Origin of the sequence: Streptomyces sp. DSM 40868, from assembly GCF_011820545.1 — a bacterium.
Taxonomy (GTDB): Bacteria; Actinomycetota; Actinomycetes; order Streptomycetales; family Streptomycetaceae; genus Streptomyces; species Streptomyces eurythermus.
The window spans coordinates 230,389-286,989 of sequence record NZ_CP050504.1; the positions used below are offsets into that span (position 1 = coordinate 230,389).

Sequence of the window (56,601 nt, forward strand, 5' to 3'; positions counted from 1 at the left end):
TCAGCACGCCCCCACTGTGCACCCTCCCGCAGGGGGAGAGTGCAGCGCTTGACCCGCCTGCCACGGGAGGCGGCACGCTCCGGCACATGAACAGCACCCTTTCCGTCTCCCCCGACCTCGCGGGGCGTCTCGCCGTCGTCACCGGCGCCGGGCGGGGCACCGGCGCCGCGATCACGGCCCGCCTGCGCGCGGCCGGCGCCACCGTGCTCCCGACGGCCCGCACGGCGCCCGCGACCGCAGCGGCCGACCCGCTCTTCGTCACGGCCGACCTGACCACGCCGGACGGCGTCGACACCGTGGTCTCGGCGGTGCGCGACCGGCTCGGCACCCCGGATATCGTCGTGCACACGCTCGGCGGCTCGCACGCGCCGGCCGGTGGGTTCGCCGCCCTCACCGACGCCCACTGGCAGGACGAGCTCGCCCTCAACCTGCTGGCCGCCGTACGCCTCGATCGCGCACTGCTCCCGGCGATGCGGGACGCGGGCCGGGGCGCCGTCGTCCACGTCTCCTCCATCCAGCGCCGGCTGCCCCTGCCCGACGCCACACTCGGCTACGCCGCCGCCAAGGCCGCGCTGACCACGTACAGCAAGGGCCTCGCCCGGGAACTGGCCCCGCACGGAGTACGGGTCAACGTCGTCTCCCCGGGCGCGATCGCGACGGAGGGCACCACGGCACTCGTCGCCCGTATCGCCGACGCGCAGGGCATCGACCGGGCCGCGGCCTGGGACCAGGTGCTGGCCTCGCTCGGTGGCATCCCCCTCGGCCGCCCGGCACGCCCCGAGGAGGTGGCCGAGCTGGTCGCCTTCCTCGTCTGCGACCGCGCCGCCGCCATCACGGGCGCCGAGCACACCATCGACGGCGGCACCGTCCCCACCCTGTAACCCCACCCCGGGGCGGGTCAGCTTGCCGTCCGCTATGAGGCCGTCGAGCTGGTCGCGGCCATCGGAGAGTGGGCTGCGACCAGCCCCCGGTCCCTTGGCCACCCAGGCGTGCCGACTCAGGCGAGGTGCTTGCTGAAGAACTCGACCAGCTTGGCGACGGCAGGGGTCACGTACTGGTCGCGGTCGTACAGGTCGACGTGGGTGGCGCCCTCGACGAGGAACAGCTCGGCGTTGCCGGGACTGTCGGCGACGGCCTTCTCGGAGAACCCGCGGGTCATTGCCTCGGTTCCGGCGATCATGAGCAGCGGGCGAGGCGCGATCTTGGCGACGTCGGCGAAGGAGTCGAACTGGTCGAGGAGGTCCGCGCTGCGCACGACCATGTCACCTGTGGAGCGCGGGTGCCTGCCGCGGGGCGTCTTGTAGTAGTCGACGAACTCGGCCGTCGGTGCGGGGGTGTCGGCATCGGCCGTCTCCGGCAGCACGGCGAAGGTCGCCGCGGGCTCGCCGGCGGCTTCGGCGGTGCGGAGGTTTCCGGAGTTTGCCACCATCTGCTGCCAGCCCTCGGGGTCGGCACCGCGGAAGAAGCTGGGGACGTCGGTCCCGGACACGCCGGCCACGGCCTTCATCCGGTGGTCGGTCTGGGCGGCGTAGGGGGCGTAGGCACCGGAGCCGCACACGCCCATCACGCCGATGCGGTCGGAATCGATCTCGGGGCGGGTGGTGAGGTAGGAGACCGCCGCGCGGAAGTCCTCGGCGCGCTGGAAGGGGTCCTCCAGGCCGCGGGGCATGCCCTCGGATTCGCCCTGGAAGGCGGCGTCGAAGGTCAGGACGGCGAATCCTTCCTTGACCAGGCGTGTCGCGTACGCCGCCGGTGCCTGCTCCTTGACTCCGGTCGTGGGGTGGCCGACGACGATGGCGGCGAGCGGGCCGTCGACGCCGTCGGGGAGGTAGAGGTGGCCGGCGAGCTGCAGGCCGTTGGTCGGGAAGCGGACGTCAGTCCTCATTTTCTGCTCCTGCGGGATCGTGGGTGGGCCGGCGATCTGCGGGCCTGTATCCACAGTCCGGCCGACGGCCGGGCGCAGGAAGGTCGTGTTGCTTCCTAGGAAAGATCTTTCCCAGGCAGAGCCTTTTCCCCGGTGCCATGCTGGAAGGGTGACTGGTTCCGCGCATCTTCGTGAGCTCGGTGAGTTCCTCAGGCACCGCCGTGGCGAGCTCACACCCGCGCAGGTGGGGCTCCCCGAGCGCGCGCACACCCAGCGCCGTGTGCGGGGGCTGCGCCGCGAGGAGGTCGCCGAGCTCGCCGCGATCAGCACCGACTACTACGTACGCATCGAGCAGGGCCGACTGGCACCGTCACCGCCGGTGCTCGAAGCCCTCGCACGCGAACTACGGCTGGACCGCGACCAGAGAGCGTACGTGGAAGGTCTGGTCACCCAGGCCGCACGGGCCGGACACCGCAAAACGCCGCGTCGGCCCCCTCGCCCCCACGTGCACCCGCACCTGACCCGGCTGCTCGGCCAGCTCACCAGCACACCCGCCATCGTCTTCGGCCCACGGCTCGACATCCTCGCGTGGAACCCACTGGCAGCGGAGCTGCTGTGCGACTTCGCGGCCGTGCCCGAGTCCGAGCGCAACTACATCCGCATGGTCTTCACCGACCCGGTGATGCGCGACGTCTACCCGGATTGGGAGGACGTGGCCCGTACCTGCGTCGAGGTCCTGCGGATGGAAGCCGGAACGAATCCGACGGATCCGGCCCTCACAGCTCTCGTGGGCGAACTGGCCGTTGCCGATCAGCAATTCCGGGCCTGGTGGGCCGAGCACCGCGTCGCGCACCAGGACTTCGGCAGCAAACGCATCACTCACTCCACCGTCGGTGAACTCACCCTCGACTGGGACACCTTTCGTTACGCCGGTGCCCCAGAACAGCAACTCGTGCTCTGGTCGGCCGAACCCGGCACCTCAGACGCGGAACGACTGGCCGCTCTGGCCCGCGGTACGGCCCAGAGCATGTGACCTTCCTGAGCACCACTGCGACGGAATGCTCCAGGAGCAGCCACACCACCCGTCCATCCCACGATCGGTGAGGACGACGTCCAGGCGCGCGCCGAGTACGCCGCGTACCCGTCCGGCCTCCTCGCGGATTACACCACCGATCTGCCGGTGCAGGACTGACCACCCGGTGTTCGGGCCGCAGCGTCCCGGTGCTACCGGGCGAGGGTGACGGTGACCGGCGTGTTGGGGCAGTGGCTGAGGACCTGGGACAGGGCGGCTTCCTCGCCGGCGTCGATGCTCAGGCGCCAGCCCGTCTTGTCGGCAACCCAGTCGATGACGTACTGGCAGCGGTAGCCGGTGGCGGGCGGCAGCCACGTCGTCGGGTCCTGGTCGGCCTTCGACCGGCGCAACGGCGAGGGCCGGCCGATCGAGCGGGTGGGCAGCGCACCCGACGCCTGGTGAGCGGCGGTGAGACCGGCGACAGGACCCCGGGACGCATGGGCGGCGCGAGGGGAGCGGCTCTCCCGGTTGAGACTCCGCGCAGGAAGGGGACCATGGGCGGCGGTTGGTGTCTCGCGGTCCCGCTCGACGAGCTTCGGCTTCGCGCCAGCGGCGGGCCGCCCCCGCCAACAAGATGAATCACGACTCCGACCCCTGCGGCCAGATCGGCGACGTCACCGCGTTCGACCGCGCCGTGGAGGTGGCCCGCCAGTACGTTTCCGAGCACCCCCGACACACTGGTCGTCATCACCGCCGACCACGGGTCACTCGGCAGCCGACCGGGGTGACCGCGCCTATTCGAGGATGCCGAGGGCGGTGTCGGGTCGGCAGTGGACGCAGGTCGGGACACTTTGGAGCAGGAGGTCGAGTGCCTGCTGCCGGGTGGTGGGGTGACACCGACCGTTCCGGGCGGCGGCTCAGCAGTCAGCCCCCGTGTACAGAGGCGACCCGGGCCGCGTTTTCGTCCGCCCGGTATTCCGCCTGTCCGTCAAAACGGTCCCGCAGCCGGCTCAACATCCGGTGGCACCCAAGCGCAGCGCGAGACAGAAAGTCCTGGAGCGGCTGGGCAAGCGCGACTCCCATGCCGCGGCGCCGGTACGGCGACCGTGAGGTGCTGGCGGCGATCATCTTCGTGGCCACCACGGGCTGTACCTGGCAGCAGCTGCCGCCGGTCTCCGGGCCGTCGGGGCCTACCGCGCACCGGCGCTTCACCGAGTGGAGTGCCGCCCGGGTCTGGGCGAAGCCGCACCGCCTGGTCCTGGACGAACCGGGCTCGCGCGGGGAGCTGGACTGGTCGCGGTGCGCCATCGACTCGGTGAACATGCGGGCTCTGAAGGGGGGAGCTGACGGGTCCGAATCCTGTCGACCGGGGCAAGAAAGGCTCGAAGATCCACTTGATCACCGAGCGGACCGGTCTGCCCCTGCCCATCGGCATCTCAGGTGCGAACCTCCACGACAGCCAGGCGCTCAAGCCCCTTGTCCATGGCATCCCTCCGATCCGCTCCCGGCGCGGCCCGCGCAGGCGGCGGCCCGCCACACTCGACGGCGACAAGGGCTACGACTACGACGACCTGCGCCGATGGCTGCGCGAGCGCCGCATCCGGCACCGCATCCCGCAAGGGCACCGAATCACCCACCCGGCTGGGCCGGCACCGCTGGACCATCGAACGGACAATGCCCTGGCTGACCGGATGCCGTCGCCTGCGCCGCCGTTACGAACGCAAGGCCGACCACTTCCTCGCCTTCACCTCCATCGCCTGCACCCTCATCTGCTACCGCAGACTCACCAAATGAGACGATGCCTAAGCAGGCCGCAGGGTACGCCCCCGACGCGGACGCCGCCGCCGACCGCGCCGCCCAGGACACCGCAGCGGCCGAGGAGTCCGCCGCCCAGGCAGAGTTCTCCGCCGACTACGCCCGCAACTCGGCCTACCAGGCAGCAGAGGCACGCGACCGGGCCCAGGCCGACGCACTCGCCGCTCAACGGCACCCGGAAGTACGGGGCGTACACCGAGGACGCCGACACCGGCGCGATCCGCGGCCTGATCTACGCCCCCTTCGCCCAGTACGTACGCGACGTCCACCCCTTGGACGCCGAGGTGGACGGGACCTGACCGTGCCCAACCTCCTCACCCTGCTCGACCGCGGGCGCGTCGTGATGGCCTCCGTGCACAAAGAGATTCGCCGCCCCGAGAACCCCGCCCCGGGCATGTGCGGCCACCTCGTGCTGGTCACCGGCCGCCAGGGCGACACGGTCCACTTTCGCAACCCCTCCGGCCACACCGCCCCGGCCCGCAACGCGAGCCTGCCCGTGGCTCAGTTCGCCGAAATCTTCGGCGGCCGCGGAGTGTCCCTGACCTGACAGTTGGCGCCGGTCCGCGGCCGCCCCCCGTCAGCGCCATGGGAGGCCGGCCGCCGCCGAGGTGCAGCAGTGCACACGGCTCCGGGAAGCAGCCCTCAACCTCTCTCCACGATCCAGTTGTCCTGGCCGGTGACTGCTGCTCTGCTGCCCAGGCAGAGAAGCAGGCCTGGACACTGGCCAAACTGTGCGGCGAACCCGCGAGCAACGACAGCAACGGGGGCGCCGAGCGGCTCGCCGCCGTGGAGTTCGACGGCGAGAGGACGCCCGGCGAAGAGCTCGGTGAGCCGCCGCACATGACCGGCGCCGATCCGGTCTCCCCGACGCCAGCGCGGCGCCTGTGATCACGGTGAGCTTGTCGCAAAGACGCACGTGGCTCCCTGCCATGTCCTTGGGTGCTGGGTTCTCATGCGGCGGGCCGCTGCCGGCCGCGGGTGCGGAAGCCGAAGGTGACGGCGCCGCCGGCGAGGAGGATCAGCACCAGTGTCGTGCCGTTCCCCCCGGTCAGTCCGGTGACCTTGTCCGAGAGGCCTTCCCAGAAGCCCTTGTCCGGCAGGTCTGCCGAGCCGCCCAGCCACAGCGAACCGTCGGCCGCGGTGACCGGGCTGTCGGCCGAGGTCCGCGCCGACCGGGCCAGCTGCGGAAAGCGTCGCTCCGCCTCCGCCTTCCCCACGGTCGTCAGGTCCAGTTTCGTGAAGTCGGCGCCGCCGTAGACGTAGCGGTTGACGCGGGTAGTGTCGCCGTCGCGGGTCTCGCGGGTGAGGTCGAACTCCTTGTTCCGGTAGGAGTCGACGTAGTCGTCGAAGACCTGTCGGGGCCGCCAGTCGCCGCTCATCGCGGCCGGACCGAGGTCTTTCGAGTCGATGAGGTCGTCGAACGAGGTGCGGTGCCCCTGCTGGTGCCTCTCGCGCACCCACTGCGCGACGACGCGCGCCATGAAGGCCCGGCGCAGAGGCGCGTATTCAGGTGCGGTGTTGACCGCCTTGACGATTTCGGGCAGGACGAGTGTCCGGTCCAGGTCCTCGTTGTGGGCGGCCGTCGCAGCGTCGGCTGTGCAGGGCGGTGTGTAGGGGTCGTCGATGTTCTCGGACTCGCTCTTCACGTCGAGTTGTGCGTCGAGGACGTACAACTCGTCTCCGTCCTCTCGGACCTCGACCTTTCCGGGGACGATCCACATACGGCCGGAAAAGCAGGACGAGCCGTCCGCCGCGGACCGGAACTCCCGCCAGAAACGTGCCCCCGTTTTCGAGTCGGGGTGCAGGATCTTCGCCTCCGTGCGCTTCATCTGCAGATCGGCCTCCAGCATGGCGCGGCCCGCGTTGGTGCGCCCCAGGGTCGGATCGATGATGCGGTCCGGTTCCGTGGGATTGAGGTTGACCCAGAAATCCTGCGGATCGAGGACCAGCCAGGTCCGTAGATCCTCCGCCGTGGTGGTCAGCGCGCTGTAACCGGATTCGGGGTCCCGGTAGCTTTCCTCTCCTGCGGAATTCGACTGTGCCGAGAACGCGTACCGCACTCCTTCGGTGTCGGGGCGGTCGGAGAGGTAGCGCAGTTCCATCGTGGAGAAGTCGACACCGCCGTAGTCGGCGGACGTGAGCGCCTTGCCGAGACCACTGGACGACGCCTCCGGATCACAGGGCGCGGCCAGTTGTGCCGCTGCCAGGACGAGGCCGTCCCGGTGCCCCTCGCCGTCGGCCCGGCCGGGTGCGAGGGGGGCGCTGACGGTGGAGCAGTCACCCTGCGAGAGGTTCATCGTCTGCTGCATCTGCGACTCCGCCTGCTTCTCGCGGGCCTCGTCCCTCTTCTGGATCGCGGGCGTGGTCTTGCTCATGACCTCCCGCGCGGTGGCCACGGACAGATCCGACGTGGGTTTCCCGTAGCCGTAGTAGGAGATCGCCTTCCTGACCGGGAAGAAATTGGTCTTCTTGTCGCAGCTCTTCATGCAGGGACTGTTCTCGCTGATGAGTCCCGCCCCGGAACCGTGCACCATCTCGAGGGCCAGATCCCTCACCTGCTGGGCGCTGAGTTTCTTGCGCTCCAGACGGATCGCCGCCTCGGCAATGGACTGGAAGCGCAGGATGGGGATCTCTTCGGAGTGGATCCCTTGGTACACGTTGTAGGACCTGGCTCTGATCAAGCGACTCTGGCTGCCGAGCCCGAGTTCCTCGTAAAGGTCCTCGTTCTCCTCCCGGTACGGGACCGCGAACGCGTCGATCTCGTACTTTCCCTCGATGCGGAAGTGGGACCAGTGGGAATTGAGTCCTCTCGTCAGACGGTCGTAGAACTGCTCGACGTTGAGCCAGGAGAACTGGGGGTCATCCTTCAGCCAGCCCAGGTCGAAGTACTCCACCGACACGTTCCCGGGCATGGATCTCTTTCCGAACTTCTTCCGCGCCCGCGCCAAGTCGCGTCCCATCGGGGTCGCGAGCAGCCTCTCGGAGGCTTCCTGCTTCTCCTGGTGGGAGTTCAGGCTCTTGCCCTGAGGGACGATCAGACTTACGTCGTCGGAATCGGAGCCGGGCGCCGAGGGCTTCGCCAGGGCCCCCGGTGCCACCAGCGACACAGTCGCGACCGATGCGACGACCAGGGTGACGAGGCGCGACCAAAGGCGTCGGTGCGCCGCCCGCCTAGGCGAGGGGATCCGCATCACGGCCTCCCTCGCCCCGCGGGTCGTGGCCTTCCTGGGGGTGTGGAACGCGACCATCTGGGGCCTGAGGAGCGTGGCCTCTCCCGGCCGCGGGCGCGTCCCCGGTGGCGTGGGGGGCCCGCAGGTAGTCCTCCAGGACCCGCGCCGGTCCGGTCTCGTCGCCGAGGGTCCTCGCGGTGGCCTCGCCCTTGCGGAAGAGGGCGGCACCGACGGCGGTCAGGGCCGCTGCCGCGACGAGGGCGAGGAGTGAAGTGCCCGCCAGAGAGGTGGCGTTGGAGCACTGTTTGACGCCGAAACCGGACCCGTCGAACTTGATCGAGGGCACATACCGGTAGCTGACGTCACAGGCGGACGCGGTGGGAGCGGTCGACAGAAGCGCAAGCAGCGCCGCGAGCAGCACGCACAGCGCACCGGCCGTGCGGAGACACAGCGCACCGGCCGTGCGTCGGGTCGCCGTGACAGCGGTGCGTGACGTCATGACCCCACCAGCCGACCGACGTCCGTACGCAACCGCATCGCTCTCGCCCGCAAAGCCTCTCCCTCTTCCCGCGCTTCCTGAGCTTGCTGGACTTCCTGAGTTTCCTGTGTTTCTTGAGCGTCCTGTATTTCTCGCTCTTCCTGTGCCTGCGGCTGTTCCCGTGCGCCGAGGGCCTTCGCCTCCGCGGCGGCGCGCTCCTGCTGCCAGCGCCAGCCGGCCACCTCCAACTGCGCCCGCTGGAAGCGTCGCAACGCCCGTGCCGCGGCCGGTCCGTGCCGTCGCCATGTGCTCACCAGGGCCCAGAACCGCAGGGCCGGGTCCATGAGGAACGGCACCTCGCGTTCGGTGATGGCGCCACCGACGCCCGCCTCGGCGGCCTCGGCGGCCTCGGCCGTCACCGCCGTACGCGCGGCGGCGACGCGGGCCCGGATCCCGGAGCGCAGCAGCAGGAGGCACACCGTGAGGAACGGCACCTGCGGCGCCAGCCAGATGGCCGGGGAGATCACCAGGGTGTCGAGCGTCCCGCCGATGCCGACATGGTCGCGGACCAGCCCGGACAGCCACGCCGACAGGACCTCGTTGGCCACGGCCCCGCCGATCGCCGCCACCAGCCCCGCGGTGACCAGGCCGACACGCTGTGCGCGTCGCCGCGTCTGGGCCGCGAGTCCGATCCCGGCGCCGACGAGCGCGCCGAAGACGACCTGGCTGCCGAACAGGGACGCCGACTGGCGGATCCAGTACTCGAAGCCGCCGGTCGCGCCGTTGAGGCTGCTCAGGATCGACCACAGCTCGATGGCGATGACGCTTTCCGTGAAGTTGTATCCGAGCCCGGCGGCTGCGCCGAGCACGAGGCCCGTCACGACATCGGTGACACGGTGCCGGAACATCAGGATCAGCAGGACGACGCCGACGGCTGCGGCCAGTTGGTTGACCGTGCTCAGGTGAAGCAGCGTGACGTCGATCGTCCGGTAGCCGAGGTCGAAGGTGAAGGTGAAGTCGACCTGGTTGCCGGATCCGTCGGTCGTGGACCCGGTAAGGTCCGTGCCCTCGTACATGTAGCCGTTGATGGTGCCGTACGCCAGGTTGGTGAAGGCGCGGCCCACACCCCACTGGATCAGCGCGCCCCAGCCGAACGCCGTGAGCAGCATCGGCAGTGGCAGCCAGCCGAACCGCTGCGCCCGGTGGATGAGCCACAGGGCGAACGCGCTGGTGGGGACGCAGGCGAGGACGAGCAGGGGGGACTTCGCGAGGATGAACAGGGAGAACAGCGCGAACGAGCCCAGGAGAGCCGCCAGCGCAGCCCAGGTCAGGACGGTGGCCCGGCGGTCCTTCGACGGCATCCGGACGATGACCGCCTGGAGCGCGATACCCACCACGATGCCCGCGAGCACACCCCAGAAGGCGGTCCGGGGGATCGCGAAGAGGGAGCCGAACGAGTCCAGCACACCCTCCTCCGGCATCCCCGGAAACCGCCAGAAGATGGTGAGGGAGGGCTCGTCGGGCAGCACATGCGGCCGGGTCATATTGAGCAACAGCTCCAGCAGGTACACCCCGATGACCAGCCGGGCCACGAGCAGGGCGCGTCCCCGGGTGACCTCGTCGTGCCGCAGGAGCCGTCCGCCGGCCGCGACGGTGAACGCGGGCGTGGACGTGGGGGCAGGGGTGGAGGGAGAGGCGGGGTCGGAGGGGGGTGTGGGGGTGCCGATGGTGGGTCGCTCCGTCATGAGACATCACCCGGCAGGCCGGGGAGGTCCGTGGGCAGCTCAAGGTCCGTGGGCAACTCGAAATCCGTGGGCACTCCGCCCGTGGGCGGATCGGCGGGCCAGGAGAAGGAGGGCAACTCGGTGGGCAGCGAGGTCGGACCGCCCGGCGTGGTGGGAAGCCCCGTCGGAATGCCCTCGGGCCCCGGGGAGAGGGAGGGAAGCCCCGGGATCTTCGGCATCTCGGGGTCGATGGACCCCGAGAACTGCACGGCCAGGGACGTCCCCAGGGCGATCACACCGATCATCGCGCCAACCACCAGGAACCATGTCTGCGGACGTGGCTCACCGACACGCGACTCCACCGCGTCCCCGTCCTTGTGCTTGTTCTCGTCCTCCAACAGGTTCACGTGAATGTTCTCGTAACTGACGCATCGGCAGATGACAGCCTCTTCATGCCGCGTATCAGACAGTCACGAGCCGTCAGGCGTGATGAATGTCACAGAATCAACGCCAGGACGAGACCATTTCTTCACAATGAGGCGTTTGAGCGCCCTGACCCACATCGGGGGCGTCGGCCGACGCGGCGAGTACATGGTGACAGGGTTGCCCAGCAGTTCGTCCGCGCGGAGGACGGTGAAGCCGAGTCCGTCCGCCACACGCACCGAGGCGGTGGTGCCCGGACGGATCATGGCGGTGAAGTGGTCCGCGTCCAGGGTCGCGAAGCCCCATTCCGCGCTGGCTGGAACTCACCGACGAGATCACCGCCGAGCTGACCGTGCTGACCGGCTTTTCGCCGCAGACCTCACCAAGACGCACCCGGCGTTCTCCGACATGACCGCCAAGCTCCGCCGTACGATCATCACGGCCCGATTGATGCCCATCGACGCCGGCCAGCCCACCGATACCGAAAACCGCGCCGTGCAGGGAGCATGGGCCTCAGCCAGCACACACATGGCATGACGATCAATCAGGTCAATGAAAGTCGCGGGAGAACAGCCGATCGTCAATCCGCCAGGGGCCACCCGACCGCGCACGAGATGAGGCACCTGGATGAGCACCACCGAAGTCACGACCAAGGCATGGTCTGCCGGTATGTCCCAGGACAAATTTGCCTGGTACGCCCTCCGGAACCCGCATGGGGAAGTGAGCCTCGGCACGAACGGCCCGCTGATGCCCAAGCTACTGGCCGTACTCCTCGCAGCCGGCCCATGCTGCCGGGCGACGTGCCACCGCGCTGGGACTACCTCGCGAAGAAGGTGGGATATGTCGCCTTGTACGTGTCCGATGACCTCGGGCTGCCGCTGAGCGGCGACGAACGGGAACCCCAGCGTCAGCTGATGGCAGCGGCCGAACCCGGCCGGTTCGTGGCGGCCTCTATCGCCTACAGCACACTCTGACTACGGCGGTCACGACCGCAACTACGCCGGCGACGGCAGCAGAAATCGGGCACGTACGTCGCCGACCGACCGTGCGCGTCATTCCGTTCGAAGATGACCTCGCCGTGCTCGCGCGGCACCAGACACTGCCTCCCGACGACCCGTACCTGCACCAGGCCACCGTTGCCGGTCACCAGCCTTAGAGGTCCTAACAAAGGCGTTGGACGTGGCGGTGTGTGATGAGGCAGGTGGCGAGGCCGAGGAAGGCTTCGTGGATGTCGTCGCGTCGTTCCCAGCGGGTGCGCAGGCGGCGGAAGCCGTGGAGCCAGGAGATGGTGCGTTCGACGACCCAGCGGGAGATGCCCAGGCCGGTGCCGTGTGGCCGGCCGCGTTCGGCGATTGCGGGCCGGATGCCTCGTTTCCACAGCAGACGCCGGTACTTGTCGTGGTCGTATCCGCGATCCGCGAAGAGCATGTCCGGCCGTCGCCGCGGCCTGCCGACGACGCCGGCGACCGGTGGGACCTTGTCGAGCAGGGGCAGGAGCTGGGTGACGTCGTTGCGGTTGCCTCCGGTCAGCGACACCGCGAGCGGGATGCCCTGGCCGTGCTCGGTCGACCGGGCTGGGACCGCTTTTGGGCCCGGCGGGCGGCCCTGACGTGGGAGGAGTCGATCACCGCCCTCGACCAGTCCAGCTTCTTCGCCGACCGCAGCTTCCTCAGCAGCACCAGGTGCAGCTTCTCCCACACGCCGGCCTCGTTCCAGGCGGCCAGGCGCCTCCAGCAGGTCATCCCGGAGCCGAAGCCCAGCTCCTGCGGCAGGTACTCCCACTGGATCCCGGTGTGCAGCACGAACAGGATCCCGCACAACGCCTGCCGGCCCGCTACCAGCTTCGGCCCCGGCTCGGACAGCAACGGCTCGATGAGCGACCACAGTTCGTCCGACACGATCCACGGCCGCGACTGACGCTTCCCCACGACCCGACCAACGACCAGACAAGCCGTTAGTCACTTGATCAACAACTTCTGTTAGGGCCTCTTAGTCGCGGTGATCTCCCGGAGGAGAGCTATCGCGCGGGGTACGACGTCGGATTCGGCTCTGTCCGGTGCTGAACCGATGGGTGAGGGCTGAGTGCCGGACCGGGGGCGTCGGCGTAAGGGATCGCGGGGCCATCGATCAGGTCTTCAAGCCAGGCTTCGACCGTCGGAGCGTTCGCCGGCTGCCGGTCGGCCAGACGCGCCATCGTACGACCCGCTCGCACCGTACGCGCGAAGGCGCAGAGCGCCCATGGACCTCTATCGCCCGCACGGCCACTGCAGGGCGGCGGCCACCTCCGGCCCAACGAGCCGAGGACGCTGGAGGAGTGGAACGGTTCTCCAGACACTTGAAGGCCGGGCAGAACACCGGCCTCGGCTATGCCAGGCTGACCAGCCTCTGCAACTCCGGTGACATTCGTGCGCGTGACCGGTAGTGTCGCGATCTTCGGGCGGCGAAGCCTCCGGAGTCCCCCTGAGGCTGGCCAACGACCATGAACAGCGACACGACTCCTGCACGACTCCGACTTGACAGCGCACTGGACTGCTTGGCCTCCACGTTCCGCGGAATGACCGCCCGCGAGGACGAAACGCAGTGTGACTGCCACTGGGGCAGCGAGGAAGAGCTCAAGCTGCTGAAGGTTCCGGACGCGGAGCTCGGTCCAGACCTTCTGTACCGCACTTGGAGCGCCCCCGACTGGAGCGACCACGGCGCGGTGCTGCGCCGCGTCCTTCCCGAACTCTCCAGAGCTTTGGTCAGCGGCACCGTGGAGCCGCTCTTCGGAATGGAGGAGGTCGGACACTCATTCGCTCGAGGCAGCTGGCAACAATGGCCCGCGCTCCAGAGTGCGGCGGTACAGGAGTTTCTGCATGCCTGGTGGGCTCACACTCTGAGCGATCCATCCCCCGCTGTCCCCGTGCACGAAGTTCTCGCTCTGTGTGCCGAGGCATCCACCACGCTCAGCCCGTGGCTGAGCACCTGGGAGACAGCCGACCATCGCGTTGCCGACCAGCACCTGGCCACAGCGGCAGCCCACTGGGAATACGACCTACTCGGTGACGAACTCCCCTGGAGAGCAATGGGAAACGCAGACGCCCTGGTCAGCGAGCTTGCGTCCTGGCTCGTCCGCCACGCCCCGCCTCGGCTGCTCGCTCAGGACGCCCCCGACAACCTGCTGCACCGCATCCGGCTGATAGGACTCACCGGCCCCGCTCGCTGGACGGACCCGCACTGGCCCAACCACCGTTACTAGTGCTCTGACCACATAGGTCGGCCGGGTTGATGGTCGTGGCGGTTGGATGTGCGGTGACGTCCGATCCGACCGCTGGCGGTGTGGTGACTGAGCCTGTCCGGGTGCGCAGGATGACCGGCCAAGAAGGGCAGAAGCTCCAGCAGATCGTGCGCCGGGGCAGTACCAGTTCGGTGCGGTTCGGGCGCGCGATGGTGCTGCTGGCCTCGGCTGGCGGGAACCGGGTGCCGATGATCGCGAAGCTGGTGCAGGCCGACGAAGACACAGTCCGGGACGTCATCCATCGGTTCAACGAGATCGGCCTGGCCTGTTTGGACCCTCGGTGGGCGGGAGGCCGTCCCCGCCTTCTCCGTACTGACGACGAGGACTTCGTCGTCCAGACGGCCACCACCCGCCCGACCAAGCTGGGCCAGCCCTTCACCCGCTGGTCCATCCGCAAACTCGCCGCCTACCTGCGCCGCGTGCACGGTCGCGTGATCCGGATCAGCCGCGAGGCGTTTACGGTGCCTGCTTACCCGCCGCGGAATCACCTTTCAGCGCACCAAGACATGGAAGGAGTCACCTGACCCGGAGCGTGACGCCAAGCTCGACCACATCGAACACGTGCTGGAGCGATTCCCGGATCGCGTGTTCGCGTTCGGCGAGTTCGGGCCGCTTGGCATCCGGCCCACCGCCGGCTCGTGCTGGGCTCCTGCCGGTCACCCCGAGCGGCATCCCGCGACCTACCACCGCACCCACGGGGTGCGGTACTTCCACGGCTGCTACTCGCTCGGCGACGACAGGCTGTGGGGCGTCAACCGCAGCAAGAAGGGCGCCACGAACACACTCGTCGCGCTGAAGTCGACCCGCGCGGCCCGCCCGGACGGCGCCCCGATCTACGTCATCCTGGACAACCCCTCCGCCCACAAAGGCGAGACCGTCCGGCTCTGGGCGAGGAAGAACCGCGTCGAGTTGTGCTTCACCCCGACCTACGCCTCCTGGGCCATCCCGATCGAGGCGCACTTCGGAGCTTTGCGGCAGTTCACTCTGCCCAATTCAAATGATTGCAGCCACCCCGCGCAGACCCGGGCCCTGCACGCATATCTGCGCTGGCGCAACGCCAACGCCCGCCACCCCGACGTGCTCGCCGCACAGCGCAAGGAGCGCGCCCGCATCCGCAGCGAGAAGGGCATCCGTCGGGGTGGACGCCCTCTCACTGCGACAGCCTGACGGGCTACCGCGACTCAGCCGAAAATTCATTCGGGGACGCTGTGCGGGCTCGGTCCGTAATAGGCGCTTGCCGCTCCAGTGGCCAACGCCCAGTAGCGGTCACCGAACGACCAGTGCCACCACTCCGTCGGGTAGTTCACCAGGCCCACGGCCGTCAACACGCGTCCAAGGATTTTCCGGTGGGCGCGGGCCTGCGCGCTGATCCCATCAGCGTCGGTGTAACAGGCGCCGGCACTCTCTTCTGGAGTCGCGTTCATAGATGTACCCAGATCCAGCTCACGGCCGTCCGCATCCACGAGCGTAAGATCCACTGCCGCTCCCGCGCTGTGCGGCGCGATCTCCGGTGGCGACACGAAACGGCTCGCCGCCGACCGGATCTGCTCGTCGGTCCAGCCAGGCTGCTCGGCTCGCAATCTGGCCGCGTATTCCTCAAAATAGCGCCGCTGCAACGTCGGAGGGCGATAGCCCTCCACCACCAGCAGCCCCAGATCGGCCGGCAAGTGCGCCTGTGCCTGGAGCAGACGCTCCAGCACGCCTTCTCGCAGGTAGAAGAACGCGTCCGAGTCGTCCTGTTTCCGCAAGTCCACGAGGAGCGGCCCCCTCCGGACATCGACCAGCCGCTCACCGCACTCATGTACGGGGACAGCTGCTACCCGTGGATCCGACATCAAGATGATCTCGCTCATCCCGCGATGATCCGCGAGCACGGTCAACGAACACAACGTTGCTCAACCACCCGGCGTACGTTCCTGGCCAAAGCACTAGAGGGGCGGTCATTGTGTCTCATGAGACACAACGAAGTCTGATGAAGGACGGCTACCGAGCCCAGCTCGCCGTGCACAAGCGGCCGGGTACTGCTGCGCTCGAGGCAAGGAACCGACGTGACCGGCTCCTTCCCCGAAATTCGGGAGGCGGCCCTCGCACAGCCGCCCGCCGACACCGGCCTGAACGGCGAGCTCGTGATGTGGGAGTCCGGCCAGCTCGCGTTCGAGCGGCTTCAGCAGCGCCTCGCCCGGCGCAGGGCGGGGGCGGTAGAGGCGGCGCGCCAGTGGCCGGCGCAGTACGTGGTCTGCGATTTGGTGCACGCTGGCGGAGACGTGGTCGGCTGGCCGTGCCAGCGGAGGCGCGCGGCGCTGGAGTCGTTGTTCGCCGACCACGGATCGCGGGGCATCGCTGACGCTGTGCCCGTGCCGACCAATCCGGTGACGGCACGCGGATGGCTGGACTGGACGGCGGCCGGGCTGGCAGGGCTGTGCTTCAAACGGCTGGACGAGCCACGTCCGGGGCGCTCGATCGTGGCGGAAGTACAAGGTGCGGGCCACCACCGAAGCGGTGGTCGGTGCCGTCACCGGTTCCCTCACGGCGCCCCGGACGGTGCTGCTGGGCCGCTACGACGCAGCGGGCCGCCCGCAGTACACCGGGCACCACCACACTGTCCCAGGCCCCTGGCCGCGCCCTGGCCGATCTACTGGTCTCGCCGACAGGTGCGCATCCGCGGCAGGGGAACGTTCTCGGCGGGCTGGCCAACACAGCGCGCTCTCGTGGCGCAGATGCCGCTGTTCGGTGATAACGGCACCGCGGTATGAGCTGGGCGGCAGGGCGTTCCGCGTCTGACTGTGCGGAACGCCCTGCGTGTTGAGTTGGGCCAGTCTCCTCAGGCCCTCAAAGGGATCTTCGTTTTCACTGGAACGGAGCGCATCACCGGCGGCGAGCCCGGGTCACACCGATACCGGCTCCGACCACGAGGAGCACAGGCAGCGGTGCCAGCCATGCCTGTCTGACCGATGAGCCAGTCACGGTCATCACGATGCCGATCAGCGGGTAGACAGCGAGGAACGCTGCGATCAAGTTGCCCCACGGGTGACCGCGAGTCCCGTCCTCGCCGTTCTCGATCCTGCGGCCGATCCCCATACTGACCTCCTACTGGTTCGTGAGCCTGGACGAGAGTGCGCCGGAGACCTCAGGAAAGCCAGGATTCGACGCTTTTACTCGTCAGTTAGCCTGCAGCGAAGCATCCTGCTGTCGACATGAACCCGCTCTCTGGTCCGGTGGCCGCTTCACAGACAGCACCTACCACGTACCCTGCAGCGAGGCTGGCAGACGAGCGGGCAGCTGCTGTGACGTTCGTAGGTGTGGCTGGTGGTCGCGCCGGACTGGGTGTAGGCGGCGAGTTGGGTGTACGGGGTCCAGTTCTCGTTGGTTCGGGTGCCGGTGGGGCTGGCGGCACTGGTTTCGTTGCCGGCGCCGTCGTAGGTGAAGCCGGTCGCCGTGTGTCGTAGGCGGTGAGTTCGCCGGCGTCGTTGTAGGTGAAGGTGTGCTGGGGCTTGTCACACGTGGGGAGGCTGGTGCCCGAGGAGCGGCCGGTGCGGTTGCCGGCCTTGTCGTAGCAGTAGGCCCAGCCGGCCGTGGTGGAGTTGGACTTAGTTTCTACAGCCTTGGTGAGGCGACCGAGGGTTTCGTAGGTGTAGGTGGTGGTGGCGCCGTCGGTGGTGCGCTGGCGGAACTTGCAGGGACCATCCCCGCGGGCACGGGGTTGGTCCGCTGCTCCCCCAGGGAGTGGATGCCACCGGGTGGCGGTAAGGGCCACTCGGTGGAGGCCATCGGACGAGGTGGGACAGAGAAGCCCACCGAGTGGAGTGGATGCGGCATCGCCGGTGCGAAACGCAGCACCGTATGCGCTCAGCGGCCGGCCTCCCGGCCGCGGTGCGGTCCGGGCTCCTGCGGGCGGTTCGCCTGCTGGGCGTCCTCGCGCACCGGGTGCGGCCTCTCGGCAGCGTAGCGGTATCGTGGCGCGGCCTGGTCGGCCGCTGCGGTGAAGGCGTCCTGGAGGTGGCGCAGCCGCTCGGCTGTGAGGTCGAGGGCTTGCACGTCGGTGCGCGACACCCGCAGGGCTCACAGCGCCGTCAGGTCCAGCGCCTCGCGGCGGCCGGGCTGCTGCTCCTGGTCATCGTGCTCGGGCGCGAGCAGTTGCTCGCGCATCGCCGCCTGCTGGTGCCGGGCGACGTCGTACGCCCGGCCCCGCACGGTGGTGGTGCGCAGCTTCTCGCACACCACCGCGCCGGTGAGGACGGCGCGTTCGCACTGGAGCAGGCTGCGGGGGATCTCCCACTCCCCCGCGTCCTGGCCCGGGGGCCGGTTCTCGGCCGGCTCGCCGGGATCGGCTGGGGGTTGCCGGTCCGGATCGGGCGCCAGGGCGGGGAGGTCGGACAGGAACCACCGGGCGGTGTAGAGGCGTTAGCCGGTCTCCCGGCCGCGTACGGTCTTCGGCTCGCTGATGTCCAGGCAGTGCGTGGGGATGGCGGCGGCCACGATCCGTCGTCCAGGCCGGGAGCGCGGCGGCGGCTGCGCAGGACAAGAGCAAGGTGGCGGCGGGCTTCGGCAAGCAGTTGCCGACGGTGGAAACGGCCGCCGTCGTTCATGACGAACTCCGTCGCGGTGACGTCGACGTCCGCCAGCGCTATGTCGACCACGGCGGCGACCCGGGCCCGGAACGCCGTGGCTGCGGCGCGGACTTGATCGAGGAGGGAGGTGACGATGTCGGCGGCGACCTCTGAGGTGAGGATCGCGCTCGCCTTCCACCACGCGCGCAGCTGCGCGAGCGTCCGGGCCGACTGCTTGGGCGGGCGGGTCGTGCGGGCGGCGATCTGGTTCAGCTTGGCGCGGGCCCGCTCGGAGACCACGGCAGGAACTGCGGCTCGCCATTGTCGACGGCGGTGATGTACTCGTGCTCCAGCTCGGCCAGGCAGGTGGCGATCTGCGCAACATGGCACGACACAGCAAAGAGGGCAAAGTAGTGCCATACCAAAACCGAACTGGGGCGTGCTGAATGACTGAGATGACCTCCGAATCCACCGGCTGCGAGATGTTCCGATCGGACAGGTACTTCAGGGTCTGGCAGTACTCCGTCGGTCACCGCAGGCTGCTCCTCCGCAGCAGCCGGGACATGCCGCCGGCGACCCGGATCGACATCCACTTCGCCAACGTCGACCTCATGCTCCTCCGTCCCCATTACGACGGTCTGGTCATCCACCGGGCCGACGCCGGGGAATGCGAGAAGGCCGGCCTGGACTACGGGGTGGAGGTCAAGCCCGGACGTCTGTTCGTGTTGGGCGATGGCCTACGCAGCTTCGTCGTATCGGCGCCTCCGCAGTGGCACGAGGACGAGGGCACGATGGACGATCCGTCATGGTTCGGCCGCATGCGGGGAACGCGCTGAGAACCGTCCGGGACGCCCGTCCATGAAGCGGCGTCCGAGCGACCCCTGGGAGAACGGGCCCGAAGAGCCGGACTATCGGAACCACCGCCGTCAAGGGGCCGCCGCACCACCCACCTGGTGCGGCGGCCCCCGCACGTCCCGCACCCCACACGGCCAAGGCCGGCGTGACGCACCCACCCCGCAACCCCGTGGCCGCCTATGCCATCAGAACTGAACTGGTCAGGTCTTGCGAGTGATTGCCACCCTGGAAGCGGCGTGGGGCGGTGCCGGCGACGCCCCGACCGCGCTGGTGCCCCGGGTGGAGCGGCGAGCGGCCGCCGCCCGTTCTGGTCGCCGAGTGCCGTGTTCGGCGAGAGCCGGCTGCTGAAGACGGTGCCGGCCGGCACCGGGATCGACGGCCTGGAGAGCGCCGAGCCGGACAGGGCGCTGGTGGAGTACTGCAGAGCCTCACCCCGCATCTGCTCAGTGCGGCATCGGGTCTGAGGGCCGGGTGGGCTCTGAGAGGTCGTTTTCTCCCGATGTTTCATCCCGGAATTGGTGTTTGATCCTGTGGTGTCGGGTCGCGTCAGGAGATGGTGGCTTCGCCGGTGAGGCGGCGGGCCATGAGGTTGGTCATGGCGAGGTGGATCATGGCTTCGGAGCGGGCGGGCAGGGTCTCGTAGTCGCGGGCCAGGCGCCGGTGGAGCATCAACCATCCGTACGTGCGCTCGACCGCCCAGCGTTTCGGGTTCGGGGTGAATCCTTCGGTGCCGGGGGCGCGTTGAACGACTTCCATGTCGATGCCGAGGCAGGCGGCGTGCTCGACGAGGTGCTGTCGGTAGCCACCGTCGACCCAGACTTTGCGGATGGTGGGGTGAGCGGCCGCGACCTGGCCGATCAGGTCGGTGCCGGCGACGGAGTCCTGCACGCTCGCCGCGGTGACCAGCGCCGCGAGCAGCAGTCCGAGGGTGCCGGTGACGATGCTCCGCTTGCGGCCCACGGTCTTCTTCGCCGCGTCCGTGCCCTGGCCGGCGGCCGGGACGCTGGCAGAGGTCTTGACGCTCTGCGCGTCGATCACGCACGCGGACGGCTCCGCGCCCTTGCCCTCCTTCTGCCGTAGCGCTTGGCGGAGCATGCCGGTGAGCTGGATGAACACGCCGTCCTTCTGCCACTTGGCGAAGTAGCGCGCCCGTGGTGTTGACGGTGACCGGCGGCCATGTGACACATCATGGGTCGGCGGCAGCGGTCCGTTAGGCTCGCGTACGGCACCGCCTGCCGATCACCGTCCGGGTGAGGCGTGGAGGTGCCCGTGCTTCGCCACGGTCCCGGCGGAGTCGATCGTCACGCACCAAGACATCACGGAGACCGGCCACAAGGACCGGCCTCCGGCGTGCGCCCTCTGTTCAGCTGATGGAAATCTTCTGCACGATCGCTGTCCCAGCAGGGCGCTTCACAGTGAAGACCTTGCTGCTGTACTGCTGGTCATTTCCGTCGGGATCCTCGCAGGTGACGGTGGCCGTCGCCTTGGTCCCCGCTGACGGGATGTTCCGGAACCTCAGCGCGCCGAAGGTGGCCGACTCGTTGTCGGTCTCCACGCTCTTCGACTTCGTCTCCGGGTTGGTCTGGGTGCTGACGGTCACCGCCGTGGGAACCGAATCGTCCGCGAACCTCGCACAGCTCGCGGTCACCACGAGGTTGACTCTCGGGCTGTTCACGTCAGCCTGCGCCGAAACGGCTGTCATGGGGTTGACAGCTGCCACTGCTGCGAGCGTGAGCACGGTGCTCCCGATGACTTTCACTCTTCTGCGACGAGCCTGGACGGGCATTGCAGCCTCCTCCATGGTTGGCTTGGACGGCCCTGTCGAGTGCGCCAACGGCGATGTCGCACCACTGCCGACCCACCGCGTGCAGCGTGCACGTTCGAGTGCTTCCGCGGCCAGGAACCCCATCGTGACCTGCACTTCGCGCGCTGAGCGATTCGAGCGGCCCAGTCGGCACATGACGCATCGAAGGTCCCGCCAACCAGGCTCGCACAGCGTTCTGTCGCACGCAAACGCGGCACTGCGTTGCGCAGGCAACACCGCGCTCCGCGGAGTGGTCAGGGATGTCCCTCGGCGGAATGCCCCTCGATCGTGCGGCAACGTCGCACGCACGCTCCTGGTGGACAGTCCCATCGGGCGCCCCACGACGGAGACGCCCAGAAGCCTGGCGTGGCCCCCACCGGGCCCGGGGCCCTCATCGGCACGAGGGGAGGACACGTCAGGCGGCAGGAGGTGGCGGCTCCTCGTCGCACCCCGGCCGGCCCGGTGACGCGGTAGGCCTTCGCTCGGACGCCAATTCCCGCAGGGCGACCATGACTTCCGGGGAGGAGTCGTGCCCACCACCGGAGGCTACGCCGGCTCCGGAACGCTTCCGGAGACTCGGACTTCTACCGCGCCGACGTTCCCCGGCACTGTCGCCTGCTCTGCCGCCCCGGGCGGCGTGAGCTGACTCCTTCACTGCCGTCCCGGCTCCTTGAGGGCGTCGAGCAGGGCCGCCTGGCTGGAGCTGTCCCCGGCCGCCATCGACCTCCTCGCCTGGACTCAAGTGCTCTTGCTGAACGGTGAGTTGGCCACCGCTGAGCCGAACAAGCTCCGCTACCGGCTCCTCCGTGCCGCGGCCCGCATCACCCGCGGCGCCCGCCGTCTACATCTGCGGATCGCCGCCACCTGGCCCTGGCGCCAGGACCTGGCAGCCGCCCTCAACCGACTGAAGGCTCTGCTTCGGCCCACCTGACCCAGCGGGACCGTCCCTGCCCAACCACGAACCCAGGACCCTTGGAGAACCCGGCCTCCGTGTCGGGCCCTCTGCATGCCCGCAACCCTCACACGGCCCGGAAGACACCACCGACGCCGCAACCCATCTCAACCGGAACCAACTGAAACGCGGAGGTCAGAGGTCCTGGCAGAAGTTGTTGCTCAAGTGACCGGCGAAGAAGCTGGACTGGTCGAGGGCGGTGATCGACTCCTCCCACGTCAGAGCGGCCCGCCGGGCCCAAAAGCGGTCCCAGCCCGGTCGACCGAGCACGGCCGGGCAGCAAGCACCACGTCCTTGTCGACGGCCAGGGCATCCCGCTCGCGGTGTCGCTGACCGGAGGCAACCGCAACGACGTCACCCAGCTCCTGCCCCTGCTCGACCAGGTCCCACCGGTCGCCGGCGTCGTCGGCAGGCCACGGCGGCGGCCGGACATGCTCTTCACGGACCGCGGATACGACCACGACAAGTACCGCCGACCGCCGTGGAAACGAGGCATCCGGCCCGTGATCGCCGAACGAGGGCAGCCGCACGGTTCCGGCCTGGTCATCTTCCGCTGGGTCGTCGAACGCACCATCTCCTGGCTCCACGGCTTCCGCCGCCTGCGTATCCGCTGGGAACGACGCGACGACATCCACGAAGCCTTCCTCGGCCTCGCCACCTGCCTCATCACACACCGCCAGGTCCAACGCCTTCGTCAGGACCTCTAAGAGGCGGGGACGGCGGTCCTTCGCCGGGTTTCGTGCAGGTGGAGGTCGATGTACCTGGCCAGGGTCAATGCGTCCTGCGGCTCCTCGGCCTGGAAGGAGACGCGGCGTAGCAGTCGTACGTCGTCGAGTGCGACATGCTCGCGGGCCAGGACGAAGAGGCAGGCAAGGAGCGCGCAACGGGCGTTGCCGTCATCGAAGGGATGGAAGAAGCAGATGTCGAGGAAGGCGCGTGCGGCCCGGGCGGTCAGTGGGAGGGGCCGGGTTGTGTCCTTGGTGCTCTCGGCCAGGCAGGCGTCGAGACGGGCACGGATGTCGGGACCCGTGCCGTACCGTTCCCGGCCGGCCTTGGCGAAGGCGGGCAGGCTGCGGAACGGCGGCGGTCCGGGCGTGGCCAGGATGTGCCGCTGCCAGCCCTGGATGAGACCGAAGTCGAGCCGGGCGCCGCGCGCGGCATCGGCCCGCATCTGCTCCAGGGCGGTGAGCATGCCTTGCCCACGGGCGGGGTCCAGGACCGCGTCGAAGACGCGGATCTCTTCCACCGCCCCGTCGCGGACCGGCGTCACCGGGCCCTCTCCGCCGCCGTTCTGTGCGTTATGCCATGGCACGGCTTCCCGCACCACGAGCCAGCGCTCCAGGTGGTCGGGCAATGGTGGCTCGGCGGCCCGGGTGTCCTCGTCCGGCTGGATGGAGACCGCGAGCTGCTCGGCGATGTCCTCGACCAGTACGGGGTCGGGGCCGGTCCAACTTTCGAACCGGCCGCCGATCGCCTGATCGACCAGGCGCCCGGCGTCGTCGGCCGGGACGCCCCAGCGGCTGAGGAACCATTCGAGTACCTGATGGCAGTGTGCGTACCAGCCGCTGCCACAGCCGGTGCGGTCGGTGACGTGCAGTATCAGGTTGCGGGCGGTGCGGTCCCACAGGATCCGCTGGTCGTCGATGCCGGCCAGGTCCAGTGGGTGTGCCTCGAACCGTGCGGCCAGGCTCTCCAGCCACTCGCGCCACTCGCACAGCGCCGCGGTCACACGCTCGAGGGTCTCGTCCGGAGTGGTGACCGAGTGCTGGGGGCAGCACCAGTTGCCGACCGGCCCTCCGTCGAAGTCCCCTTCATCGTGCGCCCACCGCCACCCGGCGACCCAGCGGCCGTAGTGCTCGACCAGGGCCTGCGTCATGGCGTCGGTCCAGGGCTTGGCCTCGTCCCAGCTCCATTCGCGCAGGGCGCGGTCATCGAGCGGTACGTCGGGGCGTCGGGGCATCCGTCGAGCCGGCCCGAGTGACCTGACCACCCGCGCTGCCGATTCGCTGTCGAACGGATGACGTGCGGGATCCACCTCGTCCCAGGTCAGATTGCGGGGGGACAGCTCTACGATCACCGCGCAAGTCTCTCCGCCCGCCGATACCGCTTCAACTCAATTTCCGGCCGCTCCTCGTAACCCTCGTCGGGGCGGTTGTGGCTCTCGGAGTGTGCGATGCCGCAGTCGGCGGAGGGCCGGGCCGTGAACCGTCAGCACGCACAAGAAGCGTGCCTCCGGCGTACGTGTGGTCGGAGCGAAGCCGCTGATCGCCCTTTCGAACCCGTTCTCGAGATGTCACGCCGGTTTGCCGAACATCAACTGCCATAGGTTCAGCGTCGCTTGGTGGCTTTTGATCCAGCAGAACCAGTACAGGCGGTTCCAGGACTCGGCGGGCTGGACCGGCCGCACGATGCCGGATGAGCGTTGCGGCCCGTCTGAGCGGCGTCGCCGTCACCGCTCCATACTCGCCCGCCGCCTCGCCAGACGCCGCGCCTACGGCGGCGGGCCGGAACACCGATGCGCTCGGCACCTCGAACCTGATCACATGCGGGCGACACCACCACAGGTGTCCGCTGTCCTCGACTCCTCTGCTCAAGGGAGCAGCGTCATGACCCCGGACAACGTTCCCGCCCCGGCCTTCCCGGCCGGACGCGGCGCTCCGCATGTTTCCGTCCCCTGGCCGCCTCCTGCCGAGCACGGACCTGCTCCCGCTCGGCCTCGCGGGCCCACGCCCTGGCCATCACGTCCTGAAGAGTCGGTGGCGCCCTGCTCCCGGGTGACGAACAGGCGGTCCGCGGACACCGGAGGCAGGGCCTGGGTGGACAAGTCCGCGGGCGGGTCAACGGGCCGCCCATGACAGCCTCTGGTGAGTGGTTGACGTTGCCCTTGAGGGCAGGGTTTAGCGTCCATGGAGATGAGCGGCATGAAAATCGGCGAGTTGGCCAGATCCGCTGGTGTGACGATCAAGGCGGTCCGCTACTACGAATCGCTGGGGCTGATCACCCCGCGTCGTCTGGCCAACGGGTACCGGGACTACGACGAGGACGACGTGCGTGCGGTGCGCGAAATCCGGGCTCTGAGCAGCCTCGGGATTGCGGTCGAACGCACGCGCCCGTTCCTGGCGTGCCTGGCGGCCGGGCAACAGCACGCCGACGACTGCCCGGCGTCGATGGCCGGCTATCGCGAGGCCATCGACGAGCTGACCGAGCGGATCGAAGCGCTGACCTCCCGCCGCGCGACCCTGATCTCACACCTGAGACAGGCCGCTCACCGCAATAGCAGCACGACACCGCCCGACCACGGAGAGCACGCCATGAGCGACTTGTACCGGCTGCCCGAGAACCTACCCGTTCCGCAGGATGACGGCGCGGCCGACCACCTTCCCGGTCTCAGGGCGCCCCACCTGGAACTGCTCAGCACCACGGGCGAGATGATCGGTATCGATGCCCTCGGCATTGGCCGCACGGTCATCTACATCTACCCGCTCACGGGTCGCCCGGAAGCCGACCTGCCGCACGGCTGGAACTCCATACCCGGAGCACGAGGCTGCACCACCGAAGCCTGCGACTTCCGCGATCACCACCAGGAGCTTCTCGCAGCCGGAGCGAGGCGGGTCTTCGGCCTGTCCAGCCAGGAGACCACCTATCAACGTGAGGTCGTCGAACGGCTCCGCCTGCCCTTCGCGATGTTGTCCGACCCTCGGCTGAACTTGGCCACGGCACTCGGGCTGCCCACGTTCGAGGTCGACGGGCTGACTCTGTTCAAACGACTCACCCTCGTCATCCGCGACGGGGTGATCGAGCACGCCTTCTACCCGGTCTTTCCTCCCAACGTGCACGCCCAGCAGGTCCTGTCCTGGCTACGCGACAACTCCCCCGAGTGATCGAACGGTCACGGTTGAGACTCCTCGTTCGGTCCTGCGTCGCTGGCGTGAGGAAGACGTCGTGCCCATGGCCGCCATCAACGCCTGACCCCGAGGTCATACGGTGGATACGTGACGGCAGCGTCCGTGACGAACAGCAGACTCGCGGCGGCCCGGCCGCCGAGGCCGCTGTACGGTTCGGGTTCGAAGAGCGGGGACTTGAGCGGATCGTCAGCATCACTCAAGTGGGCAACGACGCCTCCGAACGGATCATGACCAAGCTGGGGATGCATCCGGTCCGTGAGACCGTGAATCCCATCGGCGGTCGGCGAGTCCGGGTGTTCGAGCTGTCGTCGGACCAGTACGTCACAACCACTCGTTGATGTGGGCCGGCGCGGCGAGCAGGGCTCAGCCCGGCAGTCGGCCGAGGCCGTCCGGAGCCAGGAGCGTGGGGGTCAGCAAGCAACTTCTGGTGCCGCGCCTCGTGATGGAGTGGGGCTGTCGGGCGCTGCTGGTGAAAAGGCGTGGCCGCCCGTCAACCGTGATGCGACGATCAGTTCCGCATCTTGATCCACATCCGCATCCCGGAGGTCCGTATGGACGTCACCTCGCTGCTGCCGTTGACGACGCCCCGGTTGTCGCTGCGTCTGTTCACTCCCGGCGACGCCGACGACCTGTACGCCTACCAGAGCCTGCCGAGCGTGGCGCGCTACTTGTACCGGCCGACGCACACGCGGGAGCGCAGTGAGCAGGTTGCGGCCGAGCGCGCCGCGCACTCGGTCTGGAGCGCCGACGGGGACAAGCTGGCGCTTGCTGTGTGCCGACGCGATGAGCCCGGCCTCCTCGGCGAGGTGACGCTCACCCTGGCCAATGCCCGCGCCGCCCAGGCCGAGATCGGCTGGACTCTCCACCCGCGTCGCCAGGGGCACGGCTATGCGACGGAGGCGGCCAGGGCACTGGCCGGGTTTGCCTTCGACAAGCTGGGAGTGCACCGGCTCTACGCACGGCTGGATGTGGAGAACACCGGGTCCGCGCGAGTCTGCGAGCGCCTCGGCATGCGTCGGGAGGCGCACCTGGTCGAGAACGACCTCGACGGGGATCGCTGGGGCAGCGAGTACATCTACGCGGCCCTGGCCGCGGACATGGACGGTCGAGCGGACCGGCTGAGCCATTAGCGACCCTCGCTGCTGGACCAGGATGCCGAGGGCGATGTCCGGCCGGCAGTGGATATACGGCGGTACCCGCTGTCGCGATGCCGCCGGGGTGCCAGCGCTGTTCCAGCGCGCCGGATCCGGTCCTGCCCCAGGGCCTGTGGCCGCCCCGATGTCATGGCCTGCCCGCACCGTCGGTCACCACTGTCACGGTACCGTCGGGTTCCTCCTGGTCCAGCGGCCCGTGCCTCAGCAGTGCGGTTCGTTCCCAGTGCCGGAAGGCCGTTGTACGCAGCCGAACAGTGAAGTACCAGTGCCGGCAAGGGATCACAGGGCAGTGAAGCCGGGACGCCTGGGTCATTGACCGAGCCGGGTTGTCCGCCCGCTTCCAGCACGGGTGGCGGTCTCGGCGGCGGTCTCGATTTCGCCGTCGCGGAGGTATGCCTCGGCCTGGTAGGTGGGGAACGCCGCGCGCGTCTTGGAGCGGGTGGCCGGGAGTAAGGCGATGCCCTCGTCCATGAGCTGGTGAGCCCGTCGTCACCGGCCGAGATTCGCGAGGCATCTGCCGCTGTCTGCGGCCAGGTCCGCCATTACCGTCCAGGAGCACCAGGCGGGTGCCGGATCGCAGGAGGGGGCCCGCAGCGCCTGGGCGCCTACCTGCTGCCGCTGCTGCCCGCCGGATTGGCGTCCAGTGCAACCGTGGTTTCTCGTAGCGTGGCCCCTGCTGGTGGAGGCGGAGATACGAAGAGAGATACGGCATGGATCCGATTTCGGTGGCGCTCCTCGCAGCGCTGGCAGGGGGCGCCGGCGGTGAGCTCGGACGACGGCTCTGGTCGGGGCTGACCACCTTGGTGCGTCGCCCACTCGTGGGTGGCCAGGGCGAGTCCGCTCAGGCTCCGGCCGTCAGTTCCGGGGAGGCGGAGCTGGCCAGACTTCAGGAGAAGCCCGGGGATGCGGTGCGTGCGCAGGCGCTGAGCACAGCTTTGGCGGTGCGGGCCGTGGTGGACGCGGAGTTCTCTGTTGGTCTGCGGCAGTGGCATGAGCAGGCGAAGCTCGTGCGTACCGGTGACGGTGACGTCCACAACACGATCAGCGGCGGCACCGTGTACGGGCCGGTGCTGCAGGGGCGTGACTTTTCTGGTTTGTCCGTCACCACCTCCGCTCCCCCTCCGCCCGCCTCCGAAGGCGAGGCGCGGTCGACGCAGGGGTGAGCGAATGGCCAGGGAGGACTAGAGCGTGTCCAAGGCGGTCAACGGTGGCGTGTTCTTCAACCAGGGGCGTGTTCGTGGCACCTCCGAAGCGCCCGTAGCTATCGCTGGCTTGAGCGCGGGCCTGCTCCTGGGCTTGCGTATCGCCGCGGCACTGCTCGCCCTCGGTCAACTCTTCGGGTGGTTCCGCATCAGAGCGGAGGACGACAACCGAGTCGTACTGTGGGCGGGTTCACCAAAGCCTGCCCCTACGCTTGGGGGCGAAGGGACCAATTCCCAGGTCACGCCCGACGTCGCGCATGTGCTCGAACCGCCGGCTCGTCGCCATGTACCACTGTCCCAGGATGGCGATCGTGACCAGTGCGCCGACGGTGCACACCGCGATCGTTTCGAACGTTCCGCCTTGCAGGTACATCCACACCCCGGGGCCAATCACCACGAAGAGCCACCCCCTCAACCACACGAAGTAGGTGTGGGTGCGGGCGAAGGCGAGCTGATGGACGGCCAGTACCTCCAGCGCGACGCCCCAGTGCCAGCTCTGGGTGACGGCCAGCCATCCGAGCAGGCAGAACGAGCCGAGGAAGAAGAAGATGAAGAACAGCAACCGCGCCAAGAAGGCAAGCAGCGCAGCGCGCACCATGACGTCCTTGGGCTGCGAGTGCTTCTTCGGCCACAGCAGGTAGGTCAGGGACCACCTGACCGGCTGGAACAACGCGGGCTTCACCTCCTCCTCGTCCGTGGCGGAGTTGTAGACGACGACCTCGTACCCCTCGCCCTTCTGCCAACGGAAGAGCGTGGTCGGTGGCGCCGCGTTCAAGTAGTGGAATATCCGGGCCGTTCCTTGCAGCTCACGGGGGTTGCCCTGGGTGACGAGAAGCAGTCCGAAGGCGCCGAAGAAGCTGATCCTCGCCGTGAGCCGCGCCGCGCTGAGCATGAGGCCGAGTGAAGTGTCCATCAGCCGATCAGCCATTCGACCAGGTCCAGCGGGCCTAGTGGGTCGAAAGAGTCACTCCGGTCGACGGGCAGGTTGGTGACTACATCGCCGATGATTCGGGCGGCCCGCGAATCACGGTCTCTCAACGCTTCCGCCAGTACGGCGCCACCTGCGATGGCGAGCGCCCATGCGGCGACCTTCCTGCTTTCCCGTCGTCCGGTGGGCGGGGCGGGCAGACCACCCGCGATCGCCATCGCTGTCAGAAGGGCGCCACCGCGGCGGGGATCGGCCAGGTCATCGAACAACGTGGCCATCGCCGACGAGAACGACTTGTCAGCCACGGCGCGGGCGAACGTCTCGGCGCTGGGCTTGCGCTCATCTCGCGCTCGTTCCACGAGCGCCGCGAGCCGGGGTGAGGTGATCCGGGCGAGCTCGCCCTGCCAGCCCGGTGGCAGCTTCCTGGCGGTGACCACCGGCCACAACGAGAAGACGATCAGGTCGAGGAGGATCTGCTGTGGCACCGGCTCGTCCGGTGGAGCGCCGGGGCGGGCCAGGTAGCTGATGATGCCGGCGACGACGAGGCGCCGGACCGCATCCTTGCGCCGCTCGTCCTCGGGACCGGCGTCGTCCAGTCCCGCGCGCACAAGGGAAATCTGCCGGATGTGCGCGGCGCCCGCCCTGTCGCCGGTGTCCTCGACCATCGTGCGGTAGTCCGCCGCGATACGGTCGACCCATAATCGCAGTGCGAGCAAGTCCAGCGGTCGTCGGTCATCCCTATAGTGATGGTGGATCTCTCCGGTGAACGTGCCGGCCTGCACCACAGGGCCGAAGACAACGGTGTTGTCAGTGATCTGATTGCTCACCACTTCCGGCTTCGGGGTCGCCTCGTCGGCGCCACCACCCATCCCTCACCCCTCACCGCAGGCTCGACCCGTTTGAGGTTAGCCAGCGAGCGGCCGTCGGCGGAACCCGTACACCGCGATCCGGCCCGCCGGGCGTCGACCGCGCGGGCAGGGTCCGGGCCGACCTGGGGACCGTAGGGGGTGACCCCGTCGTAGGCGGGTCTGAGTCGGTGGCCGCTGTAGCGGGGCTGGTGGTTGAGCCAGCGGCTGCGCCGCAACGGCGGGGTACCGGTGGGGATCGCGAAAGTCCACGACAACTGGCGCGCCTCGAACTCGCGCGCCCCCTCCACCAGGCCCCTCGCCGAGCGCCCTGTCGTCACAGCCCAGACCGACCACGACCTTCGACTGCGACGACGAGGCAGTCACCGCGGGACAAGGCAAGTGAGAACAGGCCGCCGGGGACGTGCACAGCGACGACTACCGCCGCCCAGGCAGCGCGGGGAACGTGCGGACGCGGCCACCAGGACGCGCAGGCTGCGCACGACGCGGATGCGGCGCCGCGCCGGCCGGGGCGCGGCGGGTACCGCGCCCGGCGTCCGGGACTCTGCGGCCGGGCGGCAGATGTGCTTCACGCGGCCCCTCCCCCGGGCGCCGGGCGCACGGCGGGGCGTTGCCAGGTGTGCTGGGTCAGCCGGTCCGCCGGGGAGGTGAGGACGAAGCCGAACCTGCGGTAGAAGCTCTCTCCAACCGGCCGCGGTCGGCGCCGTGCTCGTCAGTCGGCGTACACGCCACGCCGAGGCCGCGGGCGTCGGCCTCGGCGCACACCCCGGGCCCGGACCCGCGTTACGCGCCCCTGACCCCGGTGGGCGGCGGAGACACGCAGGAGTCGCAGCTGAAGCACCGTGTCGTCGGCGACAAGCACCAAGCCCAGCAGGCGTCCGGCGGCATCGACCGCTTCAGCTCCCGGACCAGACCTTGCGCCCGAACGAGAACCGCTGCCGGGAGAGAGCTGAGGGAAAAGTCCGAGCGGGAGGGCCGAGGGGGCGAACCGCCGGAGTGCGGGCCGGAGCCCAGGCGGTGAAGCGGTCGCCGCCGGGCTCCCGTAGCACGACAGTCCTGCCCCGTAGACTGCGAGTAGGTAACCGCCACGCGGGTTTTACGGCGCAGGCTCGATCAGAGTGCGTCGCTCAGGCTGTTGTGACCCTTCTGCTCGATGAGGGTGTCACCGCGCTGTTCCACCGCGATGTGCACCTCCATCGCCATACGGCCGTACAGCGTCACAAGGTCAACCGTGCCGTCGGCACCGACCCGGGCGACTCGCCGGCCTTGACAATGTCGGCCCTGTGCTTGAGGGCATCGCGTTGGTCACCGGAGTGGTCCTCGTCGTAGGCAGGCAGCCGGGTCACGGCGTCACGCACCGGCGGAGTGCCAGTCCGCCCCGGGACGCGCCCGCTGGTGTGGCCGGCTTCCCGGCTCAGTGCGTCACCGGCACGCCCAGCAGCGACGGCGTCTCCGGGACGCCCAGCCTCTGCGCGTCCCGCTCCGGCCGAAGGAACAACGTCGTCAGGGCGCCCGCGACCGCCAACAGGGCGGCGGTGAGCAGCCAGCCGTTGCGGTAGCCCGCCGCGGCCGTCGGGGCCGCGTCCACGACGGAGCCCAGCACCAGCGGGGCCAGCACTCCGCCGAGCGCGAAGACGCACACCACCGCACCGAGCACGAGCCCGCGCCGCGCGGGCGAAGTGATTTGGGCGCAGGCCGTCTGGCCGACCGTCATCATGACGAGCGCCGGCGCCATCGGCCCGAACATCATCGGCAGCCGCAACCAGTCGGCGTCGACAGTCGCGAACACCGTCACGGCAGCCGCCGACAGCAGGAGCAGCAGCCCGGCCCCCGCCCCCGCGGGCAACCGGGGCGGCCGGTCCCGGCGCGCCGCCCGCTGGGCCAGCAAACCGTGCACCAGCAGCACCGCCCCGTTGGCGACCGCGGCCGCACCCGCCGTCAGTCCCGTCCGGTGGGCGTCCCAGCCGAGGACCGTCTCCAGATAGTCCGGCAGCCAGGTCAGCTGGGAACTCATCAGCCAGTACGCGGCGAACGAGCCCACGCTCGCGGTCAGGAAGGTGCCGCTCAGCAGGATCCGCCACAACGGTGTCCCGGGGACCGGCTCCCCTTCCCGTACCGCCGATGTACTCGTCGCCGTCCCCACCTCCGACGCACCGGCCGTCATCGTGCCCACTGGTGGCGCGAGCGGTCCCTCCGCGCCGTGCCGCCACCAGAGCGCCGCCCACACCAGGCCGGCCAGGCCGGCCGCGCCGAACCCCCAGCGCCAGCCCCAGGCCGAGATCACCGCAGACAGAACGGGTGCCGCCACCGCAACGCCCGCAGCCGCACCGACCATCAGGACGGCCGTCGGCAGAGTGCGCTCGCGCTGCCCGAACCAGCCGTGCAGATGGTGCACGGCGACCGGCGCCGCCGGACCCTCGGCCACGCCGAGCAGCACCCGGGTGGCCACCAGGGTGCCGAAACCCGCGGCGGCCCGCACCATCGGCAGCTGTGCCGCCGACCACAGCACGGCCATCACGAGCAGCAGCACCCAGGTGCGCACCCGGCGCGTCAGCGCGGACACCGCCAGCGCCGACACCGAGAACAGCGCGAAGAACGCCGCCTGCGCCGTCCCGAACTCCTGCCGGGAGATGCCGAACTCGCGCATGATCTCCGGCCCGGCAAGCCCGAGGACCGACTTGTCCGCGAAGTTGACCAGCATGAAACAGAGCAGTAGCCAGGTCGTGCCCCACGGGCCGGCTTTCGCCGTCGCGCTCGTCATGGGCAGCAGCCGTCCTCGTCCGCCGCGCCGCCCACGCCCGGCCCGGCCATGCCCACGCTGATCGCCCCCGCCGCGCGGGCCCGGCCCTCGGCAGAGCGGGTCAGCTCCGTCGTCACGTCCGTGCCTTCGGCGACGGCCGCCGACTCGGCCGCCGCCCAGTGGAAGATTCCGCGTGCCATCGTCGATGTCTCCCGCGCGGCCCGCGTCGCGTACACCTCGGCACGGATCCGGGCAACCGCCGTGTCCTCGGGCGCCGCCAGGGCCGCCGTCTCCGCCAGGTGCGAGGCGAGCCGCAGCTCCCCTGCCGCCAGCAGCCGCTCGGCGCGCCGGGCCAGGGCGAGGGCGCCGCCGGCCGCGTCCGCCAACTCCGCCGCCAGCGCCGCCTCAGGGGCCGGCTTGAGGTGGGCCGGGTTCTGGTCGTACCAGCCGCCCCACAGCCGCCACAGGTTCCGTACGACGAACTCCGGCTCGTCGTAGGCAGGGTGGAGGTACGGCTTGGTCAGCAGCTCCTCGGGCACGCGGACGCCGTGGACGACGGCGTCGAGCCGCAGTCCTCGGTTCATCAGCTCCCGGGTCTGCGCGCACAGCGACTCCAGGAGGGTCGCCGTGTCGTCCAGGGCCTGGGCGACCCGGTCCGCGCCGATGACGGGGATGCCGTGGCCGGGGAGCAGCACCTCGGCACCCAGTCGGCCCATCGCGCGCAGGGCGTGAGCCCACTGCTCCGGGTAGCGCTGGGCCTTCTGCGGGTTGCCGGCGTTGGGCGAGTTCCAGATGAAGAGGTCACCCGTGCAGAGGGTCTTCAGCTCGGGCACCCACACGTAGGTGTGGTCGTCCGTCTCCCCACGCGCGTGGAACAGCTCGAATGTCAAGGCGCCGTGACGGACGGTCAGCCGGTCCCGGTACGTGGTGTCGGGGTACCGGTAGGCCGTCGGCCACTCCAGGCCCGGAACGCCGAACTGGCGGCGGTTGATCCAGGAGTTGTAGCCGGCGGTCCGGGTGTAGCGGTCGAAGCGGGCGGCGACCGCCTCGTGGGCGATGACCTCGGGCCGGGTGGGCTCCGCGTCGAAGGGAGCGACGCCGAAGACGTGGTCGACATGGCCGTGCGTGTAGACCACAACCCGGACCGGGTCGGGGCTGAACGCCCGTACCGCCGTGTGCAGCCGTTCCGCCGTGCGGATGTCGCCGGAGTCGACCAGGACGAGCCCGGCACCGGTGTCGAACACGGCCACGTTCGCGAAGGCGGGGAAGAAGCCGGTCCGGTCACCGATCGGGATCAGTTCGTCCGAGGTGAAGGCTCCGGTCAGATGGGGCATCAGCGTCTCCTCGCCCCGCCAGACGCGGTCCGCGTAAGCCAGATAGCTTTTCGGTCCGTACTCCGACGGGGCGGGGCGCGGCGTGGGGTTGTGCTCGGTCATAGCGATTGCTCCTTCGCTGCGGTGCGGCGTGCGGGGACGACACCGAGTCTCGGCCGCCCACGCGGGGTGCGACACCCCGTCGCGTCACAGCTCCCGGGCCTGGGTACGGTGATCCGTCACAACGCGCCACCGAGCACAGGGAGCGAAGAGTGCAGGAGATCTCCGAGGCGGCCCGCGCGCTCGCGCTGCGCTGCGAGCCCGAGGTCAACGCTCTCGCCCGGCGGATGTCCCGGGAGTCCTTCGAGCAGTTGCCGGGGTACGCGGCACTGCCCGACGAAATGAAGGATCTGGAGATCGCGGCTACCGCGCGCCATGGGCTACGGCTCTTCCTGCGCAGCGTCGCGGAGCGGTCCCGCCCGGTGGATCGCGGGGACGCGGCGGGGGCGTCCCGGGCGGGCGGTATGCGGCTCTTCCGGGAACGGGCCGCCCAGCGCGCCGAGGAGGGCATGCCGCTCCACCTGCTGCTGCGCAGCCACGCCCTCGGCATGTACGTGCTGTGGCAGGGGCTGCGGGAGTCGGCCGCGCCCGGCGAGGAGGCCGCCCTCGTCGAACTCGCCGACCTGCTGCTCAAGTCCCACCACAGCGTCATCGGCGTGGTCGCCGAGACCTACCTCGACGAGCGCTCCGCCATCGACGCCGAGCGGCGTGCCCACCGCCGCTCACTCGTCCGCGGCCTGCTCGACGGCACTCTGCCGCCGGGCCACGTACTGCTTGAACAACTCGGCCTCGACGGCCCCTGCCTCGTCCTCGCCGTCGGCACCGCGACCGGTCCCGGCCCCGCCGCGACAGCACCGTCGGGAAAGGAGGGCGCCGTCGCCGCGCGCCGCCGACTGCGCCGCATCCAGACCGCGCTCGACCACGCCTTCGGGGTGGAGGTGCCTTCCCTCCTCGACGCCGGGCGCGACGGGGGCCGGGCGATCGTGCCGGGGGCCGCCGAACCCCCCGATGACTTGGTGGCACGACTGTCGAGGGCGGCGGGCGGCCCGGTGCGGATCGCCGTCGTGCCGGCCGCGGCGCCCGCCGACGTGCCGGAGTCGGCGCGCACCGCCGGGGAGATCCTGCGCGTCGCCCGGGCCTGCGGGCTGCCGCCGGGGCTGCACCGGCTCGACGACGTGCTCCTCGAATACCATCTGTCCCGGCCCGGTGAAAGCGGCCGCCGCATCGCCGCGCTCCTCGACCCGGTCGCCGACCGCCCGGAGCTGCTGGAGACGCTGCGCGTCCACCTCGGCCACGGCCAGGACCGGCGGGCGACCGCCCACGTGCTCGGCCTGCACCCCAACACCGTCGACAACCGGCTCGCCCGGATAGCCGAACGCACCCGCATCGACCTCTCCTCGCCCAAGGGCACGGCGACGGCCATCGCCGCTCTGCTGCTACGGGAGACCGACACCTGACGCCGCCTCACCGGCGTCCATGAAACGACCTGGCCCGGCGGGAGCCGGTTGATCCGGCGTAGGCTTGCGTGATCCGGGAGCCTAGCCCCGGCTCACCGAGTCCACAGCTCCGACAGCACCCCCGGACCGCCCAGGCCCGTCAGGGCGCCGAACGGGTCAGGGTCCGGACAGCATGGCGTGTGCTGGAGCTGTCCGTCCAGGACGTATGGAAATGCCGCGGCGAGGCGGCCGGCGAGCCACGGGGCATCAGCTGTCCGCGCAGCAGCGAAAAGGACGTCCGCGAAGCAAACCCCGCCGCCGAACGACGGCCCGCGCCGCGGGAGGTGAGCCTGGCACCGGAGGGAATCGATCACGTCGGTGTCGGCAAACGGTGCACCCCGGCACCTGGTCACGGTGCCGGAGCTCGGGGGTTTCACCAGCGCAGGCGTGCACGGCGGCTGTGCCTGAGCCGGGTACGGGGCTCGGCCTGGCGACGGAAGCCGCCGGTGTCAGTGGCGCCTTGCAGACTGTCCTGCGTGATCGACGTGCACGATGTCGGCGAGGCTCATGACCAAGGAGATGTCGACCGTATGCGTCACCGACCGCTTTTCGGTACCTGCCGTCGTCATCCGCGGCGCGGGACCACCGCGGAAGCCGGTGTTTTTTCCAGGTCCATGTTGGCCACGAAGCCTTCCCGATGGTCTTCCGCTCCCTCAGGGAGCGGATGCCACCGGGTGGCGGGCAGGGGCATTCGGTCAAGGGATCGGACGAGTGCCCGCCCCGCGTGACGGCGGTCGGCGCAATCGCGATCAGCGCGTTCCGCCGGAATGACCATCTCGACGCCGCCCGCCTGCCCTGATCAGGTCCCGAGCAGCGCAGCGGCGCACGCCACGCCTGCGGCGTATGACGCACATCACACTCCACGCATATGAACGGAGCGTTCATTACCTGCTTATATGGACGTGCCGTTCACAAACGGCATCGTCACGGATCAAGGAGGTCTCCCATGTCCAGCACGACCACCACCTCTCGCGTCGCCCTCGTCACCGGTGGTTCCGGGGGTATCGGCCGCGCCGTCGTCGAGCGTCTGGCCGCCGACGGGTACGCCGTTGCCGTGCATTACGCCGGCAACGCGGCCCGCGCCACCGAAGTCGCCGACCAGGTCACCGCCGCCGGCGGCCGCGCCGTCACGGTCGGCGGAGACGTCGCCGACGAGACCGCGATGGCTGCGGCCTTCGACGCCGTGGAGGCCGCGTTCGGCGGCATCGACGTCGTCGTCAACACGGCCGGGATCATGCTGCTGTCTCCGATCGCCACGCTCGACCTGGCCGACTTCGACCGCATGCACCGCACCAACGTGCGCGGCACGTTCGTCGTCTCGCAGCTCGCCGCGAATCGGCTGCGGGCCGGGGGCGCCCTCGTGAACTTCTCCACGTCGGTCACCCGCACGCAGTTCCCCGCCTACGGCGCCTACGTCGCCTCCAAGGCCGCGGTCGAGGGCATCACCCTGATCCTGGCGCGAGAACTACGCGGCAAGGACATCACGGTCAACGCCGTCGCTCCCGGGCCCACTGCCACCGCACTGTTCCTGAACGACAAGGACGAGGCCGCGGTCGCCAACCTCTCCAAGGCAGTGCCGCTCGAGCGCCTCGGCATGCCCGCCGACATCGCCGAGACCGTGGCGTTCCTCGCCGGCCCGGCCCGCTGGGTCAACGGCCAGGTCCTGTTCACCAACGGCGGCCTCGCCTGAGCTGTGCCACCCGATTCCACCTCCCGCCTGCCAGAAAGTAGGAGCATGCCGTGTCCACCCAGCAGATCGTCCTGATCACCGGTGCCTCCAGCGGATTCGGCGCGCTGACCGCCCGCGCCGTAGCGGACGGCGGTGACACCGTCTACGCCGGCATGCGCCACACCACCGGCCGCAACGCCCCGGCCGTCCGGGCCGCCGCCGACCACGCCACCGAGCACAAGGTCGACCTGCGCACCGTCGAACTCGACGTGACCTCCCAGGAGTCGGTCGACTCCGCCGTCGCGCGGATCCTCGCCGAGCATGGTCGCATCGACGTCCTGATCCACAACGCCGGCCACATGGTGGTCGGCCCGGCCGAGGCATTCACCGCCGAGCAGCTCGCCCAGCTGTACGACGTCAACGTCCTGTCCACACAGCGCGTCAACCGGGCCGTACTGCCCGGGATGCGCGCACGCGGCGCAGGCCTGGTCGTGTGGGTCTCCAGCTCCAGCGTCAAGGGCGGCACTCCGCCCTACCTCGCGCCGTACTTCGCGGCGAAGGCCGGCATGGACTCCCTCGCGGTCGGCTATGCCGCCGAACTCGCCCGCTGGGGCGTGGAGACCTCCATCGTGGTGCCGGGGTCGTTCACCCGGGGAACCAACCACTTCGCGCACGCCGGCACGCCTGCCGACGCCGCGGTCGAGGCGGCCTACGCGACGCGCTACGCGGGCCTCGTGGAGCAGGTCGCGGGAAAACTCGCGGCCCTGTCCCCGGCCGACGCCGAGGCGTCCATGGTGTCCGACGAGATCGCCCGCATCGTGGCCCTGCCCGGGGGCAGCCGGCCCTACCGTGTGCACATCGACCCGGCCGACGACGGGTCCGAGGCGGTCTCCGAGGTGGCCGACCGCGTCCGGAACGAGTTCCTCACCCGCATCGGCCTGGCCGACCTGCTGCCGGCCCACCCGTAACACCGACAATGCCCGGTGGGTGTGTCCGCGGGCACCCCACCGGCATGGGGGCCTCACCGTGAGCCCGCTGGCCGTCCGACACCCACGCCCGCGCGACATCCCGGCAACCCTCGACCCCGACCATTCAGGAGGCGCCCGTGACCAGCCAGCCGGACGAGACGACCACGAGCCCGCGCAGGCGCGGCCGCGGGAGACGTCCCGCCGAAGAGGTCCGCGCCGACGTCCTGGAAGCCGCCGGACGGCTGATCCTGACCGAGGGAATGGCAGGCCTGACGTTCGAGCGGGTCGCCAAAGTCGCCGGTGTCAGCAAGACCACCCTGTACAAGTGGTGGCAATCACCCGGCGCGCTCGCCCTCGACGGGTACTTCCACGCCGTGCGCACCACCCTGGCTTTCGCCGACACCGGCAACGTACGCGAGGATCTGCGTCACCAGCTCCACCACCACCGCCAGGTCATGGCAGGGCCGGGAGGCCGTGCCCTGCTCGAGCTCATCGGCGCCTCCCAGACGGACCCCGACCTCGCACGCGCCTACCGCGCCCTGTATTCCTCGGGCAGACGCGAACTGGCCTACCAGCGCCTGACCCGCGCCAAGGAGCAGGGCGAGATCCGCGAGGACGTCGACGTACGGGTCCTGGTCGACCAGCTCTGGGGCGCCGTCTACCACCGCAGCCTGATCCCCGACGAGCCCGTCACACCCGAATTCATCGACGCCATCGTCGACAACCTCTTCGACGGTATCCAGCCCCGCACATAGCGGCCCGAAGGCCGATCGCGCCCCGGACGCCTTCACCGGGCTTCCCCGCGGGCGCGCCGCACGGCGCCTGACGCGCGGGTGGCTGGTTCCACCGGAGGCCGAAGGTGCCGGTGCGGGGCCGTGGACGGTGCGGAGTCGGCGTAGGTCCGGTGCGGGAGCGGGCCGGGGTCGGGATCGTCGTGGTCGGCGCCGTAGGCCCGGCGGCGCAGCAGCCGTTCGTCCGCACGCTCCATGCCTTCGGCCTGGCAGCCGCCACTGTCGGCCGGGCTGTGATCGCGTCACCTGCGGAAGCGGCAGAACCAGCTGCCGGCCTCCCGTTCGGGCACGGCCTGCTGCTGCTCCGGGTGCGGCAACATGCCCAGTCCAGGCATGCTCCAGGTCGACGTGGGCCTCCCGGTCGCGATCCTCGCACAGAGCCGGCCGGGGCTCGTGGGCGGTGCCCCAGCCGGTGGGCGCGACCGCCCTCCACCGTTCGTCGGTGAACTCGGCGCCGCAGCGCGTGTGGAGGGGACGACGGGCATACCACTGAGAGTGCTGCCGTGCCCCGACAGGTACCGGACCCTGGCGCCCTCGCGTACCGGCCGCGCCCGGACGCTTGCGTTCCCGCTCGCCTGCCGCCGGGACCACGGCGGTTCCGGCCCTCGGCCTGCGGCCGTCGCACAGGTGCGGGTGGATGTCCTTCGGCCTGCCCCAGTCCGTCGCCTGTGTCGCCTCCCAGCCTCGTCGGTGAACCTCGCTCCGCAGGCGGGACGGCGGGCCTCGCGCTCGGGCGTCTGCTCCTGGGCCACCCGCCGCACCCGTGCCTGGTACTCCTCCTGCCGTGCCCTGGCCGTTTCGCGGGCGCGGGCCCCGGGCACCTCAGGGCGGGGATGGCCGTTCGCTTCCCGCAGGGGTTCCCGTCGGGTACGGCCGGTGCCGGTCAGGGTGAGTTCTGGTGTCGTGTCTCGCGGCGGCCGCGGGTGGCGTGGAGGGAGCCGAGCAGGTCCAGCGCCTGGGCACTGGGGCCGCCCGGTTCGGCGTGGTAGATGACGAGCTGCTGGCCGGGCGCGTCGCGGACGTCGAAGGCTTGGTAGGTGAGGGTGAGGGGGCCGACGTCCGGGTGGTGGAGGTGTTTGGCGTCCTGGGTCTTGCCGCGCACGGTGTGGCTGTTCCACTGGCGGGCGAACAGGGTGCTGTGCTCGGTGAGGGTGCGGACCAGCTCGCGCAGCCGCGGAGCGTTCGGGTCGAACCCCGTCGCGTGACGGAGGTTGGCGACGACGGCCTGGGCTGCACGGTCCCAGTCGGTGTAGAAGTGCCGGCCCGCGGGGTCGAGGAACGTCATGCGGGCCAGGTTGTCCGGCGGATCGAAGGGGGCGAAGAGGGCGTCGGCCAGGGCGTTGGCGGCGAGGATGTCCAGGGTTCGGTCCAGGACGAACGCGGGGGTGTTCGGGTAGCCGTCCATCAGCTGGCGCAGTGCGGGACTGACTTGTCCGGACGTGTGCGCGGCGAGGTGGTCGCCGGGTGTGGCCCCGGCGAGGCGGTACAGGTGCGCGCGGGTGTCCTCGTCGAGCCGGAGCGCCCGGGAGAGGGTGTCGAGTACCTGGGGTGAGGGGTTGCGTTCGCGTCCCTGTTCCAAGCGCGTGTAGTAGTCGGCGTTCACTCCGGCCAGGACGGCGACCTCCTCGCGGCGCAGTCCGGTGACCCTGCGGGTCCCGTAGCTCGCCATGTCGACGTCCTGCGGCCGCAGGCCCGCGCGGCGTGCACGCAGAAAGTCACCCAGGTGGTTGTCGGTCATTTGTTCAGGTTAAACACAGGTCCGGGTGCGCTGCCTGGGTGTGCCGCACCCAGGCAGCGCACGTCCTGGTCGACGGCTGCCGACCTGCTCATTCTCGGTGGAGAGCGACTGGCGCGGAACGCGCGCTGATCGAGGAGAACCAAGGAGAGGAGCCGTCCGTGGCCGGGATGGGTGACGGTGACCGTCAGGATGCCGAGTTCGCCGGGAAGGTAGCCCTGGTCACAGGGGGCGCGCGCGGCGTCGGCAGGGAGACGGTGGCACTGCTGAGCGCCCGCGGCGCCCGCGTCGTCGCCGTCGACCTGCGCCCCGAGACCGAGGACCTGCCGAAGGAGTTTCCCGGTGTCCTCGCTGTGACCGGGGACGTGACGCGGGAGGAGACCGCCGTCGGGGCCGTACGGAAGGCGGTCGACGCGTTCGGGAGGCTGGACATCCTGGTGAACAACGCCGGGCGCACCGTGAACAAGCCCGTCACCGACACCACCGCCGAGGACTGGGACGCGGTGATGGCGGTCAACGCCCGCGGCTCGTTCTTCTTCGCCCGCGAGGCCTTCGGGGCCATGCGGGCCGGCGGTGGCGGGGCCATCGTCAGCACCGGCTCCTACGCGGGCACCGTCGGGCTGCCCGAGGGCGCCGCCTACAGCGCGTCCAAGGGCGCTCTGGCCCAGCTGACGAAGGTGCTCGCTGTCGAGGGCGGCCCCCTGGGCATCCGCGCCAACCTCGTCGCCGCGGGCGTGATCGAGTCCGACTTCCTCGACACCTTCCGCTCCGACAGCCGCGCCTACCTCGCGTCCTTAGCCGACGCGCAGCCCCTGGGCCGGGTGGCGCAGCCGGCCGAGATCGCCGAGGTGCTGTGCTTCCTCGCCTCCCCGCGCTCCAGCTTCGTCACCGGAGCCGTGGTCGCCGCCGACGGCGGCTTCACCGCGCTCTGAACCGGCACACGGGGCACCGAACACACCACATGAGGAATCGAGGGATGACCATGGCGGGACGCCTGGCAGGAAAAACAGCGCTGATCACAGGCGCGGCGGGCGGCATCGGACAGGCCACGGCGGAGCTGTTCGCTCGCCAGGGAGCACATCTGGTGCTCACCGATGCCTGTGCCGACGCCGCGGCGGACCTCGCGGCCCGGCTGGGACGCGCCGGCGTCGAAGCACTGGGCATCGGCCTGGACGTTTCGTCGCCGCAGCAGTGGAGCGAGGTCATCGCCCAGGTCGAGCGACGCTTCGCAAGGCTGGATGTGCTGGTGAACATCGCCGGAATCGTGGACTGGGCCGGCGTCGAGGAAGCCGATCCGCACACGTGGCACCGGGTGATCGCGGTCAACCAGACCGGCACCTGGCTGGGCATGAAGACCGCCATGCCGCTGCTGCGCGCAAGCGGCAACGCCTCGGTGATCAACACCTCGTCCGTCCTGGGGCTGATCGGCAGCGGGGGCGCCGCCGCGTACCACGCGTCCAAGGGAGCAGTGCGCCTGCTGACCAAGACCGCCGCCGTGGAGTACGCCGCCCAGGGCGTGCGCGTGAACTCCGTACACCCGGGAGTCATCGCCACGCCCATGATCCAGGAGATCCTCCGCCAAGAGGGAGACCGGCAGCCCGACATCGTGCGGACCCCGATGCGGCGCGCCGGCCGCCCCGAGGAAATCGCCCCCATGATGCTTTTCCTGGCCAGCGACGAATCCTCCTACGTCACAGGGGCGGAGTTCGTCGTCGACGGCGGGCTCACCGCGCACTGACCCGTCGGCCTCTCGTCGCCCATTCAACCGGGGCCCTCAAGGGGCCACCGTGAGGGGGTGGCGGTAGCGGCAACCACGCCATGGCGCTGGCTGCTTCTCGCGCTCACGCCACGTCGGTCTCAGCAGTTTCCGTTCGGGGAACAGTCACAGTGACCGTTCCCCGAAGGCTTCCGCACGTGGCGGCCGTTGGGCGGTCGGCTCCGCAGTCGCGTTCACGGTTCGAGGACTGTGCTCGATCACAGACTCGTGGCCAGCCAGACAGTCACGGCCGCGGTGGCGGTAGCCCGGCGTTGAGCGTGATCCGGCGGTCTTCGCCGGTCAGGTGGACGGCGATCGCACCGGCCTGCAGGAGTACGAAGCCGATGGCCGCAGCCGGTGCCGGCGAGGGAGCGACACCGGTCAGCAGCGGCAGGATCCGGCCGGCGCGCCGAGTATTTCGATCGTTCCCAGCGCCCTGAGGGCGGGCAAGGGTACGCGATCGACCCAGGTCATCATCGGGCGGAGCTGATCGCGGCTCCGGCTCACCTTCAGCGTGCCGGAGTAGAAGTAGAGGAGGGCGAGCAGCCCCGCGACGATCCAATCGGCGATGTTCATGGTTCCCGTTCATGGGCCACCGCTTCGCGGGGCCCGCCGATCGCGTCGATTGCCGGCAAGCCTTGATGAGGCCCGGGCTGTCGCCCGAGGGACCCGGGCACCGAAAGGCGGGAGCGCCACGGCTCCGCCGGCCGAAAGGAGGACGACCGGCCGTGCCGTCCCGTCGGCTTCAGGCGAGGTCGGTGGCGGGCTCGGTCGCGTAGCGGCTCATCGCGTCGGCCAGCACCAGGAGCGACGCCGGTGCGAGCACGCCGGCCTGCTCGTAGCACCGTAGCGGTCGATGTGGTCCGACACCCTCTGGTGCTCGTGAGCGGTGCGGGCACGCCAGTCGATGACCTGCTCCCGAGCCCAGCCCTTGGGGACGGGGCGTCATGATCACCGGGTTCGGCAACCGGGCCGCGCTGGCCTTGGACGTCGCCGAGCACCGGTGGGACACCGAGCCCATGGTCGTCCCCGACGACCGCGACAGGTTCGCCCGGGACCTGCCCGACCTGGTCATCCAACGGCTGTTCGCCGGGGCGCCGTCGCCGCAGTCCGCGCCGGGCCGGCGTCTCCGACCGGCCGCAGGTGGGCGAACGGATCCAGCGTGTCCGGTCTCGGCCTCGCCGTCACCGATCACGCAGGCGACCACGAGGTCCGGGTTGTCCAGGGCAGCGCCGTAGGCATGGGAGAGCGAGTAGCCGAGTTCGCCGTCCTCGTGGATGGAGCCGGGGGTCTCCGGGGCGACGTGGCTGGGCACCCCGCCGGGAAAGGAGAGTGTCCGGCCGGGCGTCGGGGTCGGCCAGCAGGGCCCGCTGGCCTGGTTGCCGCGGTTGAACACGCCGTCCAGGAGGTCGGGCTGTTCGGCGAACATGGTGCCGTAGAAGCGGGTGGTGATCTCGTCCAGGGCGCCGCCGACGGCGGGCAGGGTGGCGCGAACGACAGCGGCCGACTCGGGCGAAAGCATGGAACTCCCCTGAGGTGCGGATAAGTGGAGGGACGGCGTGCACCGTCGCAGCCGGGATCTGTCGTGCGGGTCCGGCCGGCACTTCGATGATCCGGCGCGGTCGGCACCCGGAACAGGGCCGAACCGCCCCGGACGACTGGGCCCGTCGGTCCGGCCCCGGGACGGGTCATGCCTCCCGTCACAAAGCGACCGGCCCAAAGTACTCGCGGCGGTGGCGGGACCCGGCTTCCCGAACGGTCAAGAAGCGGTGGAAGGAGTGAACCTGGGCCGTCGGCACGCATCGAGGACGAGTGCTCGACGGTGAAGACGACGTCCTGCGGGATCTGAGCGGGGGTGAACCAGCTGATGGTGCACGGCGCGGTCGGAGTGACGGTGCACGGCGCCGACCGGCCCAGCGCAAGACTTACCGACGGCGACCGCTGGGACCGGCTCGATGGTGTCGCAGCACCCGGCCACTGAGGACCGCGAGGATGAGGAACAGCGCGACCACCGCGGAGGGCATGGAGGCGACCGCCCACCAGGCCCTGCCGTGCTCCCGCTCCGCGACCGCCCCGAGGGCCGCCGCGGTCACGGCTGCGATCAGCCCGGTACCGATGAGCACGGCGACGGCGTGCCGGGCACCTCCGGTGTCCCGTGGTCGCCGAAGGTGGCCGAGCGCCGCCCAGTCGCGTGCGGCTTCCCGCGTCTCACGGCGACGTTGTACCGCCGCGTGTGCCCGAAGGCTCACCGTGGCGACGGCACCGGCCAGGGACGCGCCGGAAGGCGGCCACCACTCTTCGCAGACGAGCAGCAGTACGGCGACGATCCCGCTCGTGGCCCAGCCGCTGAGGCACGCCGCCGCGGCTGTCCGCCGGGCAACCGGCCGGTCGGCTCCCGCGCGCAGGTCGGCGAGGGCCGGCAGGTACCAGACGCAGCCCGCCGCGGTCACCGCAGCGGCTCCCAGGGCGAGGACGGCATGGGGCATGACCTACCTCGCCGCCTCGTCCAGCGCGGCGATCTCCGGGTGGTGGAGGTCGAAGGCCGGGGACTCGCTGCGAATACGGGGCAGGGAGACGAAGTTGTGGCGGGGCGGGGGGCAGGAGGTCGCCCACTCCAGTGAACGGCCGTAGCCCCAGGGGTCGTCGGCCTCGACCGGCTTGCCGTACTTGGCCGTCTTCCAGACGTTGTAGAAGAACGGCAGGACCGACAGGCCGAGCAGGAACGAACCGATCGTGGAGACGGTGTTGAGGGCGGTGAAGCCGTCGGCCGCCAGGTAGTCGGCGTAGCGGCGGGGCATGCCCTCGGCGCCCAGCCAGTGCTGGACCAGGAAGGTGGTGTGGAAGCCGACGGTGAGCGTCCAGAACGTCACCTTGCCGAGGCGTTCGTCGAGCATCTTGCCGGTGAATTTGGGCCACCAGAAGTGGAACCCGGCGAACATCGCGTACACGACCGTACCGAAGACCGTGTAGTGGAAGTGCGCGACGACGAAGTACGAGTCGGAGAGGTGGAAGTCCATCGGCGGCGACGCCAGGATCACTCCGGTCAGACCGCCGAAGAGGAAGGTGATCAGAAAGCCGGCGGTCCACAGCATCGGCGTCTCGAAGGACAGCGAGCCCTTCCACATGGTGCCGATCCAGTTGAAGAACTTCACCCCTGTCGGCACCGCGATCAGGAACGTCATGAAGGAGAAGAACGGCAGCAGGACGCCTCCGGTGACGTACATGTGGTGCGCCCATACGGTCACGCTCAGGCCGGCGATGGCGATGGTCGCGGCGATCAGGCCCATGTAGCCGAACATCGGCTTCCGGCTGAAGACGGGTATCACCTCGGAGACGATGCCGAAGAACGGCAACGCCAGGATGTAGACCTCGGGATGGCCGAAGAACCAGAACAGGTGCTGCCACAGCAGCGCGCCGCCGTTGGCCGCGTCGAAGACATGGCTGCCGAACTTGCGGTCCATCTCCAGCGCGAACAGGGCAGCGGCGAGAACCGGGAAGACGATCAGCACCAGGACGGCGGTCAGCAGCACGTTCCAGGTGAAGATCGGCATGCGGAACATCGTCAGGCCGGGGGCGCGCATGCAGATGATCGTGGTGATGAAGTTGACCGCGCCGAGGATCGAGCCGAAGCCGGACAGGGCCACGCCCATGATCCACAGGTCGGCGCCGAGGCCCGGCGAGTGGACGGCGTCGGAGAGCGGCGCGTAGAGGAACCAGCCGAAGTCGGCGGCGCCACCCGGTGTGAGGAAACCGAAGGCCGCGATCGCCGAGCCGAACAGGAAGAGCCAGTAGGCCAGCATGTTCAGCCGCGGGAAGGCGACATCCGGGGCGCCGATCTGCAGGGGCATGATCCAGTTGGCGAAGCCGGTGAACAGCGGCATGGCGAACATCAGCAGCATGATCGAGCCGTGCATGGTGAATGCCTGGTTGAACTGCTCGTTCGACATGATCTGCTGGCCCGGCCGGGCCAGCTCCGCGCGCATCAGCAGGGCCATCACACCGCCGACGATGAAGAACGCGAACGCGGTGACCAGGTACAGTGTCCCGATCTTCTTGTGGTCGGTGGTCGTCAGCCACTCCGCCCACGACGGCCGGACGGCCCGCTTGGTCGTCTTGGCGGCCACGGTGACCCCGGCACTCGGCCGCGCGGTCCCCACCTTCTGTATCCGTGCCTGGTCCACCGGACGGTGTCCTCCCCTTGTGCCATGTCGACGACGAGCCGGGAAGTGCCGTGGTGCGGGTGTGGACCTGGGCCCTTCCCGGCCGTCGCCTCATGATCCTCGGAGGGGTGCCCGGGCCGGGTAGGGCCGAACAGTCCCGGGCCGGCCGCCGGGTGGGGTCCGACGGCCTTTCTTTCGCCGGTCGGCGGCGGCAGACGTGGATCAGGATGATCCGGACGGACGAGTACGTCGGAGCCGGAGCGGTCGGCCAAGCAGTCCTCGACGTCGGCCACTGTGGTCTGGGAGATCTGCCCGACGGCGTCCCGGGTGAAGTAGGCGTGGTGCGAAGTGACCAGGACGTTGCCGAAGGTCATCGGTGCCCACCACACCGGCAGGCCGGTCGCGCAGGTCGCGGCCCGTCAACCCGTCGAGCCGGAAGCCGAACTCACGCGTGCGGTGCGCGGCCCGGACGATCCGGCGATCGACCGCCAGGGCCGCCGTCCAGGCGAACTCGGCCACCGAGTACGGCGAGCAGCACGAGACCCGGGCGACCGTGAGTTGACGCTGCTGAACACGGCCTCGTGGCCCGCGGCGGTCGGGGCGGTGTCCCGGTCGAGGCACAGTCCCGGAAACCTCGGTTCATGCCGGCCGGTGAACGCCTTGTCGAAGGCTTCTCTCAGCAGCGGCCCTAGTCCGCGAGAACGCCATACGCGACGATCTCCATGTGCTCTCGTCCCGACGGAGGCCGTACGGAGAGGACGACGCGCTCGCCTCGCACCGTGACCGCAGAGCCGAATGCGGCCGTCACCGGCTGTCGCTGGTTTCGACGCCCGCGAGGGCTGCTCGTCCCGCCTCCAACCGGGCGACCGGGATGCGGAAGGGAGAGCATGAGACGTAGTCGAGGCCGACGCGGTGGAAGAAGTGGATCGACTCGGGGTCGCCGCCGTGCTCGCCGCACACCCCGGTCTCCAACCGCGGATCGACGGCGCGCCCCGTCCTCATGGCCATGTCCACAAGCCTGCCGACACCCTCCTGGTCGATCGTCTCGAAGGGGGACACACTGAAGACGCGCTTCTCCAGGTACAGCGGGAAGAAGGACGCTTCTGCGTCGTCGCGGGACAGTCCCCAGGTGGTGTGGGTGAGGTCGTTGGTGCCGAAGGAGAAGAAGTCGGCGGCCTCGGCGATGCGTCCGGCGGTGAGGGCCGCGCGAGGCAGTTCGATCATCGTGCCGATCGGTAGGTGCAGGGACCTACCCGTCTCGGCCGCGACTTCGGCAAGTACGCGCTCCGCCTCCCGCCTGGCCAGCCGGAGTTCCTCCACCGTGCCGACGAGCGGAATCATGATCTCGGCGTGCGGCCGGCCGCCCTCGCGCAACCGGTGGACGACGGCCTCGGCGATCGCGCGGACCTGCATGGCCATGAGGCCGGGAACGACCAGTCCGAGCCGGACGCCACGCAGGCCCGGCATCGGGTTCTGCTCATGCAGGCGCTCGACCGCGTCGCGCAGTTCACGGTCGTGGACGTCCGGGTGGGTGGCGCCGCCAGGCAGACGGCCAGCGCGGTGCGGTCGGGCAGGAACTCGTGCAACGGCGGATCGATGAGCCGGATGGTCACCGGCAACCCGTCCAACGCTTCGAGGATGCCGGTGAAGTCCTCACGCTGCGGCGGCAGCAGCGCCTCGAGAGCCTCCTCACGGGTCGTGTCGTCGCGGGCCAGGATCATCGCCTCGACCAGCGTTCTGCGGTCGCCGAGAAACATGTGCTCGGTGCGGCACAGACCGATGCCCTGGGCGCCGAGCTTGCGGGCGCGTACCGCGTCTCCGGGGGTGTCGGCGTTGGCCCGGACCTCCAGACGGCGGACGGAGTCCGCGCGGGCGAGGGCAGCCAGGACCGCCTCGGTCAACGGGTCGGTGCTCACACCCGGATGACCTGGCGTCGGGTGGCCAGGCGTCGGGCGAGGAAGGCCATCACCCGGTTCATGCGGCCTGCGATGACGCTGGGCGGCGGGTTTTTGCGGTCCAGGGCGGCCAGCGCGGTGCGGACGACGTCGACGGGTGAGGCGAGTCTGGTCCCTCCGGCGGCCTGTGGGGTGCCCACGACGTCGAAGAACTCGGTCCGGGTCGCGCCGGGGGACAGGGCCAGCACCCGCAGGCCGGTGCCGCGTGACTCCTCCCACAGCGCTTCGGTGAGGCTGAGCACGAACGCCTTGGTCGCCCCGTAGAGCGCCATGCGCGGGTTGGGCTGGTAGGCGGCCATGCTCGCCACGTTGACCAGTACCCCGCGGCCCGCGGTGCGCAGTTGGCCGATGAAGGCCCGGCTGATGTCGGCGACCGCGGTCACGTCGACCGCGATCTCCCGGCGCAGCCGGTCCGGGTCCGCCTGGTGGAAGGGGCCGAAGGTGGCGAACCCGGCATTGTTGATCAGGCTCGTGACGTGCAGGCCGAGCTGGTCCACCTGCGCGGCCAGCGCCTGCCCGGGGTGGTCCGTGGCCCTGGTTGTGAGAGGTTTCCTGCGAACGGCGACCTGCCGAAAAGTGATCACTCGCGGGCCGTTCGCAGAACTGGGGACGGCCCGTCAGCGGAACAGGCGGAAGAACCCGCGTACCTGCTCGACCAACGACTCCGGCTGCTCCAGCGCGGCGAAGTGGCCGCCGTGCGGCAGCTCCTCGAACCAGCGCAGGTCGGTGAACCGCAGCTCGGCCTCCCGCCTCGACGGGCGGCTTATGTCGCGTGGGTAGACCGACAGCCCGGACGGCGCGGTCACCTTGTCCCGGAAGTTGGCGAAGCTCTCCCAGTACAGGCGCGCCGACGACGTGGCCGACGCGGTGAACCAGTAGACCGAGATCTCGTCGAGGATCGTCTGCCGCGACAACGCGTCCTCGGGATGGCCGTCGTTGTCCGTCCACGCCCAGAACTTCTCGGCGATCCAGGCGGCCTGCCCGGCCGGGGAGTCGGTGAGGCCGTAGCCGAGCGTCTGCGGCCGGGTCGCCTGGATCGCCGAGTATCCCCGGCCGGTGCGCTGCATCTCCTTCTCGGCCTCCAGATTTGCCAGCTCCGCGGGCGTCGGGTCGTTGAACGTGCCCGCCGCCACGGATCCCAGGTTCAGGTGGACGCCGGCGACCCGATCGGGCGCCGCCTCGCCCAGCGCCGCGGACACCGCCGAGCCCCAGTCACCGCCCTGCGCGCCGTACCGTTCGTAACCCAGCGAAACCATCAATGTGTCCCAGGCGCGCGCGATGCGAGTGATGCCCCACCCGGTCGTCGACGGCTTGTCACTCCAGCCGTACCCGGGCAACGACGGCGCGACCACGTGGAACGCGTCCGCCGGGTCACCGCCGTGCGCGCGGGGGTCGGTCAGCGGGCCGAGGACCTCCAGGAACTCGAGCACCGAACCCGGCCACCCGTGCGTGAGCACGAGCGGGAACGCGTCCGGCTCCGGCGAGCGGACGTGCAGGAAGTGGATGCCCAGCCCGTCGATGGTGTCGCGGTACTGCGGGAACACGTTCAGCCGCTCGGCGAACCCGAAGTCGTAGTCCTCGGCCCAGCTGCGGCACAGCTCCTGTGCGTACGCCAGCGGCAGCCCCTGTGACCAGTCGTCCACCGGCTCGCGCTCGGGCCACCGTGTCCGTCGCAGTCGTTCACGCAGGTCCGCGATCTCGGCTTCGGTGATGGCGACCTCGAATGGCTCGGCGGACATGGCAAGGCTCCTTGCTGGTCGAGGCGTTCTCGGATCGGTTGCAGTTGTACTGTCAGCGCGGGCTCCCACGCGTGGTACCGGGTTCGGGGCGGCGGTCGGCGGTAGGGCGCCGGGTCAGGCTGAGGGCGAGTCCGGACAGGGGGAGGGCCGCGAGCACCGCGAGGGCCACCGGCCCCGGCACGATGCCGGACAGACCCGCGACAGCGGCCGGACCGATCCCGCCGCCCAGGACGTTCATGAAGCTGAGCAGGCCCTGTGCCGTGTGGTGGTCGTCCGCGGCGACCAGCTCCGGCGCGAGGCTCACCAGTACGGCTTGGGCGCCGGCGAACCCGCACACGGTCGAGGCCGTGCCGAGGACGATCGGGACCGGCCCGGTGGAGACCGCGACCACGAGCACGCCGATGACGGTGAGTGCCGCAAGCCCGGCCGACACCTGCCAGCCGGTGAACCGGTCGGTCAAGGTGCCGACCAGCCGCCCGGCCGGCACCGAGCAGGCGGCGGCCGGGACCAAGAGCACGCCGGCTTCCAAAGGGCCACCGCCCGTGGCCTGCTCGATCAGGGACGGGGCGCGGAACAGCACGCCGTAGTAGCCGGCGAAGACGGTCCCGCCGATGAGCCCGGCCGCCAGGAAGCCCCGGGATGCGATCACCCGTCGGGGCACGAACCCGTCGGGCGTGCCGCGCACACGCCACCACAGACCCACGGCGGCGAGCGCCCCGGCGGCGGCCACGACAAGCGTGACCGGGGCGGGCAGGCCGACCGAGTGTGCCTGCAGCAACGTGATCAAGGAGCCGGCGAGTACCGACAGCACGGCCGCGCCGACGACATCGAGTCGCTCGGTCGAGCCGTTTCGCTCGCCGCTACCGCTCCGCGCCAGCGCGCGCCTGTTCGGCAATGCGGCCAGCAGGAGGGGCAGCGCGAGGGCCGGGATCGCGAGCACGGCACGCCACCCGAGCCATGCGGTCACCGCTCCGCCTATCAGTGTCCCGCAGCCCGACGCCGTCGCGCTGGCCGCCGCGATGGTTCCCAGGACGCGGATCCGTTGCCTCCCGGGCAGGGCGGTGGCCGCGGCAAAGACGGCGATCACCGTCGCGCCCGCCCCAGCGCCGCCGATCAGTCGGCCGACGATCACCACGGACAGTGCCGGCCCGGCTCCGGCGAGCGCGGAGCCCGCGGCGAGCGCCATGACCCCGGCGACCAGGACCTGGAAGGGGCTCCAGCGGACCAGCAACCGGCCCGCGACCGGCATCGCGAGCGCGGAGGTCAGGGACCACGCGGCGAGAATCCATGCGGTGGCCCCGAACGGCACCGCGAGTGCGCGGCCGATGGCCGGCAGGGCCACCGACGGCGCTCCCAGTGCCACGTACATCGGCAGCACCAGCAGCCCCAGAGTCAGTCCCAGCCGACGCCCACCCGGGGCATCCGTTCGCTCCGGTGCCGGAGCACCTCCGGGCGGCATCATCTGCGGCGTCGTCCCCTGCCGAGTACGCTGTGACATGCTAAATCCCCTTTGCATGTAACATTACGAGCAGTGTGGAGACACGTCAAATGCGGGATGCGTATTACAGTCCATTGGCGGTCCAGACGGCCGTCGACCTGGCCAACACCTTGAGGCCGGTCAAGGGAGAGGACGCGCTCGAGACCGTGGAGCAGCTCCGTGTCTTCCTCGACGAGCATCCCGCGGCTGAGCCCCCGAGTTCGGCTGCGAACCAAGGGACCGGTCCGCGCCATCTCACCCCCGCCGACCTGGCGGAAGTCCGCGCGTTGCGCGAGACGGTGCGTGAGGTGCTCGAACGGGCCGACACGGACGCGGACGCGACTGCGGCTCTGATCAATGCTGGTCTGCGTCGCAGCCGCGCCATCCCGGTACTGCGCCACGAGGACGACCGATGGTGGACCGAGGTGACCTCCGACACCGACCGCTGCGCGGCGCACCTTGCCGCGACTACGCTCAGCGCACTGGCGTCCGTGATCGCCACGCTCGGCCCCGCTCGTCTCGGCGTATGTGCCGGGCCGACCTGCCGGGCCACTTTCGTTGACCTCTCGCGCAACGGCTCGAAGCAGTACTGCACTCGAACCTGCGCACACCGGGCCAGCGTCGCGGCCTACCGGAGCCGACGCAGCCCGCGCTGAGTGCCGGCACCCGCGCATGCCCGGCCTGCCGTTGCCGTAGCGAGCGGAGAGCGTGGTTACTGACTTCGGCTCGTCGGGGTGAATCTTCGTGAAGTCACTGAGGGGCTGTGGAGGACCAGGTGTGGACCGCCGCTCGGGTGGCCACGCTGATCGGCAGGCAGTTCCACGTCTCCTACAGCGTCTCGGGTGCGACGAGACTGATGCACCGGCTCGGCTTCAGTCCGCAGGTCCCCGCACGACGGGTCGCCGAGCGCGACGAGCAGGCCGTGGCCGTGTGGAAGGAGGCGACCTGGGCTGAGGTAAAAGAGCCCGGGCGGCCTGCGGGGGCTACCTCTGCTTCGAGGACGAAGCCGGGTTCACCCGGCGGCCTCCTCACCCTGATGAGGGCCACCGGGGACCCGAGCCGACAGACGTCCTCGTCCTCGCCGTCTTCGGCTCATTGAAGTCGCGGAAGTTCCCGTTGCGCGGGGAGAAGTTGTCAGCCGAGCAGGGAGAACAGGCCGAAGACCATGTCGGAGTACGAGGCGTTGTCGGTGGCCACCGTCTCCGGCTTCATTCCGGCGTCCAGGTTCAGCAGCGTGTCAAGGATGTGCGGGGAGTCGCCCGGGGTTCCCGGCACGACCGTCTGCCCGATGCCCGCGGCCTGGTCCTTCACGGCATTGAGCCAGGTAGGAATGGCGGAGGGAAACCCGCCGCGAGTAGATGGGCCGCATGGTCGAACCGCACCAGCTGGGCGGCTTGGTGTCGCGGCCGAGAGCGGCTACGTCGACCAGTCCCATCTGCACCGCGACGTGAAGGCATTCACGGGGCTTACGCCCACTGCCGTCGCCACCGCGCCATGGCTGGCGATCGACGACGTCGCATGGCCGGACTCCTGGCGGGCGGGGAGGCCCGTGACAGGTGGCGCACTAGGTTCCGGCCGGCGTTGAGCCGCCCGGCCGTGGCCCTCACCGTGCTCCCGACCGACGACCGCGCGGGGGTGCCGGGCACGGCCGTAGACAGCTTCGGCCTGGTCGCTGGGTAGGCCGCCGAGCCGAAGCGGGACGGCTTCCGCGCCCAGCTCGCCGTGCACACGAGCGGCTGGGTGCTGCTGCGGGGGAGGCTGGCTGTACTTGCGTCGAGGCGGGGGCCGGTAGGCCCTGCTGGCCCGGCAGCAAGTGGAGCCGGCGCACAGCACATGCGCGTGGTCAACGTCGCCCGTGACGCCTCCGGCCGGTGGCGCCGCCCCGCACGCCTGCACCGTGCCCGCCCCGGCTGCTGCGCCGCCGACGCCCCCCGTCGGACGTCGCCGCCGCACTGGCGGCAACGCGGGCGCGGTGGCCCCGCCGACGTGCGACGAGCAAGCGCGCCCCGATCCCCGGCTGCGTCCGCGCCCCTCCCCCACCCTCAACTCCACGGGATACGGTCGAAGGGGGTCACAACGGGGATGTCAGCGGCCCGACCATGCCGACCGACGCCCACGACAGGCACTCGCACGGTGTCCGGTCGGTGGTCGACGGGCACAGTGCCCACGGGGTGAGGAGCCGACGGGCGGCGAACACCGCCTCCAGCGCGGCCCGACGCCTCCAGTACGGCCATCCGATCGTCACGGTACCGGAGGGGCGGTGAGGGTGGCGCAGCGGCCGGTGTCCTGCGGGCGCCCGGCATCGTCGCAGCGGCCCGGCAGCGCCACCCGGGGTGCAGCCGGCGTGCTGGTGACCGCCCCACGATGGCCTCCGTGGTGACCCGTGCCTTGCGCTTCCCTCACGAGCGGACCGGCCGGTACGGCCGCCCTGTCCCTATGCGAGCGGGTCTCCGGCCTGCTGGACGACCCCGGCGATCCAGGCCATGGCCTCGGGCACGTCATAGTTCCCGGCATGCGGCTGGTTCCAGGCGAGCCGGTAGTCCAGGTCCTCGACCTCCTTGTCCGCGGCCAGAGCACGGTCGAGGTTGACCGAGACGGTGAAGGCGGTGTCCCGGTCGCGGGTGCCGTGGCGGACGTACCAGTTCGGCGCGGTGTCGGCACCGGTGCCGATGAAGTCCATCGGGTTGATGAGGCGGACCTGGTCATCGACGGTGGTGCTCTTCTGCGCGGTGTACTGCTTCCAGGTCAGCCCGGTGTCATCCGGACCGCTGCCGTCGCCGGGCACGTCGTTGTGGTTCCAGCCGAACTCGGTGTAGTTCATGTAGGTCGCGGTCGGCGGGCCGAAGAGGTTGGTCTCGGTGCGGCTGGTGGTGTTCCCGTCGACGCCCGCGGCGTCGAAGGCGGGGGTCGTCTTGAGGGCGGCCTGGGCGGCGACGAAGGCGAGGTACCTCGCCATGTCGACGGAGCGCACCGTGCGGGTGGCGGTGTCGACGTCGATCCAGTCGTTGACGTACGACTTGGCGGTGCCCCCAGTCGTGATCTCGAAGGTGCCGCCCAGCGGCGGGATGGTGCGGGCGGGATCCGCCTTCAGGTAGGTCTCGGCAGAGCGGATGACCTCCTTCTTGACGGCGTTGAGCATGGTCGTGGCGGTGAGCCGGGAGCCGTCGGGGTTGCGCAGCCCGAGGCTCTTCTCGTAGGCCGCGAACCGGGCCGCTATTTCTGCAGCGGCTTGGGGCGTGGGGTTCTGTTCGGTGGTGTTACGGGTGTCGAGGACGTTGTAGAGCCACTCGTAGGCCGTGTCGGCGTTGCCGAGATCGGTGATCGGGCAGTAGGCGTTGACCGCGAAGACGTCGTCGCGCAGGGTGCTGCGCGCCTCGGCGTCGATGCCCGCGGCGCCGATCGCGGCGAGGTACGGGGTGTACTCGCCGCTGTTGCCGGAAGCGCCCAGGACCGACGCCAGCGCTCCGCCGCCGCTGGTGCCGTTGACGACGATCCGCTCCGCGCTGCCGGGCATCGCGGTGTCGTTGAGACGTAGGTAGCGCACGGCGGCCTTGGCGTCAGCGACGGCTGCGGGTGCCTTGCCGGGGAACGAGCCGTCGGCACCGACCAGTCCACGGCTGCGGTTGGCGACGTCGACGAAGACGTAACCCGCCTTCAGGGCGGCGCCGACGTTGCTCGTCGCACTGTTGTAGGAGGTGCCGGCGGTAACGCTGGCCCGTATGTAACTGGCCATCCAGCCGCTGTTGTTCACTGCGAAGTAGATCGGCGCCCGCTGGTCGCCGAAGGCGCTCTCGGGGACGAACACGTTCATGCTCTGGTAGCCGCAGCGGGTGTTGGGGATGGTGGTGCCGCCCCCGCCAGGGCCACCGGGTTGCCGCGCCGCCGCGGCAACCGGGTTCGCGACGTAGCAGATCTCCTTGTACCAGCGCACATCAACCGGACGGCCGTCGATGGTGACGGTGATCGTCGTGTAGCCGGAGGGGTCGAACGCGAGCGCCGCGTCCTGGGGGCCGGCGGCATGGCCACGGCTCTGCGCAGGGGCGGCCGCCGCGACGGTGGCCGGTGCTGCGACGAGGGTGAGGACGAGGGAACCCGCGAGTGCCATGCCTCTCAGGAACTGTTTGCGGGCCACGGGCCGTTCCGCCCGCGCGCTCGGCAGGTGGGTGCGTGCTTCTCGTCCGCGTGGCGCGGTCAACCTCTGCATGGGACTCCCCTCATCGAGCACCAAGTGCTTCGCGGATGCCTCAGGGCCAAGGCGTGACGCACGCTACAAGATTGTCAACAATATGAGTAGCACTATCGCCGACATTTGCGAGACCTGTGCGTGCGGAACCGGCTGCCGCGAGGTTCCCTCGGTACGGCGGCGGGGTCGGCGAGGATGTGTTCGCGTCCGGCACCGAGGGTCCCGGGCGTGACGACTGGGGAACAGGCCAGGAAGGCTCCCGGCGCGGGGCGAGGCGGGCGCCGATGCCGGGCCTCGGCCAGGGCAGCCAGTCAGCGAGTTGCCCACCGAGGACGACGCGATCAGGGTCAGTCAGTCCGGTGAGCGACTGGAACGCGGCGCCCAGGGCGTGCCCGGCGCGGTCCCGCGCGGCCAGAGCGAGCAACTCCCCCGTACGCAGGCGGCGGTCGGGGTCGGTGAGGGCGGCGCGGTGTCGTGGGGTGAAGCCGAATGGTCGAGACCGGCCTTCTCCAGGACCGCGCGGGTGCTGACGTACGTCGCCAGGCAGCCGGTCGCGTCGCACCGACAGACGGGCCCGTCGAGG

Annotated in this window: 46 protein-coding genes and 15 pseudogenes (1 of these 61 only partly in view); 27 read left to right on the forward strand and 34 right to left on the reverse strand. The window is 70.1% G+C overall.

Annotated elements, in window-relative coordinates; genetic code table 11:
• Positions 1 to 7 carry the beginning of a MerR family transcriptional regulator gene (locus tag HB370_RS01030; protein ID WP_030794809.1) on the reverse strand. The gene continues 821 nt to the left of window position 1, outside the view, so only the first 7 of its 828 coding nucleotides appear in the window; the start codon lies at positions 5 to 7; the stop codon falls past the left edge of the window.
• Between the two features lie 79 nt (positions 8 to 86).
• Between HB370_RS01030 and HB370_RS01035 the strand changes: the two genes are divergently transcribed.
• A complete protein-coding gene (locus tag HB370_RS01035; protein ID WP_030794812.1) occupies positions 87 to 881 on the forward strand; it encodes an SDR family oxidoreductase in 795 nt (264 codons plus the stop codon).
• 116 nt (positions 882 to 997) lie between these two features.
• Here HB370_RS01035 and HB370_RS01040 read toward each other — a convergent pair whose 3' ends face one another.
• Positions 998 to 1,885 carry an alpha/beta hydrolase gene (locus HB370_RS01040; protein WP_030794815.1) on the reverse strand — a complete coding sequence of 296 codons (888 nt, stop codon included), beginning with the start codon at positions 1,883 to 1,885 and terminating at the stop codon, positions 998 to 1,000.
• 148 nt (positions 1,886 to 2,033) lie between these two features.
• On the opposite strand from HB370_RS01040, the gene HB370_RS01045 reads away from it, so the two are divergent.
• On the forward strand, positions 2,034 to 2,897 hold the full coding sequence (locus HB370_RS01045) for a helix-turn-helix domain-containing protein (RefSeq protein ID WP_030794817.1): 864 nt from the start codon (positions 2,034 to 2,036) through the stop codon (positions 2,895 to 2,897).
• 191 nt (positions 2,898 to 3,088) lie between these two features.
• Here HB370_RS01045 and HB370_RS01050 read toward each other — a convergent pair whose 3' ends face one another.
• Positions 3,089 to 3,286 carry a hypothetical protein gene (locus HB370_RS01050; protein WP_051816292.1) on the reverse strand — a complete coding sequence of 66 codons (198 nt, stop codon included), beginning with the start codon at positions 3,284 to 3,286 and terminating at the stop codon, positions 3,089 to 3,091.
• A gap of 218 nt (positions 3,287 to 3,504) precedes the next feature.
• On the opposite strand from HB370_RS01050, the pseudogene HB370_RS41560 reads away from it, so the two are divergent.
• Positions 3,505 to 3,640 (forward strand): annotated as a pseudogene (locus HB370_RS41560) (alkaline phosphatase); the annotation flags it as partial.
• Positions 3,641 to 3,670: 30 nt separating this feature from the next.
• Here HB370_RS41560 and HB370_RS41565 read toward each other — a convergent pair.
• Positions 3,671 to 3,769: pseudogene (locus HB370_RS41565) on the reverse strand (DUF6233 domain-containing protein); the annotation flags it as partial.
• A gap of 197 nt (positions 3,770 to 3,966) precedes the next feature.
• Between HB370_RS41565 and HB370_RS01055 the strand changes: the two are divergent.
• Both HB370_RS01055 and HB370_RS42615 read left to right on the forward strand, forming a co-directional pair.
• A pseudogene (locus HB370_RS01055) lies at positions 3,967 to 4,670 on the forward strand (IS5 family transposase); the annotation flags it as partial.
• Between the two features lie 322 nt (positions 4,671 to 4,992).
• Positions 4,993 to 5,238: a hypothetical protein gene (locus HB370_RS42615; protein WP_051816294.1), complete on the forward strand. Its 246-nt coding sequence runs from the start codon at positions 4,993 to 4,995 to the stop codon at positions 5,236 to 5,238.
• A gap of 403 nt (positions 5,239 to 5,641) precedes the next feature.
• On the opposite strand, the gene HB370_RS01065 is transcribed toward HB370_RS42615, so the two are convergent.
• The 4 genes from HB370_RS01065 to HB370_RS01080 all read right to left on the reverse strand — a co-directional run bounded on the left by HB370_RS01065 (position 5,642) and on the right by HB370_RS01080 (position 10,470).
• A complete protein-coding gene (locus HB370_RS01065; RefSeq protein WP_157855690.1) occupies positions 5,642 to 7,789 on the reverse strand; it encodes a hypothetical protein in 2,148 nt (715 codons plus the stop codon).
• 73 nt (positions 7,790 to 7,862) lie between these two features.
• On the reverse strand, positions 7,863 to 8,360 hold the full coding sequence (locus HB370_RS01070) for a hypothetical protein (protein ID WP_030794828.1): 498 nt from the start codon (positions 8,358 to 8,360) through the stop codon (positions 7,863 to 7,865).
• Positions 8,357 to 10,084 (reverse strand): PrsW family glutamic-type intramembrane protease, encoded by a 1,728-nt coding sequence (locus HB370_RS01075; RefSeq protein ID WP_030794830.1) that lies wholly within the window; start codon positions 10,082 to 10,084, stop codon positions 8,357 to 8,359. The genes HB370_RS01070 and HB370_RS01075 overlap by 4 nt, the downstream gene beginning before the upstream one ends.
• A complete protein-coding gene (locus tag HB370_RS01080) occupies positions 10,081 to 10,470 on the reverse strand; it encodes a hypothetical protein (protein WP_030794832.1) in 390 nt (129 codons plus the stop codon). The genes HB370_RS01075 and HB370_RS01080 overlap by 4 nt, the downstream gene beginning before the upstream one ends.
• A gap of 136 nt (positions 10,471 to 10,606) precedes the next feature.
• Between HB370_RS01080 and HB370_RS01085 the strand changes: the two genes are divergently transcribed.
• Positions 10,607 to 11,023 carry a hypothetical protein gene (locus HB370_RS01085; RefSeq protein WP_030794834.1) on the forward strand — a complete coding sequence of 139 codons (417 nt, stop codon included), beginning with the start codon at positions 10,607 to 10,609 and terminating at the stop codon, positions 11,021 to 11,023.
• 263 nt (positions 11,024 to 11,286) lie between these two features.
• Positions 11,287 to 11,460 carry a hypothetical protein gene (locus HB370_RS01090; RefSeq protein ID WP_157855691.1) on the forward strand — a complete coding sequence of 58 codons (174 nt, stop codon included), beginning with the start codon at positions 11,287 to 11,289 and terminating at the stop codon, positions 11,458 to 11,460.
• A gap of 187 nt (positions 11,461 to 11,647) precedes the next feature.
• Here HB370_RS01090 and HB370_RS01095 read toward each other — a convergent pair.
• Positions 11,648 to 12,414: pseudogene (locus HB370_RS01095) on the reverse strand (IS5 family transposase).
• Positions 12,415 to 13,550: 1,136 nt separating this feature from the next.
• Between HB370_RS01095 and HB370_RS42620 the strand changes: the two are divergent.
• Entirely contained in the window at positions 13,551 to 13,724 is a 174-nt protein-coding gene (locus HB370_RS42620; protein WP_342451016.1) for a hypothetical protein, read from the forward strand.
• A gap of 83 nt (positions 13,725 to 13,807) precedes the next feature.
• Positions 13,808 to 14,930, forward strand: a pseudogene (locus HB370_RS41310) (IS630 family transposase).
• Positions 14,931 to 14,956: 26 nt separating this feature from the next.
• Here the strand turns inward: HB370_RS41310 and HB370_RS01115 are convergent.
• Complete coding sequence (locus HB370_RS01115) at positions 14,957 to 15,616, reverse strand: M15 family metallopeptidase (protein ID WP_030795425.1); 660 nt, start codon at positions 15,614 to 15,616, stop codon at positions 14,957 to 14,959.
• A 195-nt stretch (positions 15,617 to 15,811) separates the two neighbouring features.
• Between HB370_RS01115 and HB370_RS01120 the strand changes: the two genes are divergently transcribed.
• A complete protein-coding gene (locus HB370_RS01120) occupies positions 15,812 to 16,516 on the forward strand; it encodes a hypothetical protein (RefSeq protein WP_244405324.1) in 705 nt (234 codons plus the stop codon).
• Between the two features lie 112 nt (positions 16,517 to 16,628).
• On the opposite strand, the gene HB370_RS01125 is transcribed toward HB370_RS01120, so the two are convergent.
• The 3 genes from HB370_RS01125 to HB370_RS41570 form a co-directional block, all read right to left on the reverse strand.
• On the reverse strand, positions 16,629 to 16,841 hold the full coding sequence (locus HB370_RS01125) for a hypothetical protein (protein ID WP_030795424.1): 213 nt from the start codon (positions 16,839 to 16,841) through the stop codon (positions 16,629 to 16,631).
• Positions 16,842 to 17,609: 768 nt separating this feature from the next.
• On the reverse strand, positions 17,610 to 17,813 hold the full coding sequence (locus HB370_RS01130; RefSeq protein ID WP_244405326.1) for a hypothetical protein: 204 nt from the start codon (positions 17,811 to 17,813) through the stop codon (positions 17,610 to 17,612).
• Positions 17,814 to 17,822: 9 nt separating this feature from the next.
• The gene (locus tag HB370_RS41570; protein ID WP_244405328.1) at positions 17,823 to 17,981 is read right to left on the reverse strand and encodes a hypothetical protein; all 159 of its coding nucleotides are present in this window, start codon (positions 17,979 to 17,981) and stop codon (positions 17,823 to 17,825) included.
• Positions 17,982 to 18,292: 311 nt separating this feature from the next.
• On the opposite strand from HB370_RS41570, the gene HB370_RS01135 reads away from it, so the two are divergent.
• Entirely contained in the window at positions 18,293 to 18,484 is a 192-nt protein-coding gene (locus HB370_RS01135) for a hypothetical protein (protein ID WP_030795423.1), read from the forward strand.
• A 95-nt stretch (positions 18,485 to 18,579) separates the two neighbouring features.
• On the opposite strand, the gene HB370_RS42425 is transcribed toward HB370_RS01135, so the two are convergent.
• Positions 18,580 to 18,705, reverse strand: coding sequence for a hypothetical protein (locus tag HB370_RS42425; RefSeq protein ID WP_280117722.1), 126 nt, complete (start codon positions 18,703 to 18,705; stop codon positions 18,580 to 18,582).
• A 60-nt stretch (positions 18,706 to 18,765) separates the two neighbouring features.
• Between HB370_RS42425 and HB370_RS01140 the strand changes: the two genes are divergently transcribed.
• The gene (locus tag HB370_RS01140) at positions 18,766 to 19,146 is read left to right on the forward strand and encodes a hypothetical protein (protein WP_030795421.1); all 381 of its coding nucleotides are present in this window, start codon (positions 18,766 to 18,768) and stop codon (positions 19,144 to 19,146) included.
• A gap of 565 nt (positions 19,147 to 19,711) precedes the next feature.
• Here the strand turns inward: HB370_RS01140 and HB370_RS01145 are convergent.
• Positions 19,712 to 20,308, reverse strand: a pseudogene (locus HB370_RS01145) (IS5 family transposase); the annotation flags it as partial.
• 220 nt (positions 20,309 to 20,528) lie between these two features.
• Positions 20,529 to 20,966 carry a hypothetical protein gene (locus HB370_RS01150; protein ID WP_167512931.1) on the reverse strand — a complete coding sequence of 146 codons (438 nt, stop codon included), beginning with the start codon at positions 20,964 to 20,966 and terminating at the stop codon, positions 20,529 to 20,531.
• Between the two features lie 694 nt (positions 20,967 to 21,660).
• Here HB370_RS01150 and HB370_RS01155 point away from each other — a divergent pair.
• Together HB370_RS01155 and HB370_RS01160 are read left to right on the forward strand one after the other, a co-directional pair.
• Positions 21,661 to 21,900, forward strand: a pseudogene (locus HB370_RS01155) (transposase); the annotation flags it as partial.
• Between the two features lie 193 nt (positions 21,901 to 22,093).
• A pseudogene (locus tag HB370_RS01160) lies at positions 22,094 to 22,628 on the forward strand (IS5 family transposase); the annotation flags it as partial.
• Here the strand turns inward: HB370_RS01160 and HB370_RS01165 are convergent.
• Positions 22,625 to 23,881 carry a Fic family protein gene (locus HB370_RS01165; RefSeq protein ID WP_342451009.1) on the reverse strand — a complete coding sequence of 419 codons (1,257 nt, stop codon included), beginning with the start codon at positions 23,879 to 23,881 and terminating at the stop codon, positions 22,625 to 22,627. The pseudogene HB370_RS01160 and the gene HB370_RS01165 overlap by 4 nt on opposite strands.
• A 952-nt stretch (positions 23,882 to 24,833) precedes the next feature.
• Between HB370_RS01165 and HB370_RS01170 the strand changes: the two genes are divergently transcribed.
• From HB370_RS01170 to HB370_RS01185, 4 genes and pseudogenes are all read left to right on the forward strand, one after another.
• Entirely contained in the window at positions 24,834 to 25,802 is a 969-nt protein-coding gene (locus HB370_RS01170) for a MerR family transcriptional regulator (protein ID WP_342451010.1), read from the forward strand.
• A gap of 67 nt (positions 25,803 to 25,869) precedes the next feature.
• A pseudogene (locus tag HB370_RS01175) lies at positions 25,870 to 26,164 on the forward strand (GNAT family N-acetyltransferase).
• A 213-nt stretch (positions 26,165 to 26,377) separates the two neighbouring features.
• Positions 26,378 to 26,956 (forward strand): GNAT family N-acetyltransferase, encoded by a 579-nt coding sequence (locus HB370_RS01180; RefSeq protein WP_030794731.1) that lies wholly within the window; start codon positions 26,378 to 26,380, stop codon positions 26,954 to 26,956.
• 734 nt (positions 26,957 to 27,690) lie between these two features.
• Positions 27,691 to 28,143, forward strand: a complete 453-nt coding sequence (locus HB370_RS01185; protein WP_030794734.1) for a hypothetical protein — start codon at positions 27,691 to 27,693, stop codon at positions 28,141 to 28,143.
• Positions 28,144 to 28,372: 229 nt separating this feature from the next.
• On the opposite strand, the gene HB370_RS01190 is transcribed toward HB370_RS01185, so the two are convergent.
• From HB370_RS01190 to HB370_RS01205, 4 genes are all read right to left on the reverse strand, one after another.
• Positions 28,373 to 29,095: a hypothetical protein gene (locus HB370_RS01190; protein WP_157855687.1), complete on the reverse strand. Its 723-nt coding sequence runs from the start codon at positions 29,093 to 29,095 to the stop codon at positions 28,373 to 28,375.
• Complete coding sequence (locus tag HB370_RS01195; RefSeq protein ID WP_030794740.1) at positions 29,095 to 29,979, reverse strand: hypothetical protein; 885 nt, start codon at positions 29,977 to 29,979, stop codon at positions 29,095 to 29,097. Before HB370_RS01195 ends, HB370_RS01190 begins: the two co-directional genes overlap by 1 nt.
• A gap of 1,411 nt (positions 29,980 to 31,390) precedes the next feature.
• On the reverse strand, positions 31,391 to 32,737 hold the full coding sequence (locus HB370_RS01200) for an MFS transporter (protein WP_030794743.1): 1,347 nt from the start codon (positions 32,735 to 32,737) through the stop codon (positions 31,391 to 31,393).
• A complete protein-coding gene (locus HB370_RS01205; RefSeq protein ID WP_030794746.1) occupies positions 32,734 to 34,152 on the reverse strand; it encodes an alkyl sulfatase dimerization domain-containing protein in 1,419 nt (472 codons plus the stop codon). Before HB370_RS01205 ends, HB370_RS01200 begins: the two co-directional genes overlap by 4 nt.
• Positions 34,153 to 34,301: 149 nt before the next feature.
• Here HB370_RS01205 and HB370_RS01210 point away from each other — a divergent pair, with 149 nt between their 5' ends.
• The 4 genes from HB370_RS01210 (at position 34,302) to HB370_RS01225 (ending at position 38,977) form a co-directional block, all read left to right on the forward strand.
• Positions 34,302 to 35,546, forward strand: coding sequence for a helix-turn-helix domain-containing protein (locus tag HB370_RS01210; protein WP_030794748.1), 1,245 nt, complete (start codon positions 34,302 to 34,304; stop codon positions 35,544 to 35,546).
• Between the two features lie 985 nt (positions 35,547 to 36,531).
• The gene (locus tag HB370_RS01215; protein WP_030794751.1) at positions 36,532 to 37,275 is read left to right on the forward strand and encodes an SDR family oxidoreductase; all 744 of its coding nucleotides are present in this window, start codon (positions 36,532 to 36,534) and stop codon (positions 37,273 to 37,275) included.
• Between the two features lie 50 nt (positions 37,276 to 37,325).
• On the forward strand, positions 37,326 to 38,222 hold the full coding sequence (locus HB370_RS01220; RefSeq protein ID WP_030794753.1) for an SDR family oxidoreductase: 897 nt from the start codon (positions 37,326 to 37,328) through the stop codon (positions 38,220 to 38,222).
• Between the two features lie 137 nt (positions 38,223 to 38,359).
• Entirely contained in the window at positions 38,360 to 38,977 is a 618-nt protein-coding gene (locus HB370_RS01225; protein ID WP_030794755.1) for a TetR/AcrR family transcriptional regulator, read from the forward strand.
• Positions 38,978 to 39,009: 32 nt separating this feature from the next.
• Here HB370_RS01225 and HB370_RS01230 read toward each other — a convergent pair whose 3' ends face one another.
• Together HB370_RS01230 and HB370_RS01235 are read right to left on the reverse strand one after the other, a co-directional pair.
• Positions 39,010 to 39,210, reverse strand: a complete 201-nt coding sequence (locus HB370_RS01230; RefSeq protein WP_030794757.1) for a hypothetical protein — start codon at positions 39,208 to 39,210, stop codon at positions 39,010 to 39,012.
• Positions 39,211 to 39,896: 686 nt separating this feature from the next.
• Positions 39,897 to 40,751: a helix-turn-helix transcriptional regulator gene (locus HB370_RS01235; protein WP_030794759.1), complete on the reverse strand. Its 855-nt coding sequence runs from the start codon at positions 40,749 to 40,751 to the stop codon at positions 39,897 to 39,899.
• A gap of 167 nt (positions 40,752 to 40,918) precedes the next feature.
• On the opposite strand from HB370_RS01235, the gene HB370_RS01240 reads away from it, so the two are divergent.
• Both HB370_RS01240 and HB370_RS01245 read left to right on the forward strand, forming a co-directional pair.
• The gene (locus HB370_RS01240; protein WP_030794761.1) at positions 40,919 to 41,680 is read left to right on the forward strand and encodes an SDR family oxidoreductase; all 762 of its coding nucleotides are present in this window, start codon (positions 40,919 to 40,921) and stop codon (positions 41,678 to 41,680) included.
• Between the two features lie 50 nt (positions 41,681 to 41,730).
• Positions 41,731 to 42,486: a glucose 1-dehydrogenase gene (locus HB370_RS01245; protein WP_030794763.1), complete on the forward strand. Its 756-nt coding sequence runs from the start codon at positions 41,731 to 41,733 to the stop codon at positions 42,484 to 42,486.
• 236 nt (positions 42,487 to 42,722) lie between these two features.
• Here HB370_RS01245 and HB370_RS01250 read toward each other — a convergent pair.
• From HB370_RS01250 to HB370_RS01290, 9 genes and pseudogenes are all read right to left on the reverse strand, one after another.
• Positions 42,723 to 43,080 (reverse strand): annotated as a pseudogene (locus HB370_RS01250) (DoxX family protein).
• Positions 43,081 to 43,669: 589 nt separating this feature from the next.
• Positions 43,670 to 43,834, reverse strand: a pseudogene (locus HB370_RS01255) (hypothetical protein); the annotation flags it as partial.
• 595 nt (positions 43,835 to 44,429) lie between these two features.
• A complete protein-coding gene (locus HB370_RS01260) occupies positions 44,430 to 44,990 on the reverse strand; it encodes a hypothetical protein (RefSeq protein ID WP_063766476.1) in 561 nt (186 codons plus the stop codon).
• A gap of 3 nt (positions 44,991 to 44,993) precedes the next feature.
• Positions 44,994 to 46,628 (reverse strand): cytochrome c oxidase subunit I, encoded by a 1,635-nt coding sequence (gene ctaD, locus HB370_RS01265; protein ID WP_244405330.1) that lies wholly within the window; start codon positions 46,626 to 46,628, stop codon positions 44,994 to 44,996.
• A 269-nt stretch (positions 46,629 to 46,897) separates the two neighbouring features.
• Positions 46,898 to 47,388, reverse strand: a pseudogene (locus tag HB370_RS41575) (hypothetical protein); the annotation flags it as partial.
• A gap of 80 nt (positions 47,389 to 47,468) precedes the next feature.
• Positions 47,469 to 48,565, reverse strand: a pseudogene (locus HB370_RS01275) (putative PEP-binding protein); the annotation flags it as partial.
• An 11-nt stretch (positions 48,566 to 48,576) separates the two neighbouring features.
• A complete protein-coding gene (locus HB370_RS01280) occupies positions 48,577 to 49,203 on the reverse strand; it encodes an SDR family NAD(P)-dependent oxidoreductase (RefSeq protein ID WP_244405332.1) in 627 nt (208 codons plus the stop codon).
• Between the two features lie 33 nt (positions 49,204 to 49,236).
• The gene (locus HB370_RS01285) at positions 49,237 to 50,358 is read right to left on the reverse strand and encodes an epoxide hydrolase family protein (RefSeq protein WP_030793819.1); all 1,122 of its coding nucleotides are present in this window, start codon (positions 50,356 to 50,358) and stop codon (positions 49,237 to 49,239) included.
• Positions 50,359 to 50,410: 52 nt separating this feature from the next.
• The gene (locus tag HB370_RS01290) at positions 50,411 to 51,874 is read right to left on the reverse strand and encodes an MFS transporter (protein ID WP_342451005.1); all 1,464 of its coding nucleotides are present in this window, start codon (positions 51,872 to 51,874) and stop codon (positions 50,411 to 50,413) included.
• Between the two features lie 32 nt (positions 51,875 to 51,906).
• On the opposite strand from HB370_RS01290, the gene HB370_RS01295 reads away from it, so the two are divergent.
• Positions 51,907 to 52,491, forward strand: a complete 585-nt coding sequence (locus HB370_RS01295) for a CGNR zinc finger domain-containing protein (protein WP_030793825.1) — start codon at positions 51,907 to 51,909, stop codon at positions 52,489 to 52,491.
• A 119-nt stretch (positions 52,492 to 52,610) separates the two neighbouring features.
• Complete coding sequence (locus tag HB370_RS01300) at positions 52,611 to 52,934, forward strand: winged helix-turn-helix domain-containing protein (RefSeq protein ID WP_280117723.1); 324 nt, start codon at positions 52,611 to 52,613, stop codon at positions 52,932 to 52,934.
• A gap of 38 nt (positions 52,935 to 52,972) precedes the next feature.
• On the opposite strand, the pseudogene HB370_RS01305 reads toward HB370_RS01300, so the two are convergent.
• Positions 52,973 to 53,161, reverse strand: a pseudogene (locus HB370_RS01305) (Tn3 family transposase); the annotation flags it as partial.
• Between the two features lie 73 nt (positions 53,162 to 53,234).
• Between HB370_RS01305 and HB370_RS41580 the strand changes: the two are divergent.
• Positions 53,235 to 53,420, forward strand: a pseudogene (locus HB370_RS41580) (AraC family transcriptional regulator); the annotation flags it as partial.
• A gap of 849 nt (positions 53,421 to 54,269) precedes the next feature.
• On the opposite strand, the gene HB370_RS01320 reads toward HB370_RS41580, so the two are convergent.
• Positions 54,270 to 55,940, reverse strand: a complete 1,671-nt coding sequence (locus tag HB370_RS01320; RefSeq protein WP_063766470.1) for a subtype B tannase — start codon at positions 55,938 to 55,940, stop codon at positions 54,270 to 54,272.
• Between the last annotated feature and the right edge of the window lie 661 nt (positions 55,941 to 56,601).

Excerpts from the sequence above, each read along its gene's own strand:
- HB370_RS01040 (WP_030794815.1), bottom strand. The coding sequence starts at position 1,885 with ATGAGGACTGACGTCCGCTTCCCGACCAACGGCCTGCAGCTCGCCGGC.
- HB370_RS01180 (WP_030794731.1), top strand. The coding sequence starts at position 26,378 with ATGGACGTCACCTCGCTGCTGCCGTTGACGACGCCCCGGTTGTCGCTG.
- HB370_RS01190 (WP_157855687.1), bottom strand. The coding sequence starts at position 29,095 with ATGGACACTTCACTCGGCCTCATGCTCAGCGCGGCGCGGCTCACGGCG.
- HB370_RS01245 (WP_030794763.1), top strand. The coding sequence starts at position 41,731 with ATGGCGGGACGCCTGGCAGGAAAAACAGCGCTGATCACAGGCGCGGCG.
- HB370_RS42620 (WP_342451016.1), top strand. The coding sequence starts at position 13,551 with ATGGGAAACGCAGACGCCCTGGTCAGCGAGCTTGCGTCCTGGCTCGTC.
- HB370_RS01205 (WP_030794746.1), bottom strand. The coding sequence starts at position 34,152 with ATGACCGAGCACAACCCCACGCCGCGCCCCGCCCCGTCGGAGTACGGA.
- HB370_RS01165 (WP_342451009.1), bottom strand. The coding sequence starts at position 23,881 with ATGCCCCGACGCCCCGACGTACCGCTCGATGACCGCGCCCTGCGCGAA.
- HB370_RS01230 (WP_030794757.1), bottom strand. The coding sequence starts at position 39,210 with ATGGAGCGTGCGGACGAACGGCTGCTGCGCCGCCGGGCCTACGGCGCC.
- HB370_RS01170 (WP_342451010.1), top strand. The coding sequence starts at position 24,834 with ATGAGCGGCATGAAAATCGGCGAGTTGGCCAGATCCGCTGGTGTGACG.
- HB370_RS01115 (WP_030795425.1), bottom strand. The coding sequence starts at position 15,616 with ATGAGCGAGATCATCTTGATGTCGGATCCACGGGTAGCAGCTGTCCCC.
- HB370_RS01240 (WP_030794761.1), top strand. The coding sequence starts at position 40,919 with ATGGGTGACGGTGACCGTCAGGATGCCGAGTTCGCCGGGAAGGTAGCC.
- HB370_RS01285 (WP_030793819.1), bottom strand. The coding sequence starts at position 50,358 with ATGTCCGCCGAGCCATTCGAGGTCGCCATCACCGAAGCCGAGATCGCG.
- HB370_RS01125 (WP_030795424.1), bottom strand. The coding sequence starts at position 16,841 with ATGGGGATCGGCCGCAGGATCGAGAACGGCGAGGACGGGACTCGCGGT.
- HB370_RS01140 (WP_030795421.1), top strand. The coding sequence starts at position 18,766 with ATGACCTCCGAATCCACCGGCTGCGAGATGTTCCGATCGGACAGGTAC.
- HB370_RS01200 (WP_030794743.1), bottom strand. The coding sequence starts at position 32,737 with ATGACGAGCGCGACGGCGAAAGCCGGCCCGTGGGGCACGACCTGGCTA.
- HB370_RS01070 (WP_030794828.1), bottom strand. The coding sequence starts at position 8,360 with ATGACGTCACGCACCGCTGTCACGGCGACCCGACGCACGGCCGGTGCG.
- HB370_RS01215 (WP_030794751.1), top strand. The coding sequence starts at position 36,532 with ATGTCCAGCACGACCACCACCTCTCGCGTCGCCCTCGTCACCGGTGGT.
- HB370_RS01290 (WP_342451005.1), bottom strand. The coding sequence starts at position 51,874 with ATGCAAAGGGGATTTAGCATGTCACAGCGTACTCGGCAGGGGACGACG.
- HB370_RS01150 (WP_167512931.1), bottom strand. The coding sequence starts at position 20,966 with ATGGAGGAGGCTGCAATGCCCGTCCAGGCTCGTCGCAGAAGAGTGAAA.
- HB370_RS01260 (WP_063766476.1), bottom strand. The coding sequence starts at position 44,990 with ATGCCCCATGCCGTCCTCGCCCTGGGAGCCGCTGCGGTGACCGCGGCG.
- HB370_RS01320 (WP_063766470.1), bottom strand. The coding sequence starts at position 55,940 with ATGGCACTCGCGGGTTCCCTCGTCCTCACCCTCGTCGCAGCACCGGCC.
- HB370_RS01185 (WP_030794734.1), top strand. The coding sequence starts at position 27,691 with ATGGATCCGATTTCGGTGGCGCTCCTCGCAGCGCTGGCAGGGGGCGCC.
- HB370_RS01235 (WP_030794759.1), bottom strand. The coding sequence starts at position 40,751 with ATGACCGACAACCACCTGGGTGACTTTCTGCGTGCACGCCGCGCGGGC.
- HB370_RS01195 (WP_030794740.1), bottom strand. The coding sequence starts at position 29,979 with ATGGGTGGTGGCGCCGACGAGGCGACCCCGAAGCCGGAAGTGGTGAGC.
- HB370_RS01035 (WP_030794812.1), top strand. The coding sequence starts at position 87 with ATGAACAGCACCCTTTCCGTCTCCCCCGACCTCGCGGGGCGTCTCGCC.
- HB370_RS01075 (WP_030794830.1), bottom strand. The coding sequence starts at position 10,084 with ATGACGGAGCGACCCACCATCGGCACCCCCACACCCCCCTCCGACCCC.
- HB370_RS01295 (WP_030793825.1), top strand. The coding sequence starts at position 51,907 with ATGCGGGATGCGTATTACAGTCCATTGGCGGTCCAGACGGCCGTCGAC.